The following is a 48,967-nucleotide window of genomic DNA, read 5'->3' as shown; positions in this document are numbered from 1 at the left end:
ATGCGCATAAAAAATCCGAAACCAATCAATAGGTTTCGGATTTTCACACATCAGAAGGATCGGTCAATGGATCCTTAACTGATCGGCATTAGGGCCCTGGGCCCCATTTTCGTCTGTGTGTGGAGTTTCAGGTTGGCCTGAACAGGCCTGGGCGGGTCAGTGCCTTGTGGGCACTGCGGTCATGATGTTTGTAATTTTACAACAAAGTGGTGCTCAGGCACCGTAGCGGAAGTAGTAGTTGCGGGTTGCCGGTGCATAGGCGACCTTCTCGTTACGACCCTTGTCAGTCACCCCTTTCAGGTGGAAAAGCACTGCCAGATGTTCAAACATAACTCACCTCTTTGTGGTTGGTGTGACCTGCGTCACAGGAGCAATCCTAGGTGGGTTTGTGAGCTGGATCAATAAAATTTGTTGTTTATTTACATAATTTTCTGGAAAGGGTTTTCACAGCAGTGATGCTTATGGAGCCGTTTTCAGGCGACTTCCCTCTCGTGTTATGTGCCGAATGAGCATCAAAAGGTGCCAATTTTACCAAGGAGATGTCCGCAATATTAGGTGGCGTGACCGGTGGGCAATTACATTAGATAAAGGATCCACCTTGGTCTATTTCCTGTCCCCGTTGCTGAAATAATTTATCTCATCTCTGCTGGAGGCGCAGGCGCAATAATAAATAGCGCTATTTGTCTGGCAGTGGATATGAGAGAGCGACTACTCTTTTTATGGTCCCTCTTTCTGGCCTCCAGAGGATACATGGCTATGTTACCGAGCGAGCTCATTATTGACGCGCTGCTAAGTGACGTCGAGACGGTGATGGAACCTCATACTGAATATGATCATGACGAGCCAATGTTGACGGCAGAAAATATTGATCTGTTACTACGGGAATAAATGTTCAGGCCAGGGTGCCATATCGCGTCGCCTCAAATCGGTTTAGCAGTTGGTGTAATAGATAACACAGAGCCAGGGTGACCACTATGGCCACACCAATACTGCTGACTCGATAGAGGGCGCTGAAGACCAGATCCTGATTGGGTGAGAGATATTGCCCAAAGAGGATGCCGAGGGTGGAGAGAGCCCCGAAACCGATGCCGGATCCCCCTTCGCCTACGTGGATCCTGGCCAGCACCATGCACCCCAGCCAGAGCAGGGGGGTGACCAGCAGTAGTACTCCCGACCAGTCATAGAGCAGCAGTTGCATCCCCAGTCCCACGCCGACCCCGAGCAGGGTGCCCAGGGCCCGCTTGCGGGCATAGGTGAGGGCGCCATTCCAGTTCATGGGAAAGAGCAGCATCAGGGTGGTGGCCTGGGCCGACATGGAGTCGCTCAGATCGCAGATCTGAAACACCACGAAGGAGAGGGTGGCCAGGGTGGCACCCAGCAGCGCCTCATGACGCAGACGGTGGGAAGGCTTGGGCGCCGGCGCCGGGCTTGCCGGTGGCTCGCTGTCGGGAAAGAGTGAGACCAGCAGCCAGGCGACCATGGCCGAGAAGGCATTGCCCATCAGGGTGCTCAGGAAGAGGTCATTGAGATCCGTGCCGGGGTAGCTGGCGAAGTGGAGCATGATGCTGAGGATCAGGACACCGTTGGCGCCAAAGAGAAACAGGTTGCCCCTCGACATGCAGGCAAAGCGGTAGAGAAACAACCCAAAGACGATGGGGGTCATGAGCAGGGGATAGCCGCCGAAGATCCCCCCCAGCAGGCCCACTTCCAGAGTGCTGACCAGGGGCGCCGCCAGCAGTTGCAGCGTCACCTGGCGATTGAGGGCGGGCACAGTGCCCAGCAGCAGCATGGGGGTCACGGTGAAGAAGACCCCGTAGTTCCAGTTCATCACCTTGCACAGGAGAAACCCCAGGGTGGCACCGCTGGCAATACGCAGGCAGCGGCGCAGTTGATCCCCGCTGAGGGGGGCGGTGAAAGACATGCAGACTCCTCGAGCCGCCAGCCTCGCATCGACGGGGTGGCGGCCGGTTATCAGTAGATGTAGTGCAGCAGGCTGATCAGGGTGATCTGGGCCCTGGCCAACAGGGCGAGCAGGGGGTTCTCGGGGAGCAGTTGTACGGTGGCTCGCGCCCCTGAGGGGAGCCGGGTCTGCGCCACGTCATCGAGATGCAGGCGCAGGCGCAGTCGCTGGGCATCCCGCACCCAGCGATCCGACTGGCTCGGGGTGGCGAGCTGGCCGTTGGCGTCAAACTGGCCGGCGCTCACCCCGGCATCCAGGCTGTCGATATGGGCCGGATAGAGGCTGCCCGGCCTGCCATCGAAGACCACCAGTGCCCTGTCTCCCTGCTCGGCACCGCGCAGTGCCTTCTCGCGAAAATCGGCGATCACCTCCAGCTGATCGGCCACCAGTGCCAGCAGCGGGCTGCCGGCGGCGGCGTAGGCCCCCTGCTCCAGCTGCAGGTTGGTGACCACCCCATCTTGCTCGGCGCTCACCCTGCTGTAGGCCAGGTTGAGGGTGGCCCGCTCCAGATTGTTATGTGCCTGGCGCAGGCGCAGGTTGGCCTCGCCCGATTCGCCGCGACTCACCTTGAGCTGGACCAGGGTGGCCTGGCTTGCCTCCAGGGCGGCTCGTGCCGTGCGCAGCGCCCCATCGGCATCCTCTTTCTGTTGCTGGGCGATGAGGTGGCGCTCATAGAGGGCATTGACCCGGCGCGCCTGACGCTCGGCCAGTTGGTAGCGGGTGTTTGCCGCACTCAGATCGGCGTCGGCGGCGGCTATGTTGGCATCGAGCCTGGTGTTCTCCTGTCTGGCCTGCTCCAGGGCCAGTTGGGCCTGCTCGACCGCCAGCCGGAAGGGGGCAGGATCGAGCTCGAACAGCAGATCGCCTTTGTGCACGCTCTGGTTATTGCGCACATGGACGGCCATCAGCCGCCCACTGACCTGGGGGGCGACCTTGACCACACCGCGGGTGGCCATGGCCTGGGGAGTCAGGGGCATCTTGAGATCGGCCAGCAGGAAGTAGGCAAACAGCAGGGTAAAGGCGATGGCGCCCCCCTTCACCCAACGGGCAAATTGCTGATCAGGTGTCATCTTGTTGCGACCCCTGCTGATTGTGTCTGGCCAGGCGGGCCAGGGCGTTCTCGGTGATCTTGCCCAGGGTCAGCTCGAAGCGGGCCAGCTCGGCCTCATCGACGCTCCCGAGCAGATCGTGACGGGCCTGCATGATGCGTTGCTCCATCTGGGCGAGCAGCTCAAGGCCGGCATCGGTCAGGCTGACGATACGGGCGCGCTTGTCCTCGCTGCAGCAGTGGCGGTTCACCAGTCCCTGCTCTTCGAGCTGACCCAGGGTTCGCATCAAGGAGGCAACCTCGATCTCGAGGGCATCGGCCAGACTCTTCTGGCTGATGTGATCGCCCAGACGCTTGAGCTTCCAGAGCGCGGTCCAGCGGGGGTAGGTGAGGCCGAGGGGCAACAACTCCTGATCGGCCACTCGCCCCCACAGACGGTAGAGACGACCGAGGCGTTCGGCCAGAGAGAGTTCGCGCAGGCGTTCGAGAGAGTGGTCCATGGGGGACTCCATTTACTTAGCGTGCTAACAATCTATCTTTGTTAGCACGCTAAGTAAATGGTTTTGTGACGGGGGTCACGGATACCCCCTTGGAGAGGGGCGGCTTGGCGTTAAAGGTTTCAATGATTTTATTTGGCTTTGGCGGGGAGTTAACCGACAGAGGGAGCCTGCATCCCTAGAGTGTGCCCGATCACACACAGTGCTGGAGCATAACAATGAAAAACCTCGCTACCCCCACCGCCCTCGGCAACTGGCAGATCGCCGGCATGCCGATGCAGCTCTTCTTCGGTTTCTCGGCCTGCGTACTCTACGCCGGCTGGAATGGCTCTCTGCCTCTTGGCATGGTGGGCGCCCTGGCGCTCATGTTCGTACTCGGTACCCTGCTGACCGAGCTCGGCGAGCGTATCCCCCCGGTGCGTGAATACCTGGGAGGCGGCACCATACTCGCCATTTTCGGCGGTGCCGCTCTGTTTGAATACCACCTCCTCCCCGCCGAGGCGGGGGCGGTCATCACCAACTTCATGAAGGAGGGGGGCTTTCTCAACTTCTTCATCGCCAGCCTGGTGACCGGCTCCGTGTTTGGCATGAGCCGAGCCCTGCTGAAAAATGCCGCCATGCGTTATCTGCCGGTGATCCTCGGCGGTGTGGCGGTGGCCCTGCTGGCCGTCGGCCTGGCCGGTGCCTTGCTTGGTTACGGCTTCAAGAATGCGGTGCTGCTCATCGGTTTGCCCATCATGGGCGGTGGCATGGGGGCGGGGGCCGTTCCCCTGGTCGAGATCCTCTCCGGGCCCATGCACCTCTCCAGCGCCGAGCTGCTCTCGCGCATGGTGCCGGCGGTGGTCATCGCCAACACCCTGGCGATCCTGGTCGGTAGCCTGTTGGCCCGCTTGGGTCGCCGATTCCCGAGCCTTACCGGCAACGGTCGCCTGATGATCCGCGAGGAGAGCGCCACCGCCGAGGAGGCGAGCCGCACCCCGACCCTCGAGAGCCTCGGCATCGGCCTCTTCATCAGCTCGAGCATGTTTGTGCTCGGCTCTCTGCTCGGCAAGTTTATTCCCATGCATCCTTTTGCCCTGATGATCCTGGCGGTAGCCGTCATCAAGGTGAGCGGTCTTCTGCCTCGTCGCTTCGAGGAGGCCGCCGCCGACTGGTACCAGTTTGTGGTCACCAACCTGACTCCCTCGCTGCTGGTGGGGATTGGCGTCGCCTACACCAGCATCCCCGAGCTGGTCGCCGCCTTCTCGCTCCAGTACTTCGTGCTGGTATTGATCACCGTGCTGGGGGGGGCCCTGGGAGCGGCCATCGTGGGTCGGATGATCGGCTTCTACCCCATAGAGGCGGCTATCACCGGCGGCCTGTGCATGGCCAACATGGGGGGCACCGGCGATGTGGCCGTGCTCTCTGCGGCGCGGCGCATGCAGTTGATGCCGTTTGCCCAGATCTCCTCACGGCTCGGCGGCGCCTTCATGCTGATCCTGGCCACCCTGCTCATCTCTCTGTTCGTGTAAGGAGCCCCACATGAACGACACCCTGATGGGCACCAGCCTGCCCTATGCCGAGCGTCGTCGCCTCGGCCTGATGGGGCGCATGCCCCATAAAGAGGAGTCCCTGGCCCAGCAGCGCCGCCGTATTCACCGGTTGGTGCAGGCCATGCAGAGCCCGTTTGACCAGCATCTGCTGCTGCGTCAGCTGCAGGAGGACAATCCTGTGCTCTTCTACGACCTGGTGCGCCACCACCTGCCGGAGCTCTTGCCCATCATCTACACCCCCGTGGTGGGGGAGGCGTGCCAGCGTCACAGCGATCTCTACCTGCGCAGCCACGGCCTCTACCTCTCCTGGCACGACCGGGACGAGCTCGATGCCATCTTCGACTCGGTGGAGCAGGAGGTGGATGTCATCGTCATCTCCGACGGGGAGCGGGTGCTGGGACTTGGCGATCTTGGCATCGGCGGCATGGGGATCTGCATCGGCAAGCTGGCCCTCTACAGCGCCGCCGGCGGCATAGACCCGGCCCGCACCCTGCCCCTGTGCGTCGATGTGGGCACCAATAACCCCGAGCTTTTGGAAGATGACTCCTACCTCGGCTGGCAGGCGCCGCGCATCGACGGGGAGACCTACTACCACTTCATGGACAAGGTGGTGGCCGCCATTCGCCGCCGCTGGCCCCAGGTGGTGTTGCAGTTCGAAGACTTTGCCGGCAAGCACGCCGCCAACCTGCTGGCCCGCTACCGGGATGAGCTGTGCATGTTCAACGACGATATCCAGGGCACGGCGGCCGTCACCTCGGCCTGTGTGCTGGCGGGCCTGCGCCAGGCGGGACGGGCCCTGGCCGGTACCCCTGTGCTGATCGTGGGCGCCGGCGCCGCCGGTTGCGGCATCGCCGCCATGTTGGCGCAACTGGCCGGTGGCAGTGACACCATCTGGCTGTTCGATCAGGAGGGAGTGGTGAGCCGCGACAGAGCCGAGCTTACCCCGGGCCAACGCCCCTTCGTCCGCCCCCCGGAAGAGGCCAGTGGCGATCTGGCGGCGGTGATCCAGCGCCTGCGCCCCGGTGTGCTCATCGGGGTGAGCGGTCAGGGCGGGCTCTTCACCCGCGCCGTGCTCGAGGCGATGGGGGCGGTGAACGAGCGGCCGGTGATCCTGCCACTCTCCAACCCCACCCGCAGCGCCGAGGCGACCCCGCAGCAGGTGTGGGAGGCGAGCGGAGAGCGCGCCCTGATCGCCACCGGCAGCCCCTTTGCCCCGGTACCGGTGGGAGAGAGCCTGCGCAGTGTCTCCCAGTGCAACAACGTCTACGTCTTCCCCGGCATCGGCCTCGGTGCCACCGCGGTGAAGGCGCGGCGCATCAGCGACGGCATGTTGCTGGCGGCCGTGGAGGCGGTGGGGGCTTATCCCCTTGAGGCGGGTCGGCTGCTGCCCCCCATCGAGCAGGTGGGCGAGGTAGCCCGCGCCGTGGCGAGCGCCGTGGCCCTGGCGGCCCGCGCCGAGGGGCTGGCCGAGTTTGACGGGGATCCGGCCCCCCTCATTGACCGGGCCTGGTGGCGCCCCCATTATTGGGCACTTCGCTGACATGCAAGGGCATCCCATGAAACTGCGCCATCAGGTTCTGCTTCTCTCCCTGTCGGTCTCCCTACTGCTGCTCCTGGTGCTGGGGACCCTGCTGGCCCTCTTCATCCGTCATCTGGTGGAGAACAACCTGGAGGAGAAGGGGAGCGAGCTGGCCCGCATTCTGGCCGGTGACGAGCGGGTGGTGGTGGCCCTGCAACGGGGGCAGGATGCCACCCTGCGCGACTACATAGAGGGGCTCAGCGCCCGCACCGATGCGGCCTACATGGTGGTGACCGATCGCCACGCCATTCGCCTGAGCCACCCCAACCCGGCGCTGGTAGGAGGACGTTTTCGCGGGGAGGATATCTGGTATGCCCTGCACGGCCGTCAGAGTTACTGCTCGCGGGACGTGGGCACCCTGGGGCCGGCCATTCGCTGCTTCTCCCCTGTGCTCGGTGCCGACGGTCGCCCCATCGGCACCGTGGTGGTGGGCTATCTGATGAAGCGGGTGGAGGCGGTCTATATGGAGCGCCTCTCCCTGGTGGTGGGGGCCATCCTCTCCCTGCTGGGGGCCGGGCTCTTGTTGGCACTCGGGATCCAGCGGCGCCTGAAGCGTACCCTGCTCGATCTGGAGCCCGAGACCATAGCGCGGCGCTTCGTGGAGCAGGAGCTGGTGCTCGAGAGCATTCAGGAGGGGATCATCGCCATCGACCGAGAGGGACGGGTGAGCATGCTCAACAGCGCCGCCTTCTACCAGTTGCGCCTGCCGGGACCGGGGCGCCAGTCCTTGGTGGGGCAACCCCTGGCCCCCCTGGTGCCCTGTCTGGCGGCGAGCCTGAGCCGGGCGGAAGGGGAGATCCAGTTTCAGGTGCACGGGGAGAGCTTCGTTGGCCGGCTGCAACAGATAGGCCACGGTGGGGCCCGCCTGCTTATCTTCAGCCGCCCCGAGGCGGCCGGCAGCCTCGCCTCCCAGGTGACCCACCTGCGCCAGTATGCGGAGCTGCTGCGCATGCAGACCCACGAGTTTGCCAACAAGCTGAGCAGCCTCTCCGGACTCTTGCAACTGGGTCACGTGAGCCAGGCGGTGGAGCTTATCCAGCGTGAGAACGACGAGTGCCAGGTGCTGCTCGGGGATCTGCTGCGCGCCGTGCAGGACAAGCCGGTGGCCGGCCTTATCCTCGGCAAGTTCAGCCGGGCCCGGGAGCTGGGGGTGCGCCTCGAGCTCGACCCCGACTCCCATCTGGAGGAGTACCCGGTCTCGGTGTCGGCGGATCTCATCACCCTCATCGGCAACCTGCTCGACAACGGCATTCGCGCCGCCCGGGCCAACCGGGAGCGGGTCGCGCCCAGGGTGCTGCTCTCGCTCGACGATCAGGGGCGGCGTCTGGTGATCGAGGTCGAAGACAGCGGCACCGGGGTCGATGAGGCGCTCGCCGATCACCTGTTCGAATACGGAGTGAGCCGTCAGAGTGGCGATCACGGGGTGGGGCTGTTTCTGGTCAAGGAGACGGCCGAGCGTCACGGGGGTGTGATAGAATGGCGGCGCACCGCTGCCCGAACCACACTGTTCGGCATTTATCTCGATAAAGAACAACTAGTGTAAGACATGGAGTCAATAACCAGCCTCATCATCGAAGATGATCCGCGCATCGCCGCCATCCTGGCCGAACTCGTCGCCAATCGCCCCGGTTTTAGCCTGCTGGGCAGGGCCGAGACCCTGGCCGAGGCAGAGCAGATGCTCAACGCCACCCCGATCCAGCTGCTGCTGGTGGATGTCTCCCTGCCCGATGGCTCGGGTCTGGAGTGGGTCGCCAGCCTGCGCGCCCGGGGCATCGACAGCCAGGTGATCATGGTCACCGCCGCCAGCGATGTGGCCAGCATCCAGCGCGCCCTCAATCTGGGGGTGCAGGACTACATCATCAAGCCCCTGCGCCTGTCACGCATCCAGCAGAGCCTGGCCGAGGTGCAGGCGCTGTGCCGCCGGCTGGCCGAGCGCCGCCACCTGGATCAGGGGGATCTCGACCGTCTGCTCGGCAAGGGGCGCCCGCGAGAGAGCCGTGACACCCCCAAGGGGATCGACGCCATCACCTTGCGCCAGGTGCTCGACCTGCTGGCCGGTGAGCCGGATCACACCTTCACCACGGATACCGTCTCCCTGCGCCTCTCTTTAAGCCGCACTACGGCACGCCGCTACCTGGAGTACCTGGAGTCGGAGGACCGGCTGGAGGTGGAGCTCAACTATGGTCAGCGTGGCCGCCCCGAGCGGCGCTATCGCTGGCGCAAGGAGCTGTAAGCAAGCGGGAGCCATCGGCTCCCGTTTTTCATGAGGTGGCAAGCCGGGGCCGGCGCGGCCGGTACTGGCTCAAGGCGACGCCGCTCAAGATGAGTCCCCCGCCCAGCAGGTGGTAGCCGTGCACCGGCTCACCCAGGCTCAGGGTGGCCATCAGGGCCGTGCACAGGGGCATCAGGTTCATGAAGATGGCGGTGCGCTCCGGACCCAGGGTAGCCAGCCCCCGCATCCAGCAGTAGGCGGCAAACAGGGAGGAGGCGATGCCGGCGAACAGCACCAGGCCCATGGCATCTTGCGGGATGACCAGAGAGTCGGCGCTGGCGGCCACCGGAACCAGCAGCAGCACCGCCAGCAGCACCTGCAGGTAGAGGTTGAGCCAGGGGCCGAAGGGGGGCTGCCAGCGGCGCAGCAAGAGGCCATAGAGGGCGTAGCTGGTGGTGCCGAGCAGCATGAGCCCGTCCCCCGGGTTGATGCCGGCGTGCAGCAGGGCCAGAGGCTGTCCCTGACCGAGCAGCCAGAGCACCCCGAACAGGGAGACGAGCACGCCCACCACGGCCCGGTGGCCGGGGCGATGGCCGAAGAAGAGGGCGCCCAGCACCACGGTCAGCAGGGGAATGAGGGAGCCGATCACCCCCATGTTGGTGGCTGAGGTCTGGTGCGCCGCGTAGTAGGCGATGCACTGGTAGAGCACCATGCCAAGGGCCGCCAGGATCAGCAGCTTGCCGAGCCAGGGGCGCAGCTCTCCACGGCGGCGCCACAAGAGCGGCAGGCAGAAGGGGGAGAGTGCCAGGGCGGCGACCACCCAGCGATAAAACGAGATGGCGGCCGGATCGATAAGGCCTGCCGCGGCCTTGGAGACCACCGTATTGGCCGCCCAGATGAGGACGGCGAGCAGGGGAAAGAGTTGAGACATAGGGACTCCTCGATGGAACAGAGGGAGTCTAGCCTTGTCTTTTATGAAACAAGTAGCGTAAATAAGACATCCAATAACCGGTTTGGGACATTCTTATGGGGACCCTCACCCTGGCCGAGCAGGATCGCCAGCTCACTCCCCCTCAGCCCCTCTACTTTCGCTACAGCCAGATCCAGGGGGGCAACGCCTGCGCCGAGCACGCTCATCCCTGGGGCCAGCTCAGCCTCATCAGCCTCGGCATCATGGTGGTGGAGGTGGCCGGAGAGCGGCTGGTGGCCCCGCCCGATTACCTTATCTGGGTGCCGGCGGATGTGCCTCACTCCGCCTATAACGAGCAGACCCTGGACTACACCTCCATCTACGTGAGCCACGAGCTGGCCAGGTGCCTGCCGGGGGAGCCGGTGCTGCTTGCCCTCACCCCATTGCTGCGCGCCCTGCTCGACGACTTCACCCTGCGCCGGGTCGGCCACACCCGGGAGGAGTGGGACCGGCGTCAGGCCGAGCTCTTCATCGAGAAGCTGGCGCGCACCCGCTGTCAGCCGAGCTACCTGCCCATGAGCCGCGATCGCCTGCTCGCCCCCTTGCTGGCGGCCCTGCAGGCGGCGCCGGAGGACAACCGCACCCTGGCCGAGTGGGCCACGTCGTTGCATACCACGGAGCGCACCCTGGCACGGCGCTGTCAGAAGGAGCTCGGCATGAGCCTGGGGCAGTGGCGCACCCGGCTGCGCATGGTCAAGGCCCTGGCCTGGCTACGTGGCGACATGCCGGTGCAGGAGATCGCCTGGCGCCTCGGTTACACCTCCACCTCGGCCTTTATCGCCATGTTCCAGCGCGAGCAGGGCTGCGCCCCCCAGCGCTACCGCCAGCAGTTGGGGGGCGAGCGGGCATAAGAGAGGGCGCCCCGGGGCGCCCTCGTGCATTCACCACCGCCTTAGAAGAAGCCGAGGGGGTTGATGTCGTGGCTCACCAGCAGGTTCTTGGTGTTCTGGTAGTGGTCCAGCATCATCTTGTGGGTCTCGCGGCCTATCCCTGATTTTTTATAGCCGCCGAAGGCCGCGTGGGCCGGGTAGGCGTGGTAGCAGTTGACCCAGACCCGGCCGGCCTGGATGCCGCGCCCCATGCGCCAGGCCAGGTTGCTGTCGCGGGTCCACAGGCCTGCCCCCAGGCCGTACCGGGTGTCGTTGGCAATGGCCAGGGCATCCGCCTCGTCCTTGAAGGTGGTGACCCCGAGGGCCGGGCCGAAGATCTCCTCCTGGAACACCCGCATCCTGTTCTGACCAAAGAAGATGGTGGGCTGGATGTAGAAGCCCCCCTCCAGCCCGCTCACTGTGGCCGCACCGCCGCCCAGCAGCATCCTGGCCCCCTCGCCGCGGCCGATCTCCATGTAGCTCAGGATCTTGTCGAACTGCTCGCGGGACGCCTGGGCGCCGACCTGGGTAGCGGTGTCGAGGGGGTTGCCCTGGACTATGGTGCGGGCGCGGGCCAGCACCCTGTCCATGAAGTCGTCGTAGATTTTCTCATGCACCAGGGCACGGGAGGGGCAGGTGCACACTTCCCCCTGGTTGAAGAAGGTCATCAGCATCCCTTCCACCGCCTTGTCGATGTAGTTGCTCTCGTGGTCCATCACGTCGGCGAAGTAGATGTTGGGGGACTTGCCACCCAGCTCCACGGTGGAGGGGATCAGCCTGTCGGCGGCGCAGCGCAGGATATGGGCCCCCACCTCGGTGGAGCCGGTGAAGGCGAGCTTCTGGATCCGGTCGCTGGTGGCGAGCGCCTGGCCCGCCTCGGCGCCGAAGCCGTTGACCACGTTGACCACGCCGGCGGGCAGTATGTCCTTGATGAGATCCATCATCAGCATGATGGTGACCGGGGTCTGCTCGGCGGGCTTGAGCACGCTGCAGCAGCCGGCCGCCAGCACCGGGGCCAGCTTCCAGGCCGCCATCAGCAGCGGGAAGTTCCACGGGATGATCTGGCCGACCACCCCGATGGGCTCCTTGAAGTGGTAGCTGACGGTGTTCTGATCCAGTTCGGCGGCCGAACCCTCCTGGGCGCGGATGCAGCCGGCGAAGTAGCGGAAGTGATCCACCACCAGGGGCAGGTCGGCGGCCAGGGTCTCGCGCACCGCCTTGCCATTCTCCCAGGTCTCGGCGATGGCGAGCCGCTCTATGTTTTGCTCGATGCGATCGGCGATGCGCAGCAGCAGGTTGCTGCGCTCGGTGACGCTGGTCTTGCTCCAGCTGGCGAACGCCTTGTGGGCCGCATCCAGCGCCAGCTCGATGTCGGCGGCGTCGGAGCGGGCCACCTCGCAGAAGACGCGGCCATCGACCGGCGAGACGTTCTCGAAATAGCGGCCGGCGCGCGGCGCCACCCAGTCACCACCGATGAAGTTGTCGTAACGGGATTTGAAGCTGACGAGGGAGCCGGTTTGACCGGGAGCGGCATAGATCATGGTGTGTCTCCTTGTGTATTCAGTCCGTGTGTGGCCCGCGCTGCGGGTGAGGGCTGCCAACGCAAGGGGTGTGCCAGGGGCGCGACACTTGGATGAAAAGTTAAAAAAACGTAACAAAATGGAGGGCGCCGGCGTATGGTGTGGCAGATGTGCGGGGCTCTGCTGCCCGCGCCCTGTATCGGGGTGCGACACCTGTCGCACGGCCCTGTCTCGTTTCGCTACAGTCGCAAGGAGGCCCCATGAGTTACCCCGCCCCGTCCGATCCCATTCGCCGCTCCTGGTTGCGTTGCCGGGAGATGGGCCTGCAACCGGGGAACGAGGCCGATCTCGATCTGCTGGCGCGCGGCGAGCTCTCGGCCCGTCTCGAAGGGGGGCGTGACCTGGTCGACTGTTTTCGCCGCTACGTCTTGCCCCTGTTCGAGCAGCTCCAGGCCGGGCGTCCCTGCCGGCTGCTCCTGTGCGACACCCAGGGGGCTATCCTCGATGCGGGCGGCAGCCCGCTGTTTGAGCGCCAGGCCGAGCGGGTCTTTCTGCAACCGGGCGCCTGCTGGGGGGAGGCGAGCAAGGGGACCAACGCCATCGGTACCGCCCTGTGCGAGGGGAGCGAGGTGCAGGTGCTGGGGGGCGAACACTTCTTCGAGCGCCACCGCTTCCTCGGTTGCAGTGCCATTCCCCTGCTCGGGCCGGACGGCAACACGGTCGGGGTGCTCGATCTCTCCTCCGAGGCGGGGGGCCATGGCCACGACATGCTCGGTACCGTGCGCCTGCTCGCCATGACACTGGAGAACGCCCTGCTGGCGGGACGACCCGGACGGCTGCTCGATCTCGAGCCCCAGAGCCCCTGGTCGGCGCGCCTGCTGCTGGGGGAGGATGGGGAACTGCTCGGTGCCAACCGGGCGGGGCGGCGCTGGCTCGAGTGTCATCCCCTGGAGCAGGCCCAGGCCCGCCCGGCCGGTGCCGGCCGGGCCGCCCCCGAACGGGTGGCACAACGCATGCTGGCCCGTGGCATCCCCTTGCTGATCGAGGGGGAGACCGGCAGCGGCAAGGAGCATCTGGTGCGCGAACTGCACCGCACCTCGGCGCGCGCCGCCGGCCCCCTGGTGTGCGTCAACTGTGGTGCCCTGCCGGCGGATCTGGTGGAGGCCGAACTCTTTGGCTATCTGGGTGGGGCCTTCAGCGGTGCCCGCAGCCAGGGGAGCCAGGGTTACCTGCGCGCCGCCCACGGCGGCATCCTGATGCTCGACGAGATCGGCGAGCTGCCGCTGTCGGCCCAGACCCGACTGCTGCGGGTATTGCAGGAGCGCGCCGTCACCCCGGTCGGCGGCACCCGTCCCGAGCCGGTGGACTTCTGGCTGGTCTCGGCGAGTCACCGCGGTCTCAAGGAGATGGTGGCGAGTGGCCAGTTTCGCGAGGATCTCTACTACCGCCTCTGTGGCTGGCACCACAGGATCCCTCCCTTGCGGGAGTGGTCTGTGCCGGCCCGGCGTGAGCTGATGGGGCGCCTGCTGGCCGAGATGGAGCCGGGGATGGGGCTCGCGCCGGATGCCGAGGCGCAGCTGCTGGCTCATCCCTTGCCAGGCAACGTGCGCCAGCTCAAGCAGGTGCTGGAGGTGGCCTGTGTGCTGGCCGACGGGGCGGCCCAGATTGCCCCCTGTCACCTCACCTTGCCAGCGACCCGGGAACGCCCGGCTCTCACCCTGGCCGAGGGGCGGCGCAGCCAGGCCGAGGCGACACTGGCCGCCTGCGGAGGCAACCTGAGCGAGGCGGCAAGACGCCTTGCCATCAGCCGCTCCACCCTCTATCGCCTGCTCAAGTGTTAAGGGATTGTTTCATAAAGGGGGCCCGGTAGAATGGAGGCGTGGTTATTTCATCACCTCTTTTTCCCCCGGCAAGGAGCGCCCCATGGCCCGTACCCCCTTCGATTGGCAAGATCCCTTCTTTCTCGACGACCAGCTGAGCGACGAGGAGCGGCTCATCCGCGACGCAGCCCGCGACTACTGTCAGGAGCGGCTGATGCCCAGAGTGCTGGAGGCCAACCGTCGCGAGCAGTTTGACCGCACCATCATGAACGAGTTTGGCGAGCTGGGGCTGCTCGGCGCCACCCTGCCGGAGCAGTATGGCTGCGCCGGGGTCAACCATGTGGCCTACGGCCTTATCGCCCGGGAGGTGGAGCGGGTCGACAGCGGCTACCGCTCGGCCATGAGCGTGCAATCCTCCTTGGTGATGCACCCGATCCACGCCTATGGGGACGAGGCCCTGCGTCAGCGCTGGCTGCCGGGACTGGCCCGGGGCGAGCTGGTGGGCTGCTTTGGCCTCACCGAGCCGGATGCAGGTTCCGATCCCGGCTCTATGAAGAGCCGCGCCGAGCGGGTCGAGGGCGGCTATCTGCTCACCGGCAACAAGATGTGGATCACCAACTCCCCCATCGCCGATCTCTTCGTGGTGTGGGCCAAGCTGGAGGGCGAAATCACCGGCTTCGTGCTGGAGAAAGGGATGGCCGGGCTCTCGGCCCCCAAGATCGAGGGCAAGTTCTCCCTGCGCGCCTCCATCACAGGTGAAATCGTGATGGATCGGGTCTTGGTGCCGGAGGCCAACCGGCTGGCCGGGGTGAGCGGCCTCAAGGGGCCGTTCGGCTGTCTGAACAAGGCGCGCTACGGCATCGCCTGGGGGGCGCTCGGTGCCGCCGAGTTCTGTTGGCACGCCGCCCGCCAGTACGGGCTGGATCGCCAGCAGTTCGGCCGCCCGCTGGCCGCCACCCAGCTGTTTCAGCTCAAGCTCGCCAACATGCAGACCGAGATTGCCCTCGGCCTGCAGGGCTGCCTGCGCGCCGGGCGCCTGATGGACGAGGGGCGCTGCCCGGTGGAGCTGGTGTCGCTTATCAAGCGCAGCGGCTGCGGCAAGGCGCTGGAGATAGCCCGCGTCGCCCGCGACATGCACGGGGGCAACGGCATCAGCGACGAGTTCCACGTCATCCGCCACCTGATGAATCTGGAGGCGGTCAACACCTACGAGGGGACCCACGACATTCACGCCCTGATCCTCGGGCGCGCCCAGACCGGTCTGCAGGCGTTCGAGTGATGGGGCCCCTTGCCGGTGTGCGCGTGCTGGATCTCAGTCGCGTGCTGGCCGGCCCCTGGGCCAGCCAGCTGCTTGCCGATCTCGGCGCCGATGTGGTGAAGGTGGAGGCCCCCGGGCGCGGTGACGACACCCGCCATTGGGGCCCGCCCGAGCTGGTGGCGGGGGAGGCGGCCTACTTTCACGCGACCAACCGGGGCAAGCGTTCCATCGCCCTGGATCTGGCGCGCGACAGAGACACCCTGCTGGCATTGGTGGACCGGGCCGACGTGGTGATCGAGAACTTCAAGGTGGGGGGGCTGGCGCGCTTTGGCCTCGATTACCCGAGCCTCAAGGCCCGCCGCCCAGAGCTCATCTACTGCTCCATCACCGGTTTTGGCCAGGATGGGCCCTGGGCCCAGCGACCCGGTTACGATCTGCTGATCCAGGGGCTGGGGGGGCTGATGAGCATCACGGGTCAACCCGATGGGGTGCCCGGCGGCGGGCCGGTCAAGGTGGGGGTGGCGCTCGTCGACATCCTCACCGGCCTCTACGCCACCATCGGCATCCAGGCGGCCCTGCGTCACCGGGAGCGGACCGGGGAGGGGCAGCAGATCGATCTGGCCCTGCTCGACGTGTCGGTGGCGGTGCTGGCCAACCAGGCGATGAACTATCTCGCCACCGGTCGGGCGCCCGGGCGCCTTGGCAACGGCCACCCCAATATCGTCCCCTACGACGTCTATCCCACCAGTGATGGCCATCTCATCCTGGCGGTGGGTAACGACGGCCAGTTTGCCGCCCTGGCGGCCCTGTTGGGGGAACCCGGGTGGGCGACGGACCCGGACTTTGCCACTAACGCCGCCCGGGTGCGCCAGCGTCACCGGCTCAACGCCCTGATTGCCGAGCGGTTGCTGGCGCGCGGCAGCGCCGAGTGGAGTGCCATGCTGGAGGCGGTCGGGGTGCCGGGTGGCCCCATCCTCACCCTGGATGCCCTGTTTGCCCTCGAGCAGGGGGCGGTACGCGGCTGGGTGCAGCAGGTGCAGCGCGGCGAACAATCCTTGCCCACCCTGGCCAACCCGCTCCATCTGTCGGCCACCCCGGTATGCTACGGGCGCGCCTCGCCGGCGCTGGATGGGGACCGGGAGGCGGTGCTGCGTGACTGGCTGGGGCAAGGCTGAGCGCGCCAAGGTGGGCCAACTCTGCTATGGTGGCGCCCATTGCAGTTCAATCTATGTGAGTCGATGAGCGTTATTTTGGGAATCGATCCGGGGTCGCGGATCACGGGGTACGGGGTGATCCGGGTGGTGGGCGGCAAGGCGGAGTACCTGGGATCGGGCTGCATCCGCACCGATCTGGGTGAGTTGCCGAGCCGTCTCAAGCAGGTCTACGACGGGGTGAGCGAGATCATCACCCAGTTCGCGCCGGCCGAGTTTGCCATCGAGCGGGTCTTCATGGCCCGCAACGCCGACTCGGCCCTCAAGCTCGGCCAGGCCCGCGGCAGCGCCATCGTGGCGGCGGTCAATGCCGGCCTGCCGGTGAGCGAGTATTCGCCGACCCAGATCAAGCAGGCGGTGGTGGGCACGGGGGGGGCCGACAAGAGCCAGGTGCAACACATGGTCAAGCACCTGCTCAAGCTGCCGGGCACTCCCCAGGCGGATGCTGCCGACGCGCTGGCCATCGCCCTGTGCCACCTGCACACCCGCCAGAGCCTGATCCGCATGGCCGGTCGGGTCAGGGGAGCCACGGGAGGTCGCTACCGTTGAGTTTTTTGTCAAAAACTGTCGTGTGATCAGAGAAGAGCCGAGAGGCTCTTTTTTGTTCTCTTGGAAAAATATGATTGTTAATCATTGAGTTGTGACTTGAATCACAATTGTCATCTCGCGAGCGCAGACTAGCCAAATGGCGCCTGATTTACATAATGCGCCCGGTGTCGGCCCCGCAGGCCGGCTCACAACAGATGAGGAGAACACAATGAAATCGTATGCTGCGGAATTGATGGGGACCTTCTGGCTGGTGCTGGGGGGTTGTGGCAGTGCCGTGCTGGCGGCTGCCTTTCCCGATGTGGGGATCGGCCTGCTCGGGGTCGCCCTCGCCTTCGGCCTCACCGTGCTGACCATGGCTTATGCCATCGGGCACATCTCCGGTTGTCACCTCAACCCGGCCGTTACCGTCGGCCTCTTCGCCGGTGGCCGCTTCCCGGCTTCCAAGGTACTGCCCTATATCGCCGCCCAGGTGATCGGCGGCGTGCTGGCCGGCGGCGTACTCTACGTCATCGCCAGTGGCCAGGCCGGCTTCGATGTGGCGGCGGGCTTTGCCTCCAACGGTTATGGTGAGCACTCTCCGGGTGGCTACAGCCTGACCGCAGCCCTGGTGTGCGAGGTGGTGATGACCGCCTTCTTCCTGTTTGTCATCATGGGGGCCACCGACGAGCGTGCCCCGGCCGGCTTCGCACCGATCGCCATTGGCCTGTGCCTGACCCTGATCCACCTCATCTCGATCCCGGTGACCAACACCTCGGTCAACCCGGCACGCAGCACCGGCGTGGCCCTGTTTGTGGGTGACTGGGCGGTAAGCCAGCTGTGGTTGTTCTGGGTTGCCCCCATTGTCGGCGGGATCATCGGTGCCCTGGCCTATCGCGCCGTGGCCAGCAAGGATTAAGCCCTCTCTTAAACGTGTATCTCCGTAAGACGCACCCCTCGGGGTGCGTTTTTTACAGGCGGTTGCGGCTGCCGAGGGCGTCCCGATAGCGCTGGTAGAGCAGGGCGATGCGCTCGACATAGGCGCGGGTCTCGGCGTAGGGGGGGACCCCCTTGTGGCGATCGACGGCGCCCGGCCCTGCGTTGTAGGCGGCGGTCGCCAGTCGTATATCGCCATTGTACTGGCGCAGCAAGCCAGAGAGGTATTTGACTCCGCCGAAGATGTTCTGCTCGGCGAGGAAGGCATCTCCCACCCCGAGATCGCGCGCCGTGCCCGGCATCAGCTGGGTGAGCCCCATGGCCCCCTTGCGCGATACCGCCATGGGGTTGAAGGCTGACTCGGCGTGGATCAGGGCGCGGATCAGGGCCGGCTCGACCCGGTAGGCCCGGGCGGCGGCCTGGATGGTGGCGGCGTAGTCCTGCACATAGAGGCCGGTGTGGTGCCAGTCGATGGGGGAGGCGGGGTCACAGGCGAAGCAGTGTTCAAACACCAGCACCTCGTATTTTCCCTCCAGGGGGGAGCGATCCGAATAGCTCACCACCCCGTTGGGCTGCTCATATTTGTAGACCTGGATCTGCGTCTTTTCGCCGGGCTCGGGGGCCTTGGCCGTGATAGAACTCTCCGTGGTGATAAAGGTCACCTCGGCCGGTTGCGGGCTCCCGGCCAGGGCCAGGGAGCACCAAAACAGGGGAAGCAGGCGAGCAAGCAAGACGATGACTCCTTTCATCCTTGACCCCCTTCAGCATCGGGCATATGGGCGGTGAAATCCAGTCCACCGCCCGCCGGCTAGATCCAGCCCAGGGCGGCGATCTGGTAGATCCAGACCATGGCCAGTAGGGTGCCCACCACCCCCATCACCACGCCGATGACGGCCATCTGCTTGCTCTGTACCAGACCGGTGGCATGGGCCAGGGCGTTGGGCGGGGTGCTGATGGGGAGCGACATACCAAGCGACACCGACAGGGTCACCGCCAGGATCAGAGTATGGGCGCCGCCCCATTCGGCCAGCTCCGGCATGCCGGCGGCGAGTGCCGCCACCAGCGGCAGCAACAGGTTGGCGGTGGCCGTGTTGGACATGAAGTTGGCCATCAGCAGGGCCAGCAGGCAGGCTCCGACCAGCACCGCCAGGGTGGAGTACTCGTGGAACGGGATATGGGTGATGAGCCGCTCGGCCAGGCCGCTCTCCTCGAGGGCCAGCCCGAGGGCGATACCGCCCGACACCAGCCAGAGCACGTCGAGGGAGATCTTGTGCAGATCGTCCTTGGTGATGATGCCGGTACAGACGAAGACCGCCACCGGGATCATGGCCACCACATAGGAGTTCATGCCGTGCATGCCGCCGAGCAGCCAGAGCAGTATGGTGACGATGAAGGTGAGGTAGACGGTCCAGGGCTTGATCCCCTGCAGGAAGCGTCCCTCCAGCTTGAGCTCGACCCGCTCGAGGCGGCTCGGGAAGAGGCGTCCGAGCAGAAACCAGGCGAGCAGCAGCAGGATGGCCACGAAGGGCACGGCAAACCCCATCCACTGGCCGAAGCTGATGGCGTGCTCGCCGGTCAGGTATTTGAGGGCCACGGCGTTGGGCGGGGTACCGATGGGGGTGCCGATCCCCCCCAGGTTGGCGGCCACCGGAATGGCCAGCACCATGCCGGTCTTGGCCGGGTCCTGATCCGGGAAGAGGGCCAGCACCGGGGCCAGGATGGAGAGCATCATGGCGGTGGTGGCCGTGTTGCTCATAAACATGGAGAAGATGGCGGTGATCAGCATCAGCCCCAGCATCACCACCCTGGGGTTGGAGCCGAAGGGGCGCAGTAGCACCCGTGCCAGGTTGATGTCGAGGCGGTACTTGGTGGCGGCGATGGCAAGGAAGAAGCCGCCGAGAAACAGCATGATGACCGGGGAGGCGAAGGTGGCCATCACGTCCGTGTAGGGGAGCAGGTTACCGAACCCCTCGCTCCCCTTGCCGGCGGTGAAGAGCCAGATCCCCTTGTCCGAGAGCAGCAGCAGCTCGAGCACTATGATGAGCAGCGAGGTCGCGTAGATGGGGATGGGCTCGAGGATCCAGCACAGGGCCGCCAGCACGAACAGGGCGATCACCCGCTGTTCGATGAGGGTGAGACCGGGCAGGGGGATCCAGTGGGTCGGGATCACCATCAGGAAGAGAAAGAGCACCAGGGGCAGCCACAGCTTGAGCAAGCGGGACATGTTGACTCCACTTTAGAGGTAGTAATAGGGGAATCATTCCATAAAACAGACGCTTGGGGGTCGATTGCTCCCCCAAAATGCGACGGGGATAACGGCTTGCCCCGATTTTTGTGAAGTGCCCTGTGGCTTGAACAAATCTCGAGCGGTTTGATTGACGGCTCCGCAGGGGGAAAATCACACTCAATGGGACCCTCATGACCCAAGGAGCGAGCATGAACCCCATCACACCCGCCGCCGTGGCCCGTCTGATGGCCCGCGAAGAGACCCGCTTTCTCGCCGCCAATCCCAGGTCGGTGGCCCTGGCCGGCCGGGCTCGGGAGAGCCTGTTTGGCGGTGTCCCCATGCACTGGATGAGCGACTGGTCGACCCCGGTGCCGCTGTTTGTCAGTCAGGCCCAGGGGGCGCACTTTACCGACGCAGACGGCCACGACTATGTGGACTTTTGCCTCGGCGACACCGGCAGCATGTTTGGCCACTCGCCGCTGCCGGTGGCCGAGGCGATAGCCCGTCAGGCCTACCTGGGGCTCACGACCATGCTGCCGGGAGAGGATGCGGTGGTCTGCGGCGAGCTGTTGGCCGAGCGCTTCGGCCTGCCCCTCTGGCAGGTCAGTGCCAGCGCCACCGATGCCAACCGCTACGCCCTGCGCTGGGCCCGCGCCATCACCGGGCGCTCGGTGGTGATCCTGTTCGACGGCTGCTACCACGGCACCGTGGAGGAGACCCTGGTGCGGCTGCGGGATGGGGAGACGGTGGCACGTCCCGGCCTCATCGGCATGGGGGCGGATCCGGCCATCGCCAGTCGCGTCGTCCCCTTCAACGATCCGGCGGCCCTCGAGGCGGCCCTGGCGCCCGGGGATGTGGCCGCCGTCTTGTGCGAGCCGGCCATGACCAACATCGGCATGGTGTTGCCAGATTCCGGTTTTCATCCACGCCTGCGTGAACTCACCCGGCGTCATGGCACCCTGCTCATCATCGACGAGACCCACACCCTCTCGACCCATCCGGGGGGCTGTACCCGGGCCTGGAGTCTGGAGCCGGACCTGCTCACCCTGGGCAAGGCGATAGCCGGCGGCCTCCCCTGCGCCGTGTTCGGCTTCACCCAAGAGGTGGCCAGCGGCATGGCGGCGGCGCGGGAGCGGGCCGCCTCGCCGACCGGGCACGGTCACAGCGGCATGGGCACCACCTTGTCTGCCAATGCCATGGTGATGCATGCCATGCGGGCCAACCTGGGGCGGGTCATGACCCAGGCCGCCTATGCCCACATGCTGCACGAGGCGCGCCGTCTGGCCGAGGGGCTGCGCCGCCTCATCGAGCGTCACGCCCTGCCCTGGTCGGTCACCGAGCTGGGGGCCCGCTGCGAGTTTCAGTTCTGCCCGCTGCCGCCGCGCAGCGGTGCCGAGGCGGAGGCCGCCTTCGACGATCCCCTGCAGCGGGCGCTGCACCTCTATCTCATCAACCGCGGCATCCTCATCACCCCGTTCCACAACATGATGCTCTGCTGCCCGGAGACCCGCAGCGAGCAGGTGGATAGGCTGCTCGCCACCCTGGACGAGGCCATCGCCGAGCTGCTGGCCGGGGATGGACTCGATGGGTGATTGGGGACCCCTGGAGGAGGCCGAGGCCTTCCTCGCCGCCCACCCGGAGGTGGAGGCGTTCGAGATCTACCTCATCGATCTGGCCGGGATCAGCCGCGGCAAGCTGCTGCGCCGGGAGGAGCTGTTGCCCCTCTATCACCATGGCCGGCCGCTTCCCTCGAGCATACTGGCGCTCACGGTCAACGGGGAGGACGTGGACGAGACCGGCCTGGTGTGGGACGTGGCGGACATGGACTGCCTGGCCCGCCCGGTGGCGGGGTCGCTCACCCTGCTGCCATGGCGGCGGGTGCCCACCGGGGCGTTGCAGCTCAGCCTGGATCCGGTGGCCGGGCTGCCGGCGGCCCTGGCCGATCCCCGTCATGCCTTCACCCGGGTCATCGACACCCTGGCAGCGCGCGACCTTTATCCCGTGATGGCGGTGGAGCTGGAGTTCTACCTGCTGGATCGGGAGGATGACCCCTTCGGCCGCCCTCAGCCGGCCCGCCTCGGGGATGGGCGTCGCCCACGGGAGCCCCAGGTCTACGGGGTGCGCGAGCTGGCCCTGCTCGAGCCGTTTCTGGCCGATCTCTACGCCGCCTGCCGCCTGCAGGGGTTGCCGGCCCGCACCGCCATCTCCGAGTATGCCCCGGGGCAGGCCGAGATCACCCTGGAGCACGGTCCGGCCCTGCTCGCCCTCGATCAGGGGGTTCGCTACAAGCGCCTGGTAAAGGGGCTGGCCGAGACCTATGGCATGCAGGCCTGCTTCATGGCCAAGCCGTTTGGTCACCTGGCGGGTAGCGGCCTGCACCTGCACGTGAGCCTGGCGGATGCGCAAGGCCACAACCGCTTCGCCGCCGAGGATCCTCATGGCTCGCCTCTGCTGCGAGCCGGGATAGGCGGCCTGCTCGAGACCCTGGCCGAGTCGCTGCTCTTCTTCTGCCCCCACGCCAACTCCTATCGTCGCTTTCAGGCCCACAGCTATGCGCCCCTGGCTCCCACCTGGGGGGTCAACAACCGCACCGTCTCCCTGCGCATCCCGGGTGGGCCGCCCGAGAGCCGGCACCTGGAGCACCGCATCAGCGGCGCCGATGCCAACCCCTATCTGGTGGCCACCTGCGTGTTGGCCGGGCTGCTGCGCGGTATCGATGAGCAGTGTGACCCCGGCGCCCCCGTGGTGGGGAACGGCTATCTGCGGGGGGCAAGCCCGGCCCCGCACTGGCAGGGGGCGCTGGCGGCGGCCCGCGCCAGCCCCTGGCTGGAGAGGGTGTTTGGCGCCGACTTCATGGGGGTGTGGCTCGCCATCAAGGAGGCGGAGCAGCGCCGCTTCTTTGCCGAGGTGGGGGAGCAGGACTGGCGCTGGTATCGGGACACGGTTTAGGAAGAGGGCGCCGCAAGGCGCTCTTTTTCTTTGCATAACCTTTATGTAACATCAACTGGTCAGATCACTTGTCGCCACCCGGCGACAGTGCCCCACCCACACTCAGGAGAGAGTCATGCTTAACCCATGGACGGGATGGCTGCGCCTGTTTGCGACGTCGGCCCGGTTGGACAGGGCCGCCCAGCGCCAACAGGATACGCGCCTCTTTTTCGGCTTTATCGCCTTTCTGGTCGGCCTCTACAGCCTCATCAAGTGGAGCCACCACGGCCACGACGAGCTGGCCCTCACCTCCCTGCTGTTGATGGGCGGCGCCCTGGCCTCGGGCCTGTGCGGCCGGCTCGGGCTCGGGGAGCAACTGGCCGGCGCGCTGGCCATGGGCGCCATGTCTTTGCATGCCCTCAACATCATCTGGCAGTCGGGGGGCGTGCCGCACTCTTCCCAACTCTACTGGATCCCGCTGCTCATCCAGGTGAGCTTCCTGCTGCAGGGGCGCCTCGGTGCCTTGGGGTGGAGCGTTCTGCTGGTGGGCTGCGCCGCCCTGATGGTGGCCCTCAACCGCAGCGGTTATCCGGTGCCCCGGCTCGTGCTGCCCGAGCGGGCCATGGCGGTGGAGACCTGGTCCGGTGCCCTCTTGCCCCTGCTGCTCTGTGCCTGTGCCCAGTTCTTCACGGTGCGCCAGCGGGACCGGGCCCTGGCCGAGGCGAGCCAGGCCCTGGGCGAGAGCGAGCGGATAGCCCAACTCGCCACCCGTGGCCGCGAGCAGTTGGGGGCCGTGGTGAGCCGCGCCGAGGAGGGGGCGGGGCGCCTGGTGAGCTCGGCGGCGGCCCTGGGCCACACCTCGCGGGCACTGGCCGATTCTGTCACCTGCCTGCATCAGGGGGCCTCCCAGCAGGTGGATGCGAGCGATCAGATCCAGAGTCAGCTCGAGCGCATGGGGGCGGATCTTGGTGCGGCCAATCGCTTCGTGGGCGAGGTGGCCGTGCGCACGCGCCAGGCGAGCACCCTGGCCGAGCAGGGGGCCGATGCCCTCGGTCGCAGCGAGCGGGCCATGAACCGGATCCTGACCAGCCACGATGAGATCGCCGCCATGACCGGCATCATCACCGGGATCGCCGATCAGACCAATCTGCTGGCCCTCAACGCCGCCATCGAGGCGGCCCGGGCCGGGGATCACGGACGCGGCTTTGCGGTGGTGGCCCAGGAGGTGCGCGAGCTCTCGGCCCGCAGTCAGCAGGCGGCCAATGAGATCCGGGCCCTGCTCGGGCGCAGCCACCAGGCGGTGAGCGAGGGGCAGGCCATCATCGGCGAATCGGGTGCCCTGATCGGGCAGATCCTGGAGCGGATCGGGGTGGTGGCCCAGGACGTGGGGCGACTCGAGTCCCTGATGGCGAGTCAGGATGCCAGCCTGGCCCAGGTAGCCGCCGCCGGGGTACAGGTGGCCGATGTGGCCCGCGAGACCGCCTCCACCTCGGGGCAGATGCGCGAGCGGGAGGCCGAGCTGGCCCAGCTCACCGCCGGGCTGGAGCACCTCTCCCGCGAGCTGAGTCAGGTGGTGGCCGGCACCGCCTGACAGGCCAGACTCGACATAACAAGACCCGCCGCGGCGGGTCTTTTCGTTGCCCTCTACAGGCCGTGGTTGTTGAGGGGCTGCCAGGCGCAGCGGCGCTGGCCGGCCACCAGATCGTCGAGCCAGAAGCGGCTGCAGTGATTGTCATAGCTGTAGTGGCCGACGTTGACCTTGTAGCCCCCCAGCGTCATCCCCTGCAAGGAGCGAAACACCCCGTTGTAGAGCAGGGAGAAGTGCAGGTGCGGGCCGGTCGAGCTGCCCCCCTCGCAGAGGGCCTGGCTGCGGGTGCCGGCGTAGGTGCCGAGGCGAGTGTTGGCCTCCACATAGTCGCCGCTGCGCACGGCTATGTCGGCCATGTGGTAATAGTTGCTGGCCCAGCCGCTGGAGTGGGTCACCCGCACCTGGCAGCGGGAGAAGACGGTGACGGTGCCGCTGTTGGCCGCCGTCACCGTGTAGGTGGGGCTGCCCCAGCGCGGCCAGTCGTAGGAGACATCGATAGAGGAGAGCGGAAAGCCCGAGCCCGAGTGAGCGTGGGCGCCGTTTACCTTCCAGCGGTAACCCTGGCGCCAGGGCAGCTGGAACAGGCCGGCGAGCAGGGGGAGCGGGGCCGCGGCCGGGAGTGCCGCACTGCGGAAGCTGCCGCGCCCGAACAGCTGCTCGTACACCTCGGCCAGAGGGCGGTGGCCTGTGCCCGGCAGGGTCTGCAGGGCCAGGGCGGTGGGGGCGATCGGGCGCGCCACCCCCCTGGGCCGGCGCTCGGCCAGCTCCCGCGCCTGGTAGAAGCGCTCGGAGAGGGTACGCGCCATGGCGGCGAGCTGGGAGGTAAAGCCGCGCTCGCGGACCGCCATGCCGAAGGGCTGCTCGACGGCGCGTGCCGTGGGCTGGCTCAGCAGTTGGCTGCGCTGCTCCATCAGGGCCAGCAGCAGCTGGGGGTTGATGCTGGTGGCGCCGGCCCAGTGACTGAGGGTCTCGAGTTTGGGCAGCAAATGGGGGGCCTCGCGTCTCAGGTAGCCCTCGAGGTCGAAGGCCAGGGCTGCCTCCCCGTAGACGAACAGCTGCTCGTCCGGCGCGGTGACATCGGCCAGCGCGGCGACGCGCTCGGTGGTGGTGAAGTGATGGGCGGGCAGGGGGGTGTGCAGATCGGTGACGGCGAGTGAGGCGCCGAGCAGTAACACAAGGGATCCGGGCATGGTGCTCTCCTTGAAGATGAACCGGATCGCCACGACAGGCACAAGGTGCCAGGCGACACCTTACCATAGCCTCTTACGAAGAGCAGGCCACCTCGGGGCGGGGTGGCCTGCCGGATCTGTCAGGTTACTCCTGCAGCCACATCCGCGCCGAGCGCGGCGGGATGGCGAGGCGCACCCACTGGCTCTGAACGTTGATCACGGCGCTGGCGTCCAGCACGTCCCGGTAGTTGCGGTTCCAGTTCATCTCGAACTTGCCGGTGTCGAGCCAGTACTCCTGCTCGCTGTCGCACTTGTTGATGCCGACCAGGCCCGCCTTGCCCCGTTTGAAGAGCACGAAGCAATCGCCACTGCCGATCAGCTGCTGGGGTTGCCCCTGCACCGCATTGTGGAAGCGGATCATGCCCTTGAGGTCGGTGCGCTTCCAGTAGTCCTGCCAGCGCAGCCCGTCCTTGTCTTTGGTCTCCCCGTGGTCGGAGTAGACCATGGGGGTGCCCCCGTCGCGGCCGAGCAGATAGGCGTAGGCCAGCTTCTCGTCCTGCTGACCCAGGATCTGGTAGCGGAAGCCGTCGTTGGTGGGGATGTCGTGGGTGATGGCAAAGGTGACGGCGCGGCTGCCCGGCAGGGCCTGGCCATAGGCCCCCGGATCGGCGAGCTGGTTCATGCTGCCGCCATAGGAGAGGGCCGAGCGGATCGAGGCAAACAGGGGGAAGTCATAGGCCCCGTGGTTGGTCGCGTCGAGATAGGGGCGCAGGAAGGTCTCGTAGTCCCCGGCACCGGCGCCGCCCGAGGTGATCACCTCGCCGAAGACGTGCATCCCCGAGGTGATCTCGCCGGTGAAGATGGCGCCTATCTGATAGGGACTCATGTGCTTGACCGCATCGATGCGAAAGCCCTTGAAGCCCATCTGCTTGAGGGCCTTGAGGTAGGCCTGCTGCTGGCTCACCACCCAGTTGTTGGGATCGAGATCCGGCAGGCCCCGATCGCCGGCCCCGCCACACAGGCGCCAGAACTGCACATTGTAGGGATCGTTCCAGTTGCTGATGCACCCCTCGGGGTGGAAGTCACCGCCCGAGAGGAAGTTCTGGCCGAGATCCCCAAACAGCTTCTGGCGCTCGAAATAGGTGGGGTTGGCGGCGTACTGGCCAAGCAGCTCCTGGCCCGGGTAGTTAAGATCCGGACGCTTCCAGGTCTCGTTGGCCATGTGGTTGAGCACCACATCGGCGTAGACGGCGATGCCGCGCGCCGACATGGCGGTGATCAGCTGCTCGATCGCCTGCTTGTTGCCAAGAGGGTTGTCGATGAGCCGCAGATCCTGGGGCTGATAGCGTGCCCACCACTCGTTGCCCGAGGACTTGAGGGGAGGGGAGACCAGCACCATCTTGTAGCCCGCCGCCTTGATGGCGTCGGCCTGGGCCGTGATGTCGGCGTATTTCCAGTTGAAGGCGTGGAGGATGACATCCGCCTGCGCCAGAGGGGCGGTCAGCAAGGATGCTGCCACCAGAAAGCCCACTGTGTGTTTCATTATTTTGTTCTCCGTGTGCGCCTCGAGGGCGGGAGCGCCCTGAAGGCTGACGAAGAGAGTGACGGGGCAAGCGGGAGGGCAACAAGCGGGGCGTGACGGTTTTGTGACCAGCCTCATGACCCCCTTCGACGCTCTGTGAAGGGGATCATGAAAACGGATTCAAAACACTATTAATCAATGTGTTACTAGCGTCTCGCGGGCCAGACTCACTCGATGGCGAGCAGCTCCACGTCGAAGATCAGGGTGGAGCCGGGCGGGATCTTGCCGGCGGAGCGGTTGCCATAACCCAGGTGGGCGGGAATGAAGAGCCGCATCTTCTCCCCCGGGTGCATCAGCTGCAGCCCCTCGGTCCAGCCGGCGATCACCTGATTGAGACCAAATGTGATGGGTTCGCCGCGAGCGTAGGAGCTGTCGAAGACGGTGCCATCGAGCAGACTTCCCTCGTAGTGGACCTTGACCCGGCTGGTGGGGCCGGGACGCTCGGCGCCGCTCCCCTCACTCAGGATCAGGTACTGGAGCCCGGAGGCGGTGCTCTGCACTCCCTCCTTGCCCTTGTTCTCGGCCAGGAAGGCTTCGCCCTGGCGACTATGCTCGGCCGCCTGCTTGCGCGCCTGCTGGCTGGTGAAGAAGTAGAAGGCCAGGCCGAGCACGGCAACCAGCAACAAGATTTTCATCGGTCAGACTCCTTGAGGGTGGGCAACGGCGGCCATCTTAGCCCGAAGCGGGCCATCACGGCCAGATGGAGGGGTCGGCTCCCCCGGGGCGGGAAAGTTGATCCGGATCAGGGGAGTGGCAGATCGTCTTGCAGCCGGGAGCGGGCTTTTTAGACTTCAAGGTGGGTGTCTAACGAGAGAAGGAGGAAGCCATGAGCCTGTTACCGTCCCGTGCCAGCCTGTTTGACGATCTCTTTCGGGACCTGGCCTCCGGGTTTACCGTCAAGCCCCTGCACGGGGACCCGCTGCCGGCTCAGGTGAAGCTGGACGTCAAGGAGTCCGACTCGCTCTATACCGTTCTGGCCGAGCTGCCCGGTGTGCGCAAGGAGGATATCCACCTCGACATCCAGGGGCGCGTCGTCACCATTCGTGCCGAGGTGCGTCAGCACGACAGCCAGGAGCAGGAAGAGCGCCTGCTGCGCAGCGAACGCTACTACGGTAGTGTGGCTCGCAGCTTCGAGTTGCCGATGGATGTCACACTCGACGGCGTCAATGCCCGCTTTGACAACGGCCTGCTCACCCTGAGCCTGCCCAAGCAGAGCAACCCCCAGAGTGGCCAGCGCATCCCTATCGAGTAGGCGTCCGTTCGGGCGTGCGAGCAAGGTAGAGAGGCCTGCCCTCCGTCACCAAGCCCCCGACCGGGGGCTTGTTCTTGTGTGCGCCCAAAAGCCAGAGACCGGCGCAGGGCCGGTCTCTTGTCATCGCGGGGGGCGAGCGCCTTAGCGGTAATAGGCCTCGACGGTGCCCTTGAGGGTGATCAGCATGGGGTTGCCATAGCGATCCTTGGCCTTGGGGGAGGGGATCTTCACCCAGCCTTCGCTGATGCAGTACTCCTCGACCGTGCTGTGCTCCTTGCCGTTGAGGCGAATGCCGATCTCGTGCTCGAAGCACTCGGCCACATAGTGGGGGCTGCGCGGATTGGCCGCCAGACGATCCGGCAGGGCCGGTTTGGTTTGGGTGTCGCTCATGGTCATCACCTGCTCTCGATAAAGGGCGCCATTGTAGACAATGGCCATCGCCTGCTCAAGGTAGCCCTACGCTCTGTGAGGAACTCGGCCGAGCGCCTGGCCTACGACAAGGCTTTTGATGCGGCGTTGCCGCAGGGGACGCGAGGGCGCTGCCCTCGACGGGGTTTCGCCTGCCCACCTGGAGGAGCTCGGTCGAGCTCCTTGCCTACGACGGGCACTTTGCATGCGAGGGCGTTGCCCTCGAAAGGGTTTCGCCCTGCCCTTCGGGCTGTGGCGAGTGACTTTTCTTTGCGTGGCCAAAGAAAAGTCACCAAAAGAAAGGCCACCCCCGGCAAGCCGTCCGCTGCGCGGATGCCCTCGGCTCATTGAACGGGTTGGTCGTACCGCCGAGCAAAAGCGGAGCTCGGCCAAGCTCCTTCGCCTGTGTCAGGCATCTTGATGCGGCTACGCCGCACAGAGGTTTCGCCCGCCCTGCGGGCTGTGGCGAGTGACTTCTTGCTGGCCCAAGAAGTCACCAAGAAGGCCCTCCCCCGCCAATCCGACCGCTACGCGGTTTCCCTCGGCTCGGTCGCCAGGTCGGACGGACCGCCGCAGATGGGGCATCCATGCCCCGCTGCGGCTGCGCCATCATCCCTGATGGCGCTCCTGACCTTGCTTCCTCCCCTCGGCGGATTGGAGGGGGTAGACAATACCGTGCCCGACAGTGACTGGGGTGGCAGATTGCTGATCTTTTGGCCGCTACGCGGCACTCAAAATGATGGGTGTCCCAATTTCGCCCCCTACTGACCCGTTCAACTCACCTCGGCGTCTTGCAGGGGGGGGCAATACCGTGCCTGACAGTGACTGGAGTGGCAGATTGCGGCTCTGTTGGCCGCTACGCGGCACTCAAAATGGTGAGTGTCCCAATTTCGCCCTTGCAGGTGGCTGCAATACCGTGCCCGACAGTGACCGGGGTGGCAGAGTGCGGCTCTGTTGGCCGCTACGCGGCGCTCAGAATGGTAGGCATCCCATGGGGGGGCCAAGAGGGGGACAACTCAGCGGGGGCGCGATCTCTTGACCCTCTGATAGACGGTAGTGGCCAGGATGAGCAGAAACATGGCGACATAAAACAACATGGGTGGGTCGAAGTAGAGGCTATCCGGCAGGCTGCATACGTAGAGAAAGGCGACCGCCAGAAGCGGTTTGAACAGAAGTTGGATGGCGGTTTTTATCATGGTGACGGTTCTTGCTGGGTGAAGGCGTAAGCCTGTGTAATGACAACATAACAGAAAAGTGGGAGTCAAAATTTCCTTATCCCAATTTCCTTATGTGAGCCGAAGTGACTACTTAACACTATCGGGTTCTCCATGTAAGCGGCTGTCTAAATGAACATTTCAAGTTAACGCACCAAGGATGGTTGGCTCTGCGTTCAGCAAACAACGAACGAGCCAATGCGCAGGGTATAAACGACATGATTTCAGCCCTGGTTTGGGAGAAATCGTGTCACAGCCGTTTTCATCACTTTCAGAGAGACGCCTCTTCTGACTGATGGATAAGGATTCGATGGGGGAATCCAGCAACATAATAAGAGGATGACTTCACCTTCACTTCACTGAGCGGAGATAAGGTAGGATCACGTTTTCAGATGGATCTTTGTCCTATGCCCACCATAGTCACCCACGCCGCCGTCCCTCTCTGCCTTGGGCTCGGGCTTGGCAGCCGGCTCATCCCGCCGCGCCTGTTGCTGGCAGGGGTTGCCATCGCCATGCTGCCCGATGCCGACGTGCTGGCCTTCAAACTGGGGGTTGCCTACGGTCATGTCTTTGGCCACCGCGGCTTTACCCACTCCCTGCTGTTCGCCTTTGCCCTGCCCACGCTGGCCATGCTGTTTCACCGCCAATTTCGGGCGAGCGCCGCTACCGTCTGGTCGTTTCTGCTGGTCTCTCTGCTCTCCCACAGCCTGCTCGATTCCCTCACCACCGGCGGCAAGGGGGTGGGCTGGCTCTGGCCGTGGCGTGACGAGCGTTTCTTCGCCCCCTGGCAGGTGATCCGGGTCGCCCCCTTCAAGCTGGAGGCCTATCTCACCGCCCGAGGTGAGGCGGTGATCCTCTCCGAGCTCTACTGGGTCTGGCTGCCGGGGGTTGTATTGATGCTGGTGTTTATGGGGTGGCGGGTCTGGGGCAGGGGGGGACATTGGTGAGGTTGGGAATAGTGGTTGGATATATTGTTGGTGGAGCAAACCAAAACTGGAACGCTCATAAGTTTGTGTGCTGGCGATGGTGCCATTTGTTCCGAAAGGTAGGGGGCGTCTAATTACCCTGTAACCGCTGCGGCTATTGTGTGGGGTGGCGCACTCTATCGAAAGCACAGAAAAGGCATACTTTCGGGTAAATGATAATTAACCCTACAAGGAGCCCCAATGCCTTCCGCCCTACATGACTTTCGAGCCTTCGTCCATGAGCTTTACCAATCCAATCCCCCTGTTCCTGAAGATGTGCGTCGACTCGCTTCCTTGTGTCTGAACCACTTTGACACACTATCCCGAACGACGCGTCACCAGAGCCAGCGATCAATCAGGTTGGTTAGTCTGATGCGTGCCCACTGGGCGCAGCAGGGGCTAGGGGCGCCAGAAGTGGGTCCTATCGACCAAGAAGAGGGCGAATGGTCGTTTCAGCGTTTGCACAGCATGCGTCTTGGACCGTTTCGCGGATTCCGCAATCAGGTTGAATTCGAACTCAATCAGCAGTTGACCCTGGTGTATGGTCCTAATGGCAGTGGAAAAAGCAGCCTTTGTGAGGCTCTGGAATACGCATTACTTGGCGCCGTGGATGAAGCTGAAGCTAAACGAATCCAATTGCCCATTTATTTACGTAATATCCATGAAGGTCGATTTGTTGCTCCCGAGCTACAAGGCTCCACTCCGCAAGGGCCGCAGCAGGTACCGGTGGATGCGGAGCGCTATCGTTTCTGCTTTGTTGAAAAGAACCGCATAGATACGTTCTCACGTCTGGCAGCTCGTCCAGCTGGACAACGCGGAGATTTGATAGCGACCCTGTTTGGCATGGAGCCATTCAACTTATTTGTCAGCCACTTTAATGGTGCTATTACCCAGCAACTGACATTGACTGCCGACAAGGCACAAGCGTTGAATTTGCGTCGTCAAGCACTGGCCGCAGATGAGCAGCGCCGAGATCAGGCGGCTGCGAGCCGCTCTCAACTGGCACAGGAAGAGGCTCTGCTGGCCGAGCAATCTGGCATTGCCCAAGACTATGCGACACTCAAACAGACGGTTGGCACCCCCGAACAGCCTGGTCGATTGTTGGAACTGGATGAGCGGCTTACTCAGCAGATTCCTGCTGTCATCGGACTTACCTCGGAACACTTTGTCCATGCATTGGACACCTTGCAGCGTGAACAACACACGCTCACCGAGCTCAACCACCAGTTGCATCAACGTAGTGAACAGGTCTCTTTCAAGGGGCTTTACCAAGCGCTTTTAGCTCTCAGGGAACAGCACGGCGATCACTGTCCAGCTTGTGATACCCCGTTGACGAATGTTACTCGGGATCCCTACATACATGCTGAAGCTGGTCTTGCACAACTGCTTGAGCTTGTGCAGCTTGAGACTCAACGAGACCAAGCGAAACTGTCATTGCAACAAGCAGCCCATGAGTTGAGAGGGCAAATACATACTCTGTTAGCCTTCATGACAACTGACCCTACCGTCCCCATATCTCCTTCTGCCATTTTCTTGCAGCAGCTGTCGACATTACAGGAGGCAACTTGGTGGACCCCCTTGTTTGACGCTGCCAATAAAGCCTATTTGGACGCGCTGGTTGACACTGCCAAACACATTGCTGAGCGGGACGAAACCATTCGTCAGCAGCATGAAGAGCGTATCCCCTTGCTTGCCGAACGTCAGCGCCTTCAAGAGCTATATGCTCAGATCCGGGTTCAAGATGGCAAACGTAGCCAGTTTGAGACAGAGCTGGCCGCCGCACTGCAACGAATAGCTGCCTTTAATGATGTCAATGCACCATTGGTGGAGGAAGTGCGGCAAGAGCGCTTGCAAATGGAATCAGATGGGCTTTTCAACACTGCCTATAACCAATTTCTTCAATACCTACGTCAATATCGCGAACAGCTCCCTGCTCGATTGATGGCCGGGATCAGCGAGGCAGCATTGGGTCTCTACAACGACTTCAATCGACACGATCATGAACATGACCTGTTGGCTGCACTGCGGCTACCCGTTACCGGTAATGATGTGATTGAACTAGCCTTTCGCGGCCAACCTGAGCGTTTTGTTGATGCCCTCCAAGTGTTAAGCGAGGGGCACATTCGCTGCTTGGGCTTGGCAATACTGATCGCCAAAGCTCAATCCATCAATACGCCGCTGATTATCTTTGATGATGTACTCAACGCCATCGACCATGATCATCGCAGTGGCATCAGAGCCACCTTGTTTGAAGATGAGCGCTTCCAGCAGACTCAGTTCATCGTGACTTGCCATAGCAACGAGTTCATCAAGGATATTCAGAATAATCTGCCACCAGCCCGACAAGCTCACTGCAAACTCTATTTGCTTGACCATCATCTAGGGGATCATCAACCCAGAGTCAGAGGAGGAGCTCCTCGGGGTTACCTACTCAAGGCCAGAGCTGCTTGCTTGGAGCGTGACCATCGCTCGGCGTTAACGGCCTGTCGCCAGGCTCTTGAGCATTTGACTCGTAAGATATGGGGTTGGTTGGGCAACCATGATCTGGGCGCCTTACGGTTGGAACTGAATCGCGCCGGTGGTGAGCCTGGGTTGCGCGATCTGTGCGATACCCTGCGTGCGAGACTTAATGCGGCGGCGCATTTTACCCATGATAATAAGGCTCCGCTATTGGCTCACCTCAATACGCTACTAGGTATCCCCCAAACCACGTTGACTTGGACATATTTGAACAAGGGCGTTCATGATGAGGAACGTGATGACTTCGATGCGGTGGAAGTGGAAAGCGTGGTGAGGCTGCTGGAGGCTCTGGACGCAATGTCTTGGCGAGGCCCTAGAAGAGGTTGATCAGAGACATTAAAAGGGAGCCGGTCAGGCTCCCTTTTACATGGTTATGCGAACTGGCAACTCAGGGCCACAAACAACCGACCCCATACCCGACTTTATCTATTGGTCGCCGCCTTCATCCCTTCCACAAACTCCTTGAGGCGCACCAGCATACGGGCCGGATCCTGATGGTGGGTCTCGATGATCTTCACCACGGCCGAGCCCGAGATGGCGCCGGCAGCGCCGGCCTTGATGGCGTCACGCACCTGGGCCGGCTCGCTGATGCCAAAGCCGAGCAGGGCGGGGGGGGCGCCGAACTCGCGCAGGGTGTTGATAAGCCCCTCTACCGGCATGCCGGCCTTGGTTTCGGCGCCGGTCACGCCGGCCCGGCTCACCAGGTAGGTGTAACCGCGGCCGAGCTCGGCGACGGCCTTGAGGGTCTCGCCGTCCCCGTTGGGGGGGGCGATAAAGATGCTGTCGATGCCAAACCGGTCGGCGGCGGCCTTGTAGGGCTCGCACATCTGCACCGGCACGTCGGCCACCAGCACCGAATCCACGCCAGCTTGCTGGCACTTCTCGTAGAAGCCGTCGATCTTGCGCACATAGACCAGGTTGGCGTAGACCAGCAGGCCAATGGGCAGGCTTGGGTACTTGGCGCGGATGCGCCCCAGCAGCTCGAAGCAGCGATCCGGCGTGGTGCCGCCCGCGAAGGCGCGCAGGGTGGCACCCTGGATGGTCGGGCCGTCGGCCACCGGATCCGAGAAGGGGATGCCGAGCTCGAGGGCGTCGGCGCCCCCCTCGACCAGGGCGTCGACGATGGCGAGCGACAGCTCGGGGGTGGGGTCGCCCAGGGTGACAAACGGCACGAAGGCGCCCTGCTTGGCGGCATCGAGACGGTCAAACATATCCGCATAGCGATTCATTACAGGACTCCTTGTTTTTGAAAAATGTCGGCGACGGTGAAGATGTCCTTGTCGCCCCGGCCGGAGAGATTGACGATGAGCACCTGCTCTTTTTCCGGCTCGCTGCGCGCCATCTTGAGGGCGTGGGCCAGGGCGTGGGAGGACTCCAGCGCCGGGATGATCCCCTCGGAGCGGGCCAGCTCCTGGAAGGCGTCGAGGGCCTCCTGGTCCGTGATGGAGACATACTCGGCGCGGCCGATGGCGGCCAGGTGAGCGTGCTGCGGGCCAACCGAGGGGAAGTCGAGGCCCGCCGAGACCGAGTAGGACTCCTGGATCTGCCCCTGCTCGTCTTGCATCAGGTAGGAGTGCATGCCAAAGAAGACCCCCTTGCTGCCGTGGCCGAGCGGCGCGCCGTGCTCGCCGCTCTCGATACCGTGGCCACCCGGCTCGACGCCAATCAGGCGCACGGAAGGCTCATCGATGAAGTCCGCAAACATGCCGATGGCGTTCGATCCGCCGCCGACGCAGGCGATGACGGCGTCGGGCAGGCGCTCCTCTTTTTCGAAGCATTGGGCCTTGGCCTCCTCGCCGATCATCTTCTGAAACTCGCGCACTATGGTCGGGAAGGGGTGCGGGCCGGCGGCGGTGCCGAGCAGGTAGTGGGCGCTCTCGTAGTTGGCGGCCCAGTCGCGCAGCGCCTCGTTGCAGGCATCTTTGAGGGTGGCCGAGCCCGAGTGCACCGGGATCACCTCGGCCCCCATCAGCTTCATGCGAAAGACGTTGGGCTTCTGCCGTTCGCAATCCTTGGCCCCCATGTAGACGCGGCACTTGAGCCCGAGCAGGGCGCACGCCAGTGCTGTGGCCACCCCGTGCTGGCCGGCACCTGTCTCGGCGATGATCTCGCTCTTGCCCATGCGCTTGGCGAGCAGGGCCTGACCCAGCACCTGGTTGGTCTTGTGGGCCCCCCCGTGCAGCAGGTCTTCGCGCTTGAGATAGAGGCGGGTCCTGGTGCCCTTGGTGAGGTTGCGAGTCAGGGTGAGCGGGGTCGGGCGCCCGGCGTATTCGGTCAGCAGGGCCTGGAACTCGGCCTCAAAGGCCGGATCGTCCTTGGCATCGACAAAGGCCTTCTCCAGCTGGAGCAGGGCCGGCATCAGGATCTGCGGCACGTACATGCCGCCAAATTCACCGAAGAAGGGGTTGAGCAGGGTCATGGTCATCTTCCTTATCAAAGCTGGTGCAACTGGTCGAACGCGGCGGCAAGTTTGCCCGCATCCTTCACGCCGGGGGCAGACTCGACCCCGGAGTTAAAATCAAGGCCCAGGCAGCCCACCCGGGCCGCCTCGAGGGCGTTAGCGGGGCCGAGCCCCCCGGCCAGCATCAGGCGCGACTTGTCGAGCCCGGCGAGCAGGCCCCAGTCGAAGGCGACGCCGGTGCCGCCGCTCTGGCCGGCCACCTTGCTGTCGAGCAGCAGGCGATCGCAGGGGTAGTCGAGGGGGGGGAGTGGCTCACCGGCCGTCACCGGCACCGCCTTCCAGATCTGGCACCCTTCCGGCAGCAGGGGGCGCAGGCGGGCGATGAAGAAGGCGTCTTCCTCCCCGTGCAACTGCACCGCCGCGAGCCCCAGCGCCTCGACCGTCTTGGCGATGGTCTCGGGCTGGGCGCCGCGAAACACACCGACGTAATCGAGGGGGGCGCCGGCCATCACGGCGCGGGCGGCCGGGATGTCCACGTAGCGCGGGCTCTTGGCCACGAAGATAAGGCCGCCGTAGACGGCGCCGGCGCGATAGGCCGCGGCCGCGTCTTCGGGGCGGGTCAGGCCGCACACCTTGTTCTGGCCCAGCACCAGTTTGCGCACCGCGCGGGGCAGGTCGGCCTCGGCCATCAGGGAAGAGCCCACCAGGAAGGCCTTGGCATGGTCGCGCAGGCTGGCCACCTGGGCCCTGTGATAGATCCCGGACTCGCTCACCACCAGGCGATCGCCCGGAATGCGTGCCGACAGGTGACGGGTGCGTTCGAGATCGACGCTGAGATCGCGCAGGTCCCGATTATTGATGCCGATGACGGGGGCGCCGAGGGCGATGGCCCGCTCGGCCTCTTCGTCGTTGCTCACCTCGGTGAGCACCCCCATGCCGAGCTCGCGGGCGATGGCGAACAGGGTGCGATACCCCTCGTCGGTGAGCACCGAGAGCATCAGCAAGATGGCGTCGGCCTGGTAGTGGCGCGCCAGATAGACCTGGTAGGGGTCAATCATGAAGTCCTTGCACAGCACCGGCTGGCTGACCCGGCCACGCACTCGCGGCAGGAAGGCAAACTCCCCCTGAAAATAGGGCTCGTCGGTCAGCACCGAGATGGCGGCCGCATAGGGGGCGTAGGCGTCGGCGATCGCCTCGGGGTGGAAGTCGGCGCGGATGAGACCCTTGGAGGGAGAGGCCTTCTTGCACTCCATGATGAAGCGGGTGCCGCCCTGGCGCAGGGCCCCCTCGAAGTCCCGATCGCTTGGGGTCAGGCTCCCCTGGAAGCTCTCCAGAGGCTCCTTGAGCTTGCGCTCCTCCAGCCACTGCAGCTTGGTCGCGACAATCTTGCCGAGAATGGTCTGACTGAGGGAGGGGTGATTGAGCATGATGTGGTCCTTGTGCATCGATTCCATTATTCGGCGTGGCTTAAGACGGCCAGGGCGCGGGCCAGCTCGGCGGCCTTGCCGCTCGCCAGCACCGCCAGCACCCGCTCGGCCCCTTCCTTCAGGCTCTTTACCTGGCCTGCCATCAGCAGCAGGGGGGCCACGTTGGCGGCGATGGCGGCGTTGTGGGCCGGGGTGCCCTGCCCCGCCAGGATGGCGGCGGTGATGGCCCGGTTCTCTTCGGGCTCGCCGCCTGCGATGGCGCTCACCGGGTGGGTCTCGAGCCCAAAATCGGCCGGGGTCAGCAGGTATTCGCGGATCTCCCCGTCACGGATCTCGGCCACCTGGGTCGGGCCGTGGATGGCCACCTCGTCGAGGCCGGCGCCGTGTACCACCATACCCGTTTTCAGCCCCAAGGCCAGCAGGGTTTCGGCAATCGGACGCACCAGCTCGGGGGCATAGACCCCCATCAGCTGATAGCCGGGACGAGCCGGGTTGATGAGCGGCCCCAGTACGTTGAACAGGGTGCGGGTCTTGAGGGCCTGGCGCACCGGCATGGCGTGGCGCACCCCGGCGTGGTACTGGGGGGCGAACAGGAAGCAGACCCCCAGCTCGTCGAGGCAATGGCGCGCCTGCTCCGGGCTCATGTCGAGCCGGATCCCCATCTTGTCGAGCAGATCGCTCGAGCCCGACTTGCTCGACACCGAGCGGTTGCCGTGCTTGGCCACTTTCAGGCCGCAGGCGGCGGCCACCAGGGCCGAGGTGGTGGAGACGTTGATGGTGTTGAGGCCGTCGCCACCGGTGCCGACGATGTCGCAGAAGGCGTAGTCCGGGCGCGGGAAGGGGCGGGCCTCGGCCAGCAGCGCCTCGGCGGCGCCGGCGATCTCTTGCGGGGTCTCCCCCTTGATCTTGAGGGCGGTGAGCAGGCTGGCCAGCAGCACGGGCTCCACCTCGCCGCGGATCACCTGACCGAAGGCGTCGCGGGCCTGTTCACGGCTGAGGCTGTGGCCCTGATAGAGGGTGTTAAGAAACTGATGCATATGAGCCTCCTTGCTTACTGGGGATCGCCGGCGCGGGTGATATGGGCCAGGGCCTGGGTCAGCAGACGGGCCCCCTCGCTGGTCAAAATGGACTCCGGATGGAACTGAAAGCCGAGGGCGCGATCCTCGGGCTGCTCGATGGCCATGGGCATACCCTGATAGTGGGCGGTCACCGTCAGCTCGGGGGGCACATAGGTGGCGACCAGGGAGTGGTAGCGGGCCACCGGCAGGGGGTGAGAGAGGCCGGCGAAGGGGCCGTGGCCGTCGTGCTCAATCAGGGAGCGCTTGCCGTGGACTATCTCGCCGGCCGGGCCGACCGTGCCGCCGTAGGCTTCGCACAGGGCCTGATGACCGAGGCAGATGCCGAGGATCGGCACCTTGCCCCGGGCTTGCGTGATGAGCTCGATGAGGCAGCCCGCCTCATGGGGGGCGCCCGGTCCCGGCGAGAGCACCAGCACCGCCTCGCCGTCACAGGCGGCGATCTCCTCCATGATACGGGCGGCGGGCAGGCTGTTGCGGTAGATGCGCACCGGATAGCCGAGGGAGCGGAACTGATCCACCAGGTTGTAGGTGAACGAATCGAAGTTATCGAGCAGGAAGATGTTAGTCATGGGTCACTTCCTTATTGTTCGGTGCTGACGCTGAGGGCTTGAAGGGTGGTGCCGTGGCTGGCGGCGATGGCCGAGAGCACGGCGGCGGCCTTGGCGCGGGTCTCGTCCGCCTCGGCCTGCGGTTTGGAGTCGTAGACCACGCCGGCGCCGGCCTGCACATGGGCGACCCCATTTTTGACGAAGGCGGAGCGGATCACGATGCAGGTGTCCATCTCGCCGTCACCGCTTACATACCCCACGGCGCCGCCATAGCTGCCGCGTCGCTTCCCCTCCACCAGGCGAATGAGCTCGCTGGCGCGGATCTTGGGGGCGCCGGTCAGGGTGCCCATGTTCATGCAGGCCTGATAGGCGTGCAGGGCGTCGAGATCGGAGCGCAAGGTGCCCACCACCCGGGAGACCAGGTGCATCACGTGGCTGTAGCGATCCACCTTGAGCAGGTCCTTCACATAGCGGGTGCCGGGCTCACTGATGCGGGCGATGTCGTTGCGACCGAGATCGACCAGCATCAGGTGTTCGGCCACCTCTTTTTCGTCCTGGCGCAGCTCCAGCTCGATGCGGCCATCCAGATCGGCGTTGATGGTGCCATCGGGGTTGAAGCCACGGCGGCGGGTGCCGGCGATGGGGTACATCTCCACCTGGCGGCTGGCGGCGCTGAATTTCACCGCGCTCTCGGGGGAGGCGCCAAACAGGGTGAACCCCTCGTCCTGCACGAAGAACATGTAGGGGCTGGGGTTGGTCTGCTTGAGGCGGCGATAGGCGGCGAGCGGCGCGGGGCAGGGGAGGGAGAAGCTGCGCGACGGCACCACCTGGAAGATGTCGCCCTTGCGGATGAAGCCCTTGAGGCGCTCCACCTCGGCGCAGAAGCGCTTGTCATCCTGATCGACCGCGAGATTGCCGGTGACGACCGGGGCGGCCTGCTCCGGGGCCGGGGCGGCGGCGCAGGCCTCCTTGAGCTCGGCCAGGCGCGCCGAGAGACGGCGATAGCCGGGGCCGAAGGTGTCGCCCCCGAACACGCAGGCCTGCAGCCGGGTGGTCAGCATCTGGTGGTCGATGGTGATCAGGGTCTCGGCCACATAGAAGCAGTAGTCGGGGCAGTCGTTGCTCCCCTCTGGCACCTCGGGCAGATCCTCGTAGGCGGCGATCAGGTCATAGGCGAAGCAGCCGCCGAGAAAGAGGCTGCCCGCCTCCTGTTCGGTCTGCAGTTCGTTGATAAGGGTGCGCAGGGCGTCGAGCACCCCCACCGCCTTGAGGCGGCTGTCCTCATCCTGCGCCTGATCGGCGCGCGGGAAGGTGAGCAGTAACTCACCCTTGGCCCCTTGGCTGCGCTCAACCCCTGCCGGCAGCCGCTCGGCCAGCAGCCGTTGCAGCGGCTCACCGTTGGGGGTGAGGGGGCGCACCTCGACCCGCTGGCCCCGGCACTCCAGGCGCAGGCAGGCATCGGCCAGCAGCAGGCTCTGGGTGCCGGCCTTGCTGTCTATCTCGGCCGACTCGAGCAGCAGGGTGTTGGGGCGCTCGCCGCACAGGGTGCGATAGAGGGCGAGGGGGTCGGCCACATAGGGGGCCGACAGTCGCAGGGATTCAAACTTGCCGAGGGGAAGCGGGGTCATGGTGGCATCCTTTCAGTCAGAGGTGGCGGCCGGCGGCCTGCACGAAGGGGGTCAGCTCGGCCACCAGCTGGCGGAACAGGGGCTCGGTCAGGGCCTGATGGCCGTCCGAGAGGGCCTCGGCCGGGTTGAGGTGAGCCTCGACGATGACGCCGTCGGCCCCCACGGCGGCGGCGCGCGACAGGGGGATCACCAGCTCGCGGATGCCGGTGCCGTGGCTCGGGTCGACCAGCACCGGCAGGTGGCTCTTCTGCTTGAGCAGGGCGACCGCATTCAGGTCAAGGGTGTTGCGGGTGGCGGTCTCGAAGGTGCGGATGCCACGCTCGCAGAGGATGATGCGATGGTTGCCGGCGGCATAGATGTATTCGGCGGCCAGCAGGAACTCTTCGATGGTGGCCGACAGGCCGCGCTTGAGCAGCACCGGCTTGTCGGTCTGCCCGACCGCGGTGAGCAGGCGGAAGTTCTGCATGTTGCGCGCGCCTATCTGCAGGCAGTCGACGTATTGGCACATGAGATCCACGTCGCTGGCGTCCATCACCTCGGAGACGGTGGGCAGGCCGTGTTCGCGGTTGGCCTCGGCCAGCAGCTTGAGCCCCTCCTCCCCGAGTCCCTGGAAGCCATAGGGGCTGGAGCGCGGCTTGAAGGCACCGCCGCGCAGGGCCTGAGCCCCGTGGCGCTTGACCATGGCGGCCACGCTGTGGAGCTGCTCGCTCGATTCCACCGAGCAGGGGCCGGCGATGAGGGCGAAGGTATCGCCGCCGACCGTGAGATTGCCGATGCGCACCTGGCTGTCGTGGGGGTGCAGCTCGCGGCTCACCAGCTTGTACTTGGAGAGGATGGGCTTGACCGACTCGACCATGGGGTCCGCATCGAGGTTGAGTTGCTCGAGCACGCGCTCGTCGCCGAGGGCCCCCAGCACGATGCGCTCGGCGCCCGGCAGGTAGAGGGGCTTGAGGCCGGTGCGCTCGATGCGACCGAGCAGGGTCTTGGCGTCGGTTTCGCTGGCGGTGGGCTTGAGTACGATGATCATGTCCTGGTTTCCTTAATCGTAAATGTCGCTAAATCAGTGAGTTGGAGTGGATTGGGTCAAGCCGCGCCATCGCCGGGTCAGTTTCATCGGTTTCATCGCTCGTCCATTTGCCGGATAATAAAAAAGCCCGCTGATGTCAGCGGGCTTTTCTTGGGTTCTTTCTCTGCTGCCAGGTTTTACAGATGCAGCAACCACCACACGCCCGCTATGAGGGAGTGTGCCACCACCAGATCAGGTTCAGGGTGAGGGTTGCGAGCATGATGAGATTATCCTGTTGCCTTGCAGTTGAAGTGCGTACAGTAAAACGATATTCCGGCGAGCAAGTCAAGCCGCTTTTTTCAGCCATGGAGCACCCCATCCCCTTGTTGCGATTCGATCTGCACTCTCATACCACCGCCTCGGACGGCCACCTCTCCCCCAGCGAACTGGTGCGCCGCGCCGCCGAAAAGGGGGTGGGTGTGTTAGCCATCACTGACCACGACACCCTTGCCGGGCTTGATGAGGCGGCCGCCACCCTCGCCGCCGAGGCGCTGCCCCTTCGGCTGGTGAGCGGGGTCGAGATCTCGAGCGGTTGGGAGTCTCACGAGATCCACGTGGTCGGGATCGGCGTCGATGTAAAAAATGATGGCCTGCTCACCTTTTTGGCCGATCAGGGGCGCCGCCGCCGGGAGCGGGCCGAGGAGATGGGGCGCCGGCTCGAAAAATGCGGCATCCCCGGTGCCTTCGAGGGGGCCCTGGCCCTGGCCGGTGACGCCGAGGTGACCCGTGCCCACTTCGCCCGCTATCTGGTGAGCGTCGGGGTGGCCGACTCCATGCAGAAGGTGTTCAAGAAGTATTTAAGCCGTGGCAACAAGGGCTATGTGCCGGCCCAGTGGCCCGAGATGGCGGCCGCCATCGCCATCATCCAGCAGGCCGGCGGGCGCGCTGTGCTGGCCCACCCCAGCCGCTACGATCTCTCCACCAAGTGGCTCAAGCGGCTGCTGGTGGCCTTCAAGGCCGCCGGGGGGGATGCCATGGAGGCCTGCCTGCCCCAGCAGAGCCCCACCGAGCGCGCCAACCTGGGCCAGTGGGCCGAGGAGCACGGCCTGCTCATCTCGGTGGGATCGGACTTCCACTTCCCCCAGCCCTGGCTGGAGCTGGGGCGTGGCCTGTGGCTGCCCAAGCATGGCCGCCCCCTGTGGCAGGCCCATCCCGAGCTGTTCGGGCTCACCGCCGCCGATGTCACGGCAGATGCAAGCGCCTGAAAAGGGGCGCACAATAGATTTTTGTGGGCTCGAGCGTCGGGCCCGTTCGATGGCGGCCGCTGCCGCCCCATTGCGTGAGCAATCGCCGGGATCACCCCGGGAGGTACCATGAGTCAGCATTTTTACGTTCACCCCGACAACCCGCAGGTCCGCCTCATCAGCCAGTCGGTGCAGATCCTGCAAAGCGGCGGCGTCATCGCCTATCCGACCGATTCGGGCTATGCCCTGGGGTGCATGATGGGGGACAAGGGGGCGCTCGAGCGCATCTGCCGCATCCGCCGCATCGACGCCAACCACGACTTCACCCTGATGTGCCGCGATCTCTCCGAGCTCGCCACCTATGCCCGGGTCGAGAACAGCGCGTTTCGCCTCATCAAGAACAACACTCCCGGGGCCTATACCTTCATCTTCAAGGCCACCAAGGAGGTGCCGCGCCGCCTGATGAACGAGAAGAAGAAGAGCATCGGCATCCGGGTGCCCGACAACAAGATAGCCCTGGCCCTGCTCGAGGCGATCGGCGAGCCGCTGCTCTCCACCACCCTGATCCTGCCCGGCTCCGAGATGGCCGAGTATGATCCGGAAGAGATCGCCGACAAGCTCGGCAAGCAGCTCGATCTGGTGATCAACGGCGGGTATCTGGGCGAGCAGCCCACCACGGTCGTGGACTTTTCCGATGACGAGCCGGTGATCCGTCGCCGCGGTGCCGGGGACCCGACCCCCTTCGAGTGATGACGTCCCCCATCGCCCTGGTCGAGGGCAAGCCCTATACCGAGCTGCCGCAGGATCTCTTCATCCCGCCGGACGCCCTCGAGGTCTTTTTAGAGACCTTCGAGGGCCCCCTCGATCTGCTGCTCTACCTCATTCGTCGCCAGCAGCTCGACATCCTCAACCTGCCCATCGTCGAGATCACCAACCAGTATCTGACCTATGTGGATCTGATGCGTGGCCTCAACCTGGAGCTGGCGGCCGAGTATTTGCTGATGGCGGCCTGGCTGGCCGAGATCAAGTCGCGCATGCTCCTGCCGCGTGCCCCCGAGCTCGAGGAAGAAGAGGGGGAAGACCCCCGGGTGGCCCTGGTGCGCCGCCTGCAGGAGTACGAGCGCTACAAGGTGGCGGCCGAGGGGCTCGACGCCTTGCCACGCCTGGAGCGGGAGATTTTTGTGGCAAGCGCCCTGCCGCCCGATTTTGGCGCTCTCAAGCCGCTCGCACCCGACGTCGCCCTGATTGAACTCGCCTTGACCATGCAAAGTGTGGTAAAACGCGCGACTCACTTTGAGCACCATCAGATAAGACGCGAGCAGATCCCGACCCGGGTGCGGATGGCCGAGATCCTGGCCAGGCTCACCCCGGGGGCGACCCTGCGTTTCGAGCAGGTGCTGCAGGCGGATGAAGGGCGCATGGGGGTCTTGGTGACGTTTCTCGCCCTGCTCGAGCTGTGCAAGGAGTCCCTGATCTGGATCCTGCAGGCCGAGCCCCTTGGCCCCATCCATTTTGCCCTGGCGGACGGGGCGAGCGACCCGGAGCATGACCATGGCCCTGCCCACACCCCGGCTTAAGTGCCTCATCGAGGCGGCCCTGCTGGTGGCCGGGCGGCCGCTCACCGTCGCCGAGATCAAGGGGAGCGTGCTGGCCGACTACCCGGTCACCTCCCGCTACGTGCAGCTGCTGCTGGCGGAGCTGAAACAGGAGTACGAGCCGCGCGGGGTCGAGCTTAAAGAGGTCGCCTCGGGCTGGCGCTTTCAGGCCCGCCAGGAGTACGCCGAAGAGCTCGCGCGCCTGTGGAGCGAACGGGCGCCGCGCTATTCACGCGCCGTGATGGAGACCCTGACGCTGATCGCCTATCGTCAACCCATCACCCGGGCCGAGATAGAGGCGATCCGCGGCGTGGCGGTCTCGACCCAGATAGTCACCACCCTCAAGGAGCGAGGCTGGATCCGCGGCATCGGCCACAAAGAGGTGCCGGGCCGCCCCGAGTTGCTTGCCACTACCCGCGAGTTTCTCGACTATTTCAATTTGAAGAGCCTGGATCAGCTCCCCGAGCTGGACGAGGCACAAACCCCGTTGTCGGTCCCCCTGGCCGAGAGCGCACAACAATCAGGTAAACCCGATGAGTGAAAAACTGCAAAAAGTGCTGGCCCGTGCGGGTCACGGCTCCCGTCGTGAGATGGAGGCCCTGATCACCGAGGGTCGGGTCAGTGTGGATGGCAAAGTCGCCACCCTGGGAGATCGCGTCGAAGCCAACGCCGTGATCCGGATTGACGGCCACACCGTCAAGACCAAGCCCGCCGAAGATCTGATCTGCCGCGTTCTCGCCTACCACAAGCCGGAAGGGGAGATGTGTACCCGTCACGATCCCGAGGGGCGTCCGACCGTGTTCGATCGCCTGCCGGCCCTCTCCGAGGGGCGCTGGATTGCCGTCGGTCGCCTCGACGTCAACACCTCGGGCCTGCTGCTCTTCACCACCGACGGTGAGCTGGCCAACCGCCTGATGCACCCGCGCCACGAGGTGGAGCGCGAATACGCGGTGCGCGTGTTTGGCGAGATCAACGAAGCCATGCTCCAGCGTCTGCGCAAGGGGGTGCAGCTCGAGGATGGCATGGCCAAGTTCGACAAGATCAAGCCGGCCGGCGGCGAGGGCCTCAACCAGTGGTTCAACGTCACCCTGACCGAGGGGCGCAACCGTGAAGTGCGCCGCCTGTGGGAGTCCCAGGAGGTGCAGGTGAGCCGTCTGATGCGGATCCGCTACGGCGACGTCAAGCTCGACCGCGCCGTGCCGCGCGGCGGCTGGCAGGAGCTCAAGCTCACCGAGGTGAACTACCTGCGCGAGCTGGTGGGCCTGCACCGTGAGACCGAGTCCAAGGTCGACGTGCACGCCGACAGCAAGGCCAACCGCCACAAGCAGGCTGCCCAGATCCGCCGCGCCGTCAAGCGCCACAAGGAGCTGCAGTCCACCGCCGGTGGCCGCGCCCGCACTCCGGCCTCCCGCCGTCGTCCCTCTACCCGCAACTCGGGAAGCGGTCAGTAAGCTGACCCAGGCGGCTTGCCGGCTGACCGGTGAGCCCTGGATGATAAAAAACCCGTCGAATGACGGGTTTTTTTTGGACTAGCGGGGGAGCTCGGCCAAGCTCCTTGCCTATGACAGGCATCTTGATGCGGCTATGCCGCATAGGGGTTTCGCCGCCCTGCGGGCTGTGGCGAGTGACTTCTTGCTGGCCCAAGAAGTCACCAAGAAGGCCTTTCCCCCGCCAATTTGGAGGCGCTCGGGCAAGCTCCTTGCCTATGGCAGGCATCTTGATGCGGCTATGCCGCATAGGGGTTTCGCCCTGCCCTGCGGGCTGTGGCGAGTGACTTCTTGCTGGCCCAAGAAGTCACCAAGAAGGCCTTCCCCCGCCAATCCGACCGCTGCGCGGTTTCCCTCGGCTCAGTCACAAGGTCGGACGGACCGCCGCACACGGCATATCCCTATGCCGCCTGCGGCTGCGCCATCATCCTTGATGGCGCTCCTGACCTTGCTTCCTCCCCTCGGCGGATTGAAGGGGGAGCCAATACCGTGCCGGATAGTGACCAAGGGGGCTTAGCGAGTCAGTTGGCCGCTACGCGGTGCTCAAAATGGTGGGTGTCCCAACTTCACCAATAAGTGCCTGTTCTTAATCTGTATAAAAAATCAGTGATGACATTGTTTTTCTCCTGAGTGCTAACGCCGCATTAAGGGGCGAACAACGCACAAACGCACTTAATGCATAACACCTTAATCACATAAAGAAACGCATGGCAAAAGTGCCACGCGTTGTGAGTCCTTCTTAAATGCTTTGTTATGTTTATCGATTCACTCTGCCACTATTTTTCACAGCGGCTATGACCTCACATAAATTACCACCATTGTATGATGACAAATATTTTGCAGAGGCTTTGGCGATAAAATCAAGCTCAGACTCTTCAGATTTTGAAAGCATAGTAACAGACAATTTATCTATTCTTGCTACTAGACACTTTTTCAAAGATATAGCGTCTTTACATGACTCAAAACTAGTTGAGTTATGTACTATTAAAATATCAACATCATTAAAAGTTGAAGTGCCTTTGAAGAAAGAGCCAAAACCATAAACTTCAGCTAATGACTCACGCCCAGCCGTATTCCCTAAATTTATCTTTCTCATAATCAGTTAGATGCGTCCAGTAATCTCGTTTATTAATAGCCGCCATAAATCCACCAATATCAAAGATTCCAACTTGAGCAGCCATACAATCACGTTTTAATTCAAGCGAATAACCACACCAGTTTGAGCTTATAATTACAGCATCCAGTGAACCATAATTTTCACATGATTCTACGTACTCAGCCGTACCAAACGAATAGCACTCACAAATAAAAACTTTCAGCGTTTTACCTGTATTTAGCTCGATACTATACAAACCAGCATCTAACTGTCGACAAGAGTTAACTTTGCTGTGTTCATTCATACGCTGCTCAAAAAACTTGTAGTTTCCGTAATAGCTCATCCAAGGAAAGTTATCGTTATGTGCTGGCATATCATTCTCCTAATATCAAATCTTCAAATTCACTCGGAAATCGCTGAACTGCGTTGTACGGAATTTTATCATGTACCCACTGTTCGTAACTTTCTACATGCTGTATGAACTTACTTATTACTCTTTGATCCTTTCGAGAAAATAATGCTCGGTATTTCACTAGCAGAGCTTTAATTTCTCTATTATTCGGGACAATCGTAGAGAGGCGTTCTGAAGTCCAAAGAGCATAAACTTGATCACTGTTAGGATTTTTTCTAGCATTTTCCGACATTGGTCCATATTGTTCCCATACTTGGTGATTTTCAGCCATATATGGAGCAATTTTGTCTTTTAATTGCTCGACATTCTCAAGCTCAGAAACCTGTAGGCGATTTGAAATAAACTCCTCATGTTCTTGCTTCATTTCATGAAGCAACTCGACAGAGAAATCACTTTCATTTTCCGCTTTATCTATGAGCGTGTGATGAGTAGGACAAAGTAATATTAGGTTTTCGTAGCTATCTCTTTCTACATCTGTTTGTTCGGGATCATATCGGTTTGAACCCAATTTATTACCTTTAATATGAGCCATCTCACCGAGAGTATAAGGAGCAACACCCTCAGCCTCTTCTACTGACAACCGTTCTGTACACCCCCTGAAGGAACAGCGACCAGCAGCATTAGACCATAAAAGTTTTATTGATTTACTTGTTATTGACATGAATACTCCAAGCTCAGAATAGACCTACAAAGAGTACCACGCGCCAACAGAACGATGTTTGATTTAAGTCTATTCCTAAAGAAATTAGAATGTTACATCGATGTCAATGGATAAACATAACAGTGATTAGATGGAAGGCGGTACTAATCCGTTAGCAGAGAATTCCATCTAACTCCGTAACATCTGCATCGCCGCCAAGTAAAAAAATTATGAAGTCATCATATTACCAGATCACCTCTGCTGGCTGGGCGTATTCGCGTGACGTCCTCTTTTTGCGCCACCATGACGGCTGTGTAAAAAAACAGTACATGAGTTGCTCATTGAAAGCGCCGCCAAACCACGCCAGCGTAAACAGCTCAGAAATCAGCATGAGGCCGTCATCATGTTGAGCGGGTCGTCGTGGACAACGCTTGCTTATCCATTTCATCCGGCAAGGCTACCGCCCCTGAATGACAGCCTCCAGTCTGCTGCTGTTAACCTGCGATGTTGCATAGGCCTGGCTCATGGGTGACTCCGATGAGGCGGTTGCCAAACGGCTATGTTAGCGAGTGGCGCGGGGGAGGGAAGCAGGAGACGATGGTTTCCTGAGCAAG

The 48,967-nt window shown here is 63.8% G+C and carries 42 protein-coding genes and 1 pseudogene; 21 read left to right on the top strand and 22 right to left on the bottom strand.

All coding sequences use genetic code 11. The features are described from left to right. Window positions 1-892 precede the first annotated feature (892 nt). From AB5Y48_RS12685 to AB5Y48_RS12675, 3 genes are read right to left on the bottom strand one after another with little or no spacing between them, the layout of a single operon-like run. Window positions 893-1,921: a DUF2955 domain-containing protein gene (locus tag AB5Y48_RS12685; RefSeq protein WP_368164680.1), complete on the bottom strand. Its 1,029-nt coding sequence runs from the start codon at window positions 1,919-1,921 to the stop codon at window positions 893-895. 50 nt (window positions 1,922-1,971) lie between these two features. Next, window positions 1,972-3,030 carry an HlyD family secretion protein gene (locus AB5Y48_RS12680; RefSeq protein WP_368164678.1) on the bottom strand — a complete coding sequence of 353 codons (1,059 nt, stop codon included), beginning with the start codon at window positions 3,028-3,030 and terminating at the stop codon, window positions 1,972-1,974. Next, complete coding sequence (locus AB5Y48_RS12675) at window positions 3,020-3,508, bottom strand: MarR family transcriptional regulator (RefSeq protein WP_224159433.1); 489 nt, start codon at window positions 3,506-3,508, stop codon at window positions 3,020-3,022. The genes AB5Y48_RS12680 and AB5Y48_RS12675 overlap by 11 nt, the downstream gene beginning before the upstream one ends. A gap of 215 nt (window positions 3,509-3,723) precedes the next feature. Here AB5Y48_RS12675 and AB5Y48_RS12670 point away from each other — a divergent pair, with 215 nt between their 5' ends. The 4 genes from AB5Y48_RS12670 to AB5Y48_RS12655 are packed head-to-tail and all read left to right on the top strand — an operon-like array spanning window position 3,724 to window position 8,849. Continuing rightward, window positions 3,724-5,016 (top strand): 2-hydroxycarboxylate transporter family protein, encoded by a 1,293-nt coding sequence (locus tag AB5Y48_RS12670; RefSeq protein ID WP_050665157.1) that lies wholly within the window; start codon window positions 3,724-3,726, stop codon window positions 5,014-5,016. A gap of 10 nt (window positions 5,017-5,026) precedes the next feature. Further along, entirely contained in the window at window positions 5,027-6,577 is a 1,551-nt protein-coding gene (gene maeA / locus AB5Y48_RS12665; protein WP_050665156.1) for an oxaloacetate-decarboxylating malate dehydrogenase, read from the top strand. Between the two features lie 16 nt (window positions 6,578-6,593). Continuing rightward, the gene (locus tag AB5Y48_RS12660; protein ID WP_368164677.1) at window positions 6,594-8,159 is read left to right on the top strand and encodes an ATP-binding protein; all 1,566 of its coding nucleotides are present in this window, start codon (window positions 6,594-6,596) and stop codon (window positions 8,157-8,159) included. 3 nt (window positions 8,160-8,162) lie between these two features. Continuing rightward, entirely contained in the window at window positions 8,163-8,849 is a 687-nt protein-coding gene (locus AB5Y48_RS12655; protein ID WP_368164676.1) for a response regulator, read from the top strand. A gap of 28 nt (window positions 8,850-8,877) precedes the next feature. On the opposite strand, the gene AB5Y48_RS12650 is transcribed toward AB5Y48_RS12655, so the two are convergent. Continuing rightward, window positions 8,878-9,759 carry a DMT family transporter gene (locus AB5Y48_RS12650; protein ID WP_136612981.1) on the bottom strand — a complete coding sequence of 294 codons (882 nt, stop codon included), beginning with the start codon at window positions 9,757-9,759 and terminating at the stop codon, window positions 8,878-8,880. Window positions 9,760-9,854: 95 nt separating this feature from the next. Here AB5Y48_RS12650 and AB5Y48_RS12645 point away from each other — a divergent pair, with 95 nt between their 5' ends. Beyond that, entirely contained in the window at window positions 9,855-10,649 is a 795-nt protein-coding gene (locus tag AB5Y48_RS12645) for a helix-turn-helix transcriptional regulator (RefSeq protein WP_368164674.1), read from the top strand. A 41-nt stretch (window positions 10,650-10,690) separates the two neighbouring features. Here the strand turns inward: AB5Y48_RS12645 and AB5Y48_RS12640 are convergent, their stop codons facing one another. After that, window positions 10,691-12,208, bottom strand: coding sequence for an aldehyde dehydrogenase family protein (locus tag AB5Y48_RS12640; RefSeq protein ID WP_368164673.1), 1,518 nt, complete (start codon window positions 12,206-12,208; stop codon window positions 10,691-10,693). A gap of 239 nt (window positions 12,209-12,447) precedes the next feature. Here AB5Y48_RS12640 and AB5Y48_RS12635 point away from each other — a divergent pair, with 239 nt between their 5' ends. From AB5Y48_RS12635 to aqpZ, 5 genes are all read left to right on the top strand, one after another. Beyond that, on the top strand, window positions 12,448-14,028 hold the full coding sequence (locus tag AB5Y48_RS12635; RefSeq protein WP_368164672.1) for a sigma-54-dependent Fis family transcriptional regulator: 1,581 nt from the start codon (window positions 12,448-12,450) through the stop codon (window positions 14,026-14,028). Between the two features lie 82 nt (window positions 14,029-14,110). Beyond that, window positions 14,111-15,286: an acyl-CoA dehydrogenase gene (locus AB5Y48_RS12630; protein WP_368164670.1), complete on the top strand. Its 1,176-nt coding sequence runs from the start codon at window positions 14,111-14,113 to the stop codon at window positions 15,284-15,286. Continuing rightward, the gene (locus AB5Y48_RS12625) at window positions 15,286-16,440 is read left to right on the top strand and encodes a CaiB/BaiF CoA transferase family protein (RefSeq protein ID WP_368164669.1); all 1,155 of its coding nucleotides are present in this window, start codon (window positions 15,286-15,288) and stop codon (window positions 16,438-16,440) included. Before AB5Y48_RS12630 ends, AB5Y48_RS12625 begins: the two co-directional genes overlap by 1 nt. 63 nt (window positions 16,441-16,503) lie before the next feature. Beyond that, on the top strand, window positions 16,504-17,025 hold the full coding sequence (gene ruvC, locus AB5Y48_RS12620; RefSeq protein ID WP_050665148.1) for a crossover junction endodeoxyribonuclease RuvC: 522 nt from the start codon (window positions 16,504-16,506) through the stop codon (window positions 17,023-17,025). A gap of 208 nt (window positions 17,026-17,233) precedes the next feature. Beyond that, on the top strand, window positions 17,234-17,920 hold the full coding sequence (aqpZ, locus tag AB5Y48_RS12615) for an aquaporin Z (protein WP_050665147.1): 687 nt from the start codon (window positions 17,234-17,236) through the stop codon (window positions 17,918-17,920). A 52-nt stretch (window positions 17,921-17,972) separates the two neighbouring features. On the opposite strand, the gene AB5Y48_RS12610 is transcribed toward aqpZ, so the two are convergent. Together AB5Y48_RS12610 and AB5Y48_RS12605 are read right to left on the bottom strand one after the other, a co-directional pair. After that, entirely contained in the window at window positions 17,973-18,686 is a 714-nt protein-coding gene (locus tag AB5Y48_RS12610) for a lytic transglycosylase domain-containing protein (RefSeq protein ID WP_224159448.1), read from the bottom strand. 59 nt (window positions 18,687-18,745) lie between these two features. After that, a complete protein-coding gene (locus AB5Y48_RS12605; RefSeq protein ID WP_060584432.1) occupies window positions 18,746-20,161 on the bottom strand; it encodes a DASS family sodium-coupled anion symporter in 1,416 nt (471 codons plus the stop codon). A 212-nt stretch (window positions 20,162-20,373) separates the two neighbouring features. Between AB5Y48_RS12605 and AB5Y48_RS12600 the strand changes: the two genes are divergently transcribed. From AB5Y48_RS12600 to AB5Y48_RS12590, 3 genes are all read left to right on the top strand, one after another. Further along, window positions 20,374-21,756 carry an aspartate aminotransferase family protein gene (locus AB5Y48_RS12600; protein ID WP_368164667.1) on the top strand — a complete coding sequence of 461 codons (1,383 nt, stop codon included), beginning with the start codon at window positions 20,374-20,376 and terminating at the stop codon, window positions 21,754-21,756. Next, the gene (locus tag AB5Y48_RS12595) at window positions 21,749-23,113 is read left to right on the top strand and encodes a glutamine synthetase family protein (protein WP_368164666.1); all 1,365 of its coding nucleotides are present in this window, start codon (window positions 21,749-21,751) and stop codon (window positions 23,111-23,113) included. The genes AB5Y48_RS12600 and AB5Y48_RS12595 overlap by 8 nt, the downstream gene beginning before the upstream one ends. 115 nt (window positions 23,114-23,228) lie before the next feature. Continuing rightward, entirely contained in the window at window positions 23,229-24,683 is a 1,455-nt protein-coding gene (locus AB5Y48_RS12590) for a methyl-accepting chemotaxis protein (RefSeq protein WP_368164664.1), read from the top strand. A 53-nt stretch (window positions 24,684-24,736) separates the two neighbouring features. Here the strand turns inward: AB5Y48_RS12590 and AB5Y48_RS12585 are convergent, their stop codons facing one another. From AB5Y48_RS12585 to AB5Y48_RS12575, 3 genes are all read right to left on the bottom strand, one after another. Further along, window positions 24,737-25,870, bottom strand: coding sequence for a M23 family metallopeptidase (locus AB5Y48_RS12585; protein ID WP_368164663.1), 1,134 nt, complete (start codon window positions 25,868-25,870; stop codon window positions 24,737-24,739). 124 nt (window positions 25,871-25,994) lie between these two features. After that, window positions 25,995-27,392 (bottom strand): alpha-amylase family protein, encoded by a 1,398-nt coding sequence (locus AB5Y48_RS12580; protein WP_368164662.1) that lies wholly within the window; start codon window positions 27,390-27,392, stop codon window positions 25,995-25,997. A gap of 206 nt (window positions 27,393-27,598) precedes the next feature. Then, window positions 27,599-28,066, bottom strand: a complete 468-nt coding sequence (locus tag AB5Y48_RS12575; protein ID WP_050665139.1) for an FKBP-type peptidyl-prolyl cis-trans isomerase — start codon at window positions 28,064-28,066, stop codon at window positions 27,599-27,601. A 191-nt stretch (window positions 28,067-28,257) separates the two neighbouring features. Between AB5Y48_RS12575 and AB5Y48_RS12570 the strand changes: the two genes are divergently transcribed. Continuing rightward, window positions 28,258-28,683, top strand: coding sequence for an Hsp20/alpha crystallin family protein (locus AB5Y48_RS12570; protein WP_050665138.1), 426 nt, complete (start codon window positions 28,258-28,260; stop codon window positions 28,681-28,683). Window positions 28,684-28,824: 141 nt separating this feature from the next. Here AB5Y48_RS12570 and AB5Y48_RS12565 read toward each other — a convergent pair whose 3' ends face one another. Together AB5Y48_RS12565 and AB5Y48_RS12560 are read right to left on the bottom strand one after the other, a co-directional pair. Further along, on the bottom strand, window positions 28,825-29,073 hold the full coding sequence (locus tag AB5Y48_RS12565; RefSeq protein ID WP_005346163.1) for a DUF3297 family protein: 249 nt from the start codon (window positions 29,071-29,073) through the stop codon (window positions 28,825-28,827). Between the two features lie 1,034 nt (window positions 29,074-30,107). Continuing rightward, window positions 30,108-30,287 (bottom strand): hypothetical protein, encoded by a 180-nt coding sequence (locus tag AB5Y48_RS12560; RefSeq protein WP_050665484.1) that lies wholly within the window; start codon window positions 30,285-30,287, stop codon window positions 30,108-30,110. Window positions 30,288-30,712: 425 nt separating this feature from the next. On the opposite strand from AB5Y48_RS12560, the gene AB5Y48_RS12555 reads away from it, so the two are divergent. Continuing rightward, window positions 30,713-31,252, top strand: coding sequence for a metal-dependent hydrolase (locus AB5Y48_RS12555; RefSeq protein ID WP_368164660.1), 540 nt, complete (start codon window positions 30,713-30,715; stop codon window positions 31,250-31,252). A 432-nt stretch (window positions 31,253-31,684) separates the two neighbouring features. After that, complete coding sequence (locus tag AB5Y48_RS12550) at window positions 31,685-34,117, top strand: AAA family ATPase (protein WP_368164658.1); 2,433 nt, start codon at window positions 31,685-31,687, stop codon at window positions 34,115-34,117. Window positions 34,118-34,212: 95 nt separating this feature from the next. On the opposite strand, the gene trpA is transcribed toward AB5Y48_RS12550, so the two are convergent. The 7 genes and pseudogenes from trpA to aroF form a co-directional block, all read right to left on the bottom strand. Beyond that, window positions 34,213-35,019, bottom strand: a complete 807-nt coding sequence (trpA, locus tag AB5Y48_RS12545; protein WP_050665478.1) for a tryptophan synthase subunit alpha — start codon at window positions 35,017-35,019, stop codon at window positions 34,213-34,215. After that, on the bottom strand, window positions 35,019-36,209 hold the full coding sequence (trpB, locus tag AB5Y48_RS12540) for a tryptophan synthase subunit beta (protein WP_224159481.1): 1,191 nt from the start codon (window positions 36,207-36,209) through the stop codon (window positions 35,019-35,021). The genes trpA and trpB overlap by 1 nt, the downstream gene beginning before the upstream one ends. A 14-nt stretch (window positions 36,210-36,223) precedes the next feature. Continuing rightward, on the bottom strand, window positions 36,224-37,636 hold the full coding sequence (trpCF, locus tag AB5Y48_RS12535) for a bifunctional indole-3-glycerol-phosphate synthase TrpC/phosphoribosylanthranilate isomerase TrpF (RefSeq protein WP_368164657.1): 1,413 nt from the start codon (window positions 37,634-37,636) through the stop codon (window positions 36,224-36,226). A gap of 8 nt (window positions 37,637-37,644) precedes the next feature. Next, window positions 37,645-38,655, bottom strand: a complete 1,011-nt coding sequence (trpD, locus tag AB5Y48_RS12530) for an anthranilate phosphoribosyltransferase (RefSeq protein WP_050665475.1) — start codon at window positions 38,653-38,655, stop codon at window positions 37,645-37,647. A 14-nt stretch (window positions 38,656-38,669) separates the two neighbouring features. Beyond that, complete coding sequence (locus tag AB5Y48_RS12525; RefSeq protein ID WP_060584452.1) at window positions 38,670-39,266, bottom strand: aminodeoxychorismate/anthranilate synthase component II; 597 nt, start codon at window positions 39,264-39,266, stop codon at window positions 38,670-38,672. Continuing rightward, window positions 39,259-40,873, bottom strand: a pseudogene (locus AB5Y48_RS12520) (anthranilate synthase component 1). The gene AB5Y48_RS12525 and the pseudogene AB5Y48_RS12520 overlap by 8 nt, the downstream one beginning before the upstream one ends. Before the next feature lie 16 nt (window positions 40,874-40,889). Further along, window positions 40,890-41,900 (bottom strand): 3-deoxy-7-phosphoheptulonate synthase, encoded by a 1,011-nt coding sequence (gene aroF / locus AB5Y48_RS12515; protein WP_368164655.1) that lies wholly within the window; start codon window positions 41,898-41,900, stop codon window positions 40,890-40,892. A gap of 365 nt (window positions 41,901-42,265) precedes the next feature. Here aroF and AB5Y48_RS12510 point away from each other — a divergent pair, with 365 nt between their 5' ends. The 5 genes from AB5Y48_RS12510 to rluB all read left to right on the top strand — a co-directional run bounded on the left by AB5Y48_RS12510 (window position 42,266) and on the right by rluB (window position 46,169). Beyond that, window positions 42,266-43,144, top strand: coding sequence for a PHP domain-containing protein (locus AB5Y48_RS12510; protein ID WP_050665485.1), 879 nt, complete (start codon window positions 42,266-42,268; stop codon window positions 43,142-43,144). 108 nt (window positions 43,145-43,252) lie between these two features. Further along, window positions 43,253-43,873: an L-threonylcarbamoyladenylate synthase gene (locus AB5Y48_RS12505; protein WP_050665471.1), complete on the top strand. Its 621-nt coding sequence runs from the start codon at window positions 43,253-43,255 to the stop codon at window positions 43,871-43,873. Further along, window positions 43,873-44,700 carry a ScpA family protein gene (locus AB5Y48_RS12500; RefSeq protein ID WP_050665470.1) on the top strand — a complete coding sequence of 276 codons (828 nt, stop codon included), beginning with the start codon at window positions 43,873-43,875 and terminating at the stop codon, window positions 44,698-44,700. Before AB5Y48_RS12505 ends, AB5Y48_RS12500 begins: the two co-directional genes overlap by 1 nt. Then, window positions 44,675-45,259, top strand: a complete 585-nt coding sequence (scpB, locus tag AB5Y48_RS12495) for an SMC-Scp complex subunit ScpB (RefSeq protein WP_050665469.1) — start codon at window positions 44,675-44,677, stop codon at window positions 45,257-45,259. Before AB5Y48_RS12500 ends, scpB begins: the two co-directional genes overlap by 26 nt. Beyond that, the gene (gene rluB, locus AB5Y48_RS12490; protein WP_050665468.1) at window positions 45,252-46,169 is read left to right on the top strand and encodes a 23S rRNA pseudouridine(2605) synthase RluB; all 918 of its coding nucleotides are present in this window, start codon (window positions 45,252-45,254) and stop codon (window positions 46,167-46,169) included. The genes scpB and rluB overlap by 8 nt, the downstream gene beginning before the upstream one ends. 793 nt (window positions 46,170-46,962) lie before the next feature. Here rluB and AB5Y48_RS12485 read toward each other — a convergent pair. The 3 genes from AB5Y48_RS12485 to AB5Y48_RS12475 are packed head-to-tail and all read right to left on the bottom strand — an operon-like array spanning window position 46,963 to window position 48,374. Continuing rightward, complete coding sequence (locus AB5Y48_RS12485) at window positions 46,963-47,301, bottom strand: nucleotidyltransferase domain-containing protein (protein ID WP_080387110.1); 339 nt, start codon at window positions 47,299-47,301, stop codon at window positions 46,963-46,965. Then, window positions 47,264-47,674 carry a hypothetical protein gene (locus AB5Y48_RS12480; protein WP_368164653.1) on the bottom strand — a complete coding sequence of 137 codons (411 nt, stop codon included), beginning with the start codon at window positions 47,672-47,674 and terminating at the stop codon, window positions 47,264-47,266. The genes AB5Y48_RS12485 and AB5Y48_RS12480 overlap by 38 nt, the downstream gene beginning before the upstream one ends. 1 nt (window position 47,675) lies before the next feature. Beyond that, complete coding sequence (locus tag AB5Y48_RS12475; RefSeq protein ID WP_002045001.1) at window positions 47,676-48,374, bottom strand: HNH endonuclease; 699 nt, start codon at window positions 48,372-48,374, stop codon at window positions 47,676-47,678. Window positions 48,375-48,967 lie beyond the last annotated feature (593 nt).

Origin of the sequence: Aeromonas sp. R6-2, assembly GCF_040908155.1 — a bacterium.
In the GTDB taxonomy this organism is placed as follows: Bacteria; Pseudomonadota; Gammaproteobacteria; order Enterobacterales; family Aeromonadaceae; genus Aeromonas; species Aeromonas schubertii.
The sequence above is the reverse complement of the archived record's forward strand: the minus strand, read 5'-3'. Positions and strand labels throughout refer to the sequence as shown.

Coding starts and splice junctions, on each gene's coding strand:
- AB5Y48_RS12590 (WP_368164664.1), top strand. CDS start 23,229: ATGCTTAACCCATGGACGGGATGGCTGCGCCTGTTTGCGACGTCGGCC.
- AB5Y48_RS12565 (WP_005346163.1), bottom strand. CDS start 29,073: ATGAGCGACACCCAAACCAAACCGGCCCTGCCGGATCGTCTGGCGGCC.
- aroF (WP_368164655.1), bottom strand. CDS start 41,900: ATGATCATCGTACTCAAGCCCACCGCCAGCGAAACCGACGCCAAGACC.
- AB5Y48_RS12625 (WP_368164669.1), top strand. CDS start 15,286: ATGGGGCCCCTTGCCGGTGTGCGCGTGCTGGATCTCAGTCGCGTGCTG.
- AB5Y48_RS12635 (WP_368164672.1), top strand. CDS start 12,448: ATGAGTTACCCCGCCCCGTCCGATCCCATTCGCCGCTCCTGGTTGCGT.
- AB5Y48_RS12525 (WP_060584452.1), bottom strand. CDS start 39,266: ATGACTAACATCTTCCTGCTCGATAACTTCGATTCGTTCACCTACAAC.
- trpA (WP_050665478.1), bottom strand. CDS start 35,019: ATGAATCGCTATGCGGATATGTTTGACCGTCTCGATGCCGCCAAGCAG.
- AB5Y48_RS12580 (WP_368164662.1), bottom strand. CDS start 27,392: ATGAAACACACAGTGGGCTTTCTGGTGGCAGCATCCTTGCTGACCGCC.
- AB5Y48_RS12655 (WP_368164676.1), top strand. CDS start 8,163: ATGGAGTCAATAACCAGCCTCATCATCGAAGATGATCCGCGCATCGCC.
- AB5Y48_RS12645 (WP_368164674.1), top strand. CDS start 9,855: ATGGGGACCCTCACCCTGGCCGAGCAGGATCGCCAGCTCACTCCCCCT.
- AB5Y48_RS12555 (WP_368164660.1), top strand. CDS start 30,713: ATGCCCACCATAGTCACCCACGCCGCCGTCCCTCTCTGCCTTGGGCTC.
- AB5Y48_RS12675 (WP_224159433.1), bottom strand. CDS start 3,508: ATGGACCACTCTCTCGAACGCCTGCGCGAACTCTCTCTGGCCGAACGC.
- AB5Y48_RS12560 (WP_050665484.1), bottom strand. CDS start 30,287: ATGATAAAAACCGCCATCCAACTTCTGTTCAAACCGCTTCTGGCGGTC.
- ruvC (WP_050665148.1), top strand. CDS start 16,504: ATGAGCGTTATTTTGGGAATCGATCCGGGGTCGCGGATCACGGGGTAC.
- AB5Y48_RS12595 (WP_368164666.1), top strand. CDS start 21,749: ATGGGTGATTGGGGACCCCTGGAGGAGGCCGAGGCCTTCCTCGCCGCC.
- AB5Y48_RS12650 (WP_136612981.1), bottom strand. CDS start 9,759: ATGTCTCAACTCTTTCCCCTGCTCGCCGTCCTCATCTGGGCGGCCAAT.
- AB5Y48_RS12680 (WP_368164678.1), bottom strand. CDS start 3,030: ATGACACCTGATCAGCAATTTGCCCGTTGGGTGAAGGGGGGCGCCATC.
- trpB (WP_224159481.1), bottom strand. CDS start 36,209: ATGACCCTGCTCAACCCCTTCTTCGGTGAATTTGGCGGCATGTACGTG.
- trpCF (WP_368164657.1), bottom strand. CDS start 37,636: ATGCACAAGGACCACATCATGCTCAATCACCCCTCCCTCAGTCAGACC.
- AB5Y48_RS12640 (WP_368164673.1), bottom strand. CDS start 12,208: ATGATCTATGCCGCTCCCGGTCAAACCGGCTCCCTCGTCAGCTTCAAA.
- AB5Y48_RS12600 (WP_368164667.1), top strand. CDS start 20,374: ATGAACCCCATCACACCCGCCGCCGTGGCCCGTCTGATGGCCCGCGAA.
- AB5Y48_RS12585 (WP_368164663.1), bottom strand. CDS start 25,870: ATGCCCGGATCCCTTGTGTTACTGCTCGGCGCCTCACTCGCCGTCACC.
- rluB (WP_050665468.1), top strand. CDS start 45,252: ATGAGTGAAAAACTGCAAAAAGTGCTGGCCCGTGCGGGTCACGGCTCC.
- AB5Y48_RS12670 (WP_050665157.1), top strand. CDS start 3,724: ATGAAAAACCTCGCTACCCCCACCGCCCTCGGCAACTGGCAGATCGCC.
- AB5Y48_RS12605 (WP_060584432.1), bottom strand. CDS start 20,161: ATGTCCCGCTTGCTCAAGCTGTGGCTGCCCCTGGTGCTCTTTCTCTTC.
- AB5Y48_RS12475 (WP_002045001.1), bottom strand. CDS start 48,374: ATGTCAATAACAAGTAAATCAATAAAACTTTTATGGTCTAATGCTGCT.
- AB5Y48_RS12575 (WP_050665139.1), bottom strand. CDS start 28,066: ATGAAAATCTTGTTGCTGGTTGCCGTGCTCGGCCTGGCCTTCTACTTC.
- AB5Y48_RS12505 (WP_050665471.1), top strand. CDS start 43,253: ATGAGTCAGCATTTTTACGTTCACCCCGACAACCCGCAGGTCCGCCTC.
- AB5Y48_RS12660 (WP_368164677.1), top strand. CDS start 6,594: ATGAAACTGCGCCATCAGGTTCTGCTTCTCTCCCTGTCGGTCTCCCTA.
- AB5Y48_RS12685 (WP_368164680.1), bottom strand. CDS start 1,921: ATGTCTTTCACCGCCCCCCTCAGCGGGGATCAACTGCGCCGCTGCCTG.
- AB5Y48_RS12610 (WP_224159448.1), bottom strand. CDS start 18,686: ATGAAAGGAGTCATCGTCTTGCTTGCTCGCCTGCTTCCCCTGTTTTGG.
- maeA (WP_050665156.1), top strand. CDS start 5,027: ATGAACGACACCCTGATGGGCACCAGCCTGCCCTATGCCGAGCGTCGT.
- scpB (WP_050665469.1), top strand. CDS start 44,675: ATGGCCCTGCCCACACCCCGGCTTAAGTGCCTCATCGAGGCGGCCCTG.
- AB5Y48_RS12570 (WP_050665138.1), top strand. CDS start 28,258: ATGAGCCTGTTACCGTCCCGTGCCAGCCTGTTTGACGATCTCTTTCGG.
- AB5Y48_RS12480 (WP_368164653.1), bottom strand. CDS start 47,674: ATGCCAGCACATAACGATAACTTTCCTTGGATGAGCTATTACGGAAAC.
- AB5Y48_RS12630 (WP_368164670.1), top strand. CDS start 14,111: ATGGCCCGTACCCCCTTCGATTGGCAAGATCCCTTCTTTCTCGACGAC.
- AB5Y48_RS12500 (WP_050665470.1), top strand. CDS start 43,873: ATGACGTCCCCCATCGCCCTGGTCGAGGGCAAGCCCTATACCGAGCTG.
- trpD (WP_050665475.1), bottom strand. CDS start 38,655: ATGCATCAGTTTCTTAACACCCTCTATCAGGGCCACAGCCTCAGCCGT.
- AB5Y48_RS12485 (WP_080387110.1), bottom strand. CDS start 47,301: ATGAGAAAGATAAATTTAGGGAATACGGCTGGGCGTGAGTCATTAGCT.
- aqpZ (WP_050665147.1), top strand. CDS start 17,234: ATGAAATCGTATGCTGCGGAATTGATGGGGACCTTCTGGCTGGTGCTG.